Source organism: Mycobacterium sp. DHQP2018-32-09 (assembly GCF_058148405.1).
The window spans coordinates 1-46,094 of record NZ_JBYVYK010000023.1 but is presented as its reverse complement, the minus strand read 5'-3'; the positions used below and the strand labels follow the sequence as shown (position 1 = coordinate 46,094).

41 protein-coding genes and 1 pseudogene are annotated in these 46,094 nt (G+C 68.4%); 16 read left to right on the top strand and 26 right to left on the bottom strand.

The genetic code is table 11. The features are described from left to right. Positions 1-158: 158 nt before the first annotated feature. From AC30CM_RS13195 to AC30CM_RS13180, 4 genes are read right to left on the bottom strand one after another with little or no spacing between them, the layout of a single operon-like run. Entirely contained in the window at positions 159-767 is a 609-nt protein-coding gene (locus tag AC30CM_RS13195; RefSeq protein WP_490117329.1) for a carbonic anhydrase, read from the bottom strand. A gap of 27 nt (positions 768-794) precedes the next feature. Further along, a complete protein-coding gene (locus AC30CM_RS13190) occupies positions 795-1,115 on the bottom strand; it encodes a P-II family nitrogen regulator (protein WP_490117328.1) in 321 nt (106 codons plus the stop codon). Continuing rightward, a complete protein-coding gene (locus AC30CM_RS13185; protein ID WP_490117327.1) occupies positions 1,112-3,652 on the bottom strand; it encodes a DUF2309 domain-containing protein in 2,541 nt (846 codons plus the stop codon). The genes AC30CM_RS13190 and AC30CM_RS13185 overlap by 4 nt, the downstream gene beginning before the upstream one ends. Next, entirely contained in the window at positions 3,649-5,073 is a 1,425-nt protein-coding gene (locus AC30CM_RS13180) for a proton-conducting transporter transmembrane domain-containing protein (RefSeq protein WP_490117326.1), read from the bottom strand. The genes AC30CM_RS13185 and AC30CM_RS13180 overlap by 4 nt, the downstream gene beginning before the upstream one ends. A gap of 334 nt (positions 5,074-5,407) precedes the next feature. Here AC30CM_RS13180 and AC30CM_RS13175 point away from each other — a divergent pair, with 334 nt between their 5' ends. Further along, the gene (locus AC30CM_RS13175) at positions 5,408-5,659 is read left to right on the top strand and encodes a MarR family transcriptional regulator (RefSeq protein ID WP_490117372.1); all 252 of its coding nucleotides are present in this window, start codon (positions 5,408-5,410) and stop codon (positions 5,657-5,659) included. A gap of 123 nt (positions 5,660-5,782) precedes the next feature. On the opposite strand, the gene AC30CM_RS13170 is transcribed toward AC30CM_RS13175, so the two are convergent. Then, positions 5,783-6,589 (bottom strand): alpha/beta fold hydrolase, encoded by an 807-nt coding sequence (locus AC30CM_RS13170; protein ID WP_490117325.1) that lies wholly within the window; start codon positions 6,587-6,589, stop codon positions 5,783-5,785. Between the two features lie 287 nt (positions 6,590-6,876). On the opposite strand from AC30CM_RS13170, the gene AC30CM_RS13165 reads away from it, so the two are divergent. Then, on the top strand, positions 6,877-7,836 hold the full coding sequence (locus AC30CM_RS13165; RefSeq protein ID WP_490117324.1) for a GlxA family transcriptional regulator: 960 nt from the start codon (positions 6,877-6,879) through the stop codon (positions 7,834-7,836). Positions 7,837-7,948: 112 nt separating this feature from the next. Here AC30CM_RS13165 and AC30CM_RS13160 read toward each other — a convergent pair whose 3' ends face one another. Continuing rightward, positions 7,949-8,857, bottom strand: coding sequence for an LLM class flavin-dependent oxidoreductase (locus AC30CM_RS13160; protein ID WP_490117323.1), 909 nt, complete (start codon positions 8,855-8,857; stop codon positions 7,949-7,951). 107 nt (positions 8,858-8,964) lie between these two features. On the opposite strand from AC30CM_RS13160, the gene AC30CM_RS13155 reads away from it, so the two are divergent. Further along, positions 8,965-9,819 carry an SDR family oxidoreductase gene (locus tag AC30CM_RS13155; protein WP_490117322.1) on the top strand — a complete coding sequence of 285 codons (855 nt, stop codon included), beginning with the start codon at positions 8,965-8,967 and terminating at the stop codon, positions 9,817-9,819. Here AC30CM_RS13155 and AC30CM_RS13150 read toward each other — a convergent pair. Then, positions 9,795-10,430: a TetR/AcrR family transcriptional regulator gene (locus AC30CM_RS13150; protein WP_490117321.1), complete on the bottom strand. Its 636-nt coding sequence runs from the start codon at positions 10,428-10,430 to the stop codon at positions 9,795-9,797. The genes AC30CM_RS13155 and AC30CM_RS13150 overlap by 25 nt on opposite strands. Before the next feature lie 265 nt (positions 10,431-10,695). On the opposite strand from AC30CM_RS13150, the gene AC30CM_RS13145 reads away from it, so the two are divergent. Beyond that, positions 10,696-12,165, top strand: a complete 1,470-nt coding sequence (locus AC30CM_RS13145; RefSeq protein ID WP_490117320.1) for a flavin-containing monooxygenase — start codon at positions 10,696-10,698, stop codon at positions 12,163-12,165. A 117-nt stretch (positions 12,166-12,282) separates the two neighbouring features. Here the strand turns inward: AC30CM_RS13145 and AC30CM_RS13140 are convergent, their stop codons facing one another. From AC30CM_RS13140 to AC30CM_RS13130, 3 genes are all read right to left on the bottom strand, one after another. Next, the gene (locus AC30CM_RS13140; protein WP_490117319.1) at positions 12,283-12,834 is read right to left on the bottom strand and encodes a YaeQ family protein; all 552 of its coding nucleotides are present in this window, start codon (positions 12,832-12,834) and stop codon (positions 12,283-12,285) included. 212 nt (positions 12,835-13,046) lie between these two features. Next, a complete protein-coding gene (locus tag AC30CM_RS13135) occupies positions 13,047-14,078 on the bottom strand; it encodes a phosphotransferase (protein WP_490117371.1) in 1,032 nt (343 codons plus the stop codon). 244 nt (positions 14,079-14,322) lie between these two features. After that, complete coding sequence (locus AC30CM_RS13130) at positions 14,323-15,057, bottom strand: GGDEF domain-containing protein (protein ID WP_490117318.1); 735 nt, start codon at positions 15,055-15,057, stop codon at positions 14,323-14,325. 685 nt (positions 15,058-15,742) lie between these two features. Between AC30CM_RS13130 and AC30CM_RS13125 the strand changes: the two genes are divergently transcribed. After that, positions 15,743-16,228, top strand: coding sequence for a GNAT family N-acetyltransferase (locus tag AC30CM_RS13125; protein WP_490117317.1), 486 nt, complete (start codon positions 15,743-15,745; stop codon positions 16,226-16,228). Between the two features lie 50 nt (positions 16,229-16,278). Here the strand turns inward: AC30CM_RS13125 and AC30CM_RS13120 are convergent, their stop codons facing one another. Continuing rightward, positions 16,279-17,955, bottom strand: coding sequence for a GMC family oxidoreductase (locus AC30CM_RS13120; RefSeq protein ID WP_490117370.1), 1,677 nt, complete (start codon positions 17,953-17,955; stop codon positions 16,279-16,281). Between the two features lie 461 nt (positions 17,956-18,416). Here AC30CM_RS13120 and AC30CM_RS13115 point away from each other — a divergent pair, with 461 nt between their 5' ends. Together AC30CM_RS13115 and AC30CM_RS13110 are read left to right on the top strand one after the other, a co-directional pair. Continuing rightward, positions 18,417-18,740, top strand: a complete 324-nt coding sequence (locus AC30CM_RS13115) for an ArsR/SmtB family transcription factor (protein ID WP_490117316.1) — start codon at positions 18,417-18,419, stop codon at positions 18,738-18,740. After that, positions 18,740-19,438, top strand: a complete 699-nt coding sequence (locus tag AC30CM_RS13110; protein ID WP_490117369.1) for a cation efflux transmembrane domain-containing protein — start codon at positions 18,740-18,742, stop codon at positions 19,436-19,438. The genes AC30CM_RS13115 and AC30CM_RS13110 overlap by 1 nt, the downstream gene beginning before the upstream one ends. A gap of 725 nt (positions 19,439-20,163) precedes the next feature. Here the strand turns inward: AC30CM_RS13110 and AC30CM_RS13105 are convergent. Further along, positions 20,164-21,108 (bottom strand): UbiD family decarboxylase, encoded by a 945-nt coding sequence (locus AC30CM_RS13105; protein ID WP_490117315.1) that lies wholly within the window; start codon positions 21,106-21,108, stop codon positions 20,164-20,166. A gap of 6 nt (positions 21,109-21,114) precedes the next feature. Here AC30CM_RS13105 and AC30CM_RS13100 point away from each other — a divergent pair, with 6 nt between their 5' ends. Continuing rightward, positions 21,115-21,555: an acyl-CoA dehydrogenase family protein gene (locus AC30CM_RS13100; protein ID WP_490117314.1), complete on the top strand. Its 441-nt coding sequence runs from the start codon at positions 21,115-21,117 to the stop codon at positions 21,553-21,555. A 190-nt stretch (positions 21,556-21,745) separates the two neighbouring features. Continuing rightward, positions 21,746-25,396: a hypothetical protein gene (locus AC30CM_RS13095; protein WP_490117313.1), complete on the top strand. Its 3,651-nt coding sequence runs from the start codon at positions 21,746-21,748 to the stop codon at positions 25,394-25,396. A 75-nt stretch (positions 25,397-25,471) separates the two neighbouring features. Here the strand turns inward: AC30CM_RS13095 and AC30CM_RS13090 are convergent, their stop codons facing one another. From AC30CM_RS13090 to AC30CM_RS13080, 3 genes are all read right to left on the bottom strand, one after another. Beyond that, a complete protein-coding gene (locus tag AC30CM_RS13090) occupies positions 25,472-26,509 on the bottom strand; it encodes a zinc-dependent alcohol dehydrogenase family protein (protein WP_490117312.1) in 1,038 nt (345 codons plus the stop codon). Positions 26,510-26,520: 11 nt separating this feature from the next. Further along, a complete protein-coding gene (locus tag AC30CM_RS13085) occupies positions 26,521-27,378 on the bottom strand; it encodes an NAD(P)-dependent oxidoreductase (protein ID WP_490117311.1) in 858 nt (285 codons plus the stop codon). 111 nt (positions 27,379-27,489) lie between these two features. Continuing rightward, positions 27,490-28,068 carry a TetR/AcrR family transcriptional regulator gene (locus tag AC30CM_RS13080; RefSeq protein WP_490117310.1) on the bottom strand — a complete coding sequence of 193 codons (579 nt, stop codon included), beginning with the start codon at positions 28,066-28,068 and terminating at the stop codon, positions 27,490-27,492. Between the two features lie 234 nt (positions 28,069-28,302). On the opposite strand from AC30CM_RS13080, the gene AC30CM_RS13075 reads away from it, so the two are divergent. Both AC30CM_RS13075 and AC30CM_RS13070 read left to right on the top strand, forming a co-directional pair. Further along, positions 28,303-28,737, top strand: coding sequence for an MmpS family transport accessory protein (locus AC30CM_RS13075; RefSeq protein WP_490117309.1), 435 nt, complete (start codon positions 28,303-28,305; stop codon positions 28,735-28,737). Then, positions 28,734-31,601, top strand: coding sequence for an MMPL/RND family transporter (locus tag AC30CM_RS13070; protein WP_490117308.1), 2,868 nt, complete (start codon positions 28,734-28,736; stop codon positions 31,599-31,601). The genes AC30CM_RS13075 and AC30CM_RS13070 overlap by 4 nt, the downstream gene beginning before the upstream one ends. A 34-nt stretch (positions 31,602-31,635) precedes the next feature. Here AC30CM_RS13070 and AC30CM_RS13065 read toward each other — a convergent pair whose 3' ends face one another. Both AC30CM_RS13065 and AC30CM_RS13060 read right to left on the bottom strand, forming a co-directional pair. After that, on the bottom strand, positions 31,636-31,893 hold the full coding sequence (locus AC30CM_RS13065; RefSeq protein ID WP_490117307.1) for a hypothetical protein: 258 nt from the start codon (positions 31,891-31,893) through the stop codon (positions 31,636-31,638). Between the two features lie 57 nt (positions 31,894-31,950). Next, a pseudogene (locus tag AC30CM_RS13060) lies at positions 31,951-32,040 on the bottom strand (VOC family protein); the annotation flags it as partial. A 209-nt stretch (positions 32,041-32,249) separates the two neighbouring features. Here AC30CM_RS13060 and AC30CM_RS13055 point away from each other — a divergent pair. Both AC30CM_RS13055 and AC30CM_RS13050 read left to right on the top strand, forming a co-directional pair. Beyond that, positions 32,250-33,407 carry a sensor histidine kinase gene (locus AC30CM_RS13055; RefSeq protein ID WP_490117306.1) on the top strand — a complete coding sequence of 386 codons (1,158 nt, stop codon included), beginning with the start codon at positions 32,250-32,252 and terminating at the stop codon, positions 33,405-33,407. Beyond that, on the top strand, positions 33,404-34,045 hold the full coding sequence (locus AC30CM_RS13050; RefSeq protein WP_490117305.1) for a response regulator: 642 nt from the start codon (positions 33,404-33,406) through the stop codon (positions 34,043-34,045). Before AC30CM_RS13055 ends, AC30CM_RS13050 begins: the two co-directional genes overlap by 4 nt. A 7-nt stretch (positions 34,046-34,052) precedes the next feature. On the opposite strand, the gene AC30CM_RS13045 is transcribed toward AC30CM_RS13050, so the two are convergent. Next, complete coding sequence (locus AC30CM_RS13045) at positions 34,053-35,486, bottom strand: multicopper oxidase family protein (protein WP_490117304.1); 1,434 nt, start codon at positions 35,484-35,486, stop codon at positions 34,053-34,055. A gap of 378 nt (positions 35,487-35,864) precedes the next feature. Between AC30CM_RS13045 and AC30CM_RS13040 the strand changes: the two genes are divergently transcribed. After that, positions 35,865-36,014, top strand: a complete 150-nt coding sequence (locus AC30CM_RS13040; RefSeq protein ID WP_490117303.1) for a hypothetical protein — start codon at positions 35,865-35,867, stop codon at positions 36,012-36,014. A gap of 43 nt (positions 36,015-36,057) precedes the next feature. On the opposite strand, the gene AC30CM_RS13035 is transcribed toward AC30CM_RS13040, so the two are convergent. Together AC30CM_RS13035 and AC30CM_RS13030 are read right to left on the bottom strand one after the other, a co-directional pair. Continuing rightward, the gene (locus AC30CM_RS13035) at positions 36,058-37,314 is read right to left on the bottom strand and encodes a sensor histidine kinase (RefSeq protein WP_490117302.1); all 1,257 of its coding nucleotides are present in this window, start codon (positions 37,312-37,314) and stop codon (positions 36,058-36,060) included. 71 nt (positions 37,315-37,385) lie between these two features. Beyond that, positions 37,386-38,699 (bottom strand): sensor domain-containing phosphodiesterase, encoded by a 1,314-nt coding sequence (locus AC30CM_RS13030; RefSeq protein ID WP_490117301.1) that lies wholly within the window; start codon positions 38,697-38,699, stop codon positions 37,386-37,388. A 265-nt stretch (positions 38,700-38,964) separates the two neighbouring features. Between AC30CM_RS13030 and AC30CM_RS13025 the strand changes: the two genes are divergently transcribed. Further along, the gene (locus tag AC30CM_RS13025) at positions 38,965-39,729 is read left to right on the top strand and encodes a DUF2127 domain-containing protein (RefSeq protein WP_490117300.1); all 765 of its coding nucleotides are present in this window, start codon (positions 38,965-38,967) and stop codon (positions 39,727-39,729) included. An 11-nt stretch (positions 39,730-39,740) separates the two neighbouring features. On the opposite strand, the gene AC30CM_RS13020 is transcribed toward AC30CM_RS13025, so the two are convergent. Continuing rightward, a complete protein-coding gene (locus tag AC30CM_RS13020; protein ID WP_490117299.1) occupies positions 39,741-41,435 on the bottom strand; it encodes an amidohydrolase in 1,695 nt (564 codons plus the stop codon). Positions 41,436-41,526: 91 nt separating this feature from the next. Between AC30CM_RS13020 and AC30CM_RS13015 the strand changes: the two genes are divergently transcribed. Continuing rightward, a complete protein-coding gene (locus AC30CM_RS13015; RefSeq protein WP_490117298.1) occupies positions 41,527-42,135 on the top strand; it encodes a TetR/AcrR family transcriptional regulator in 609 nt (202 codons plus the stop codon). Here AC30CM_RS13015 and AC30CM_RS13010 read toward each other — a convergent pair. The 5 genes from AC30CM_RS13010 to AC30CM_RS12990 form a co-directional block, all read right to left on the bottom strand. Continuing rightward, positions 42,125-42,268, bottom strand: coding sequence for an MFS transporter small subunit (locus AC30CM_RS13010; RefSeq protein ID WP_490117297.1), 144 nt, complete (start codon positions 42,266-42,268; stop codon positions 42,125-42,127). The two genes, AC30CM_RS13015 and AC30CM_RS13010, sit on opposite strands and share 11 nt — an antisense overlap. Further along, entirely contained in the window at positions 42,265-43,632 is a 1,368-nt protein-coding gene (locus tag AC30CM_RS13005; protein WP_490117296.1) for an L-lactate MFS transporter, read from the bottom strand. The genes AC30CM_RS13010 and AC30CM_RS13005 overlap by 4 nt, the downstream gene beginning before the upstream one ends. Positions 43,633-43,691: 59 nt before the next feature. After that, positions 43,692-44,081: a MerR family transcriptional regulator gene (locus tag AC30CM_RS13000; RefSeq protein WP_490117295.1), complete on the bottom strand. Its 390-nt coding sequence runs from the start codon at positions 44,079-44,081 to the stop codon at positions 43,692-43,694. After that, the gene (locus AC30CM_RS12995; RefSeq protein WP_490117294.1) at positions 44,078-45,565 is read right to left on the bottom strand and encodes a SulP family inorganic anion transporter; all 1,488 of its coding nucleotides are present in this window, start codon (positions 45,563-45,565) and stop codon (positions 44,078-44,080) included. Before AC30CM_RS12995 ends, AC30CM_RS13000 begins: the two co-directional genes overlap by 4 nt. A gap of 157 nt (positions 45,566-45,722) precedes the next feature. After that, positions 45,723-46,094, bottom strand: a 372-nt coding sequence (locus AC30CM_RS12990; protein ID WP_490117293.1) for a SelB domain-containing protein, incomplete at its 5' end; no start/stop codon positions are given.

Sequence of the window (46,094 nt, the reverse complement as noted above, 5' to 3'; positions counted from 1 at the left end):
CGGTTGCGAGTGCAACCGCCCCACCGCGGATGTCATGCGCGCCTGCGGATTCACCGTCGAGGCCACCGCGCACGCATGGCGCGCGATGCCGGCCATCGTCCGGCCGCTCGTCGTCGGGCGAGCGACGCGAGGGGGACCCAGAGCGGGTGCGGACGTCCCTAGACCCGTTCCATGACGGGATCGTCCGTCGCGACCGCGCCCAGGGTGGCGCGCACCGTGATCTCGTGGGTCCTTGGCGACCAGGTGGCGCACACGATGCCGGCCTCGCTCCGGTCGATCTTGCGGGCCAGCGCGGGGGAGCGCTGCACCAACGCCGTTCCGGTGTCGATCACGTGCGCCGAGGCCACCGACTCCACGCAATCGGCCGCCGCGCCGCGCCGCACCACCGACAGCAGCGCGTTCTCCACGGCAGTGCGCATCGCCCCATCGGGAAGCTGAGCGTGCTTCCAGGCGCGCAACGCCGCGTGCATCGCGGGGCAGTCGTCGTGGCCGAGGACCACCACGAGAGGAACGCCGAGGCCGTCGACGGCATACTCGATGCTGGCCAGCACGCTGGTGTCGACGGTGTGTCCCCAGGTGCTCACGTCGAGCAGCGTCCCGGCGGCTTGGCCGAACACCGTCTCGCTGCTGAAGCCGGCGTCGGCGCAGCGGAACACCGCCGCCACCGGTCCGGCGGCCGGATGGGCGACGCCGGCGCGCAGCCGCTGCCAGGTCAGGGTCGCGTCCGTCGTGGCATCGGTCGTGTCGCTGGTCATCTCACTGGTCATCTCACTCATTTCCTTTCGTGGGGGTTCTCAGCTGAAGTACTCGGGGCGGCTGACGTAGGTCTCGGTCACGAACAGCACGCCGGGGGAGGCGTCGAGAAGGCGGCGCAGTCCGGCCAGCAGCGCCTCGACCTTGTCGTCGGGCACCACGGTGATGATCAGTTCGAGCGTCGCCTGCTGGTTGAACAGCAGCCGGCCCTGGTGATAGCCGTGGTGGCCCAGGCCGGACACCCCGGACACGCTGGTGAAACCGGTGGCCCCGACACCGGTGATCACGTCGCGCACCGCCGCCGCGTCCTGGCCTGAGACGACGACCTCGACCTTCGTCATCCGCGTGAGGGTGGGTGTCATCGGATCATCTCCTTGTCGAGAGTGGTTGTGGGAAGCGAGGTCTCGAACCAGCTGCGCCATCCGTTGCGGGTCCAGCGCTGCCAGCTGCCGAAGGCGTCCTCGCGTGCGGCGACGCTCACCCAGTCGTTGTCGAACAGCTGCTGCAGCAGCGGGTTACGGTCGATGACCATGTCGATGCGCGCCAGTGGCGCCTGGATGACCGCCAGCAGCCGCTGCGGCTCGTGGATCAGCCTGTCGCCGAACCGGACCGACTGCCGGGGCAGGCCGAGTCGAAGATCGCCGACCTGGCCGGTGAGCACCCCCGCATCGCCCACCACGTTGTGGATGGTCTTGGTGCCCGCGCCGAAGGTGTCCGGGGCGACCGTGGAGAAGTAGTACTGGCAGTTGATCCACTGTGCCACCACCAGCGGCGCGGTCATGATGGTCTCCAGCGCGGTGCCGTCGGCGTCGACGTCGGCATCGTAGGAGTGCAGAAACGTCCTGCGCTGCAGGTCGATTCCCGCGGTGACCTGCCGAGGGGCGATGACGAAGGCGGCGTTGCCCGCCAGCCCCCACTCCGGGTACACCTGCGCCCAGTCCGAGGCGCGGGCCACGACGTGGCGCGCGGCCTTCGCCGGCGACGTGCGACGCGGCGCGCCGGGCAGGTCGGCGCACCGCTCGGCGGCCAGCGCGTCGCCCGCGTGCGCGAGATCGCGCTCGAGGCGGGCGACGTCGGCACGGTGTCCGGCCGGGATCAGGTGGTCGTCGAGCACCGTGACCCGGTCGGTGGTGGTGTCGTGCACCGCGGCGACGACGAGGGTGTCGGTGGGGATGTCGATTCCGGATGCCCACAGCTCGTCGCGGACCTGGGGGTCGTTGAGGATCTGCGCAGCGGTGCGGGCGTTGGGGCCGCCGCCCTGCCCGCCGCAGGCCCCGCAGTCCAGCGAGGCCTGATACGGGTTGTTCTCGGTGGTGCTGTGGTGTGCACAGAGCACCACCAGCCGACCGAAGCCGTCGGTCAACCCGATCGAGCGAAAGAGTGCTTGAGCGAACAGGACTCGTTCGTTCAGCGGCATCCCGGCCACCGCCGGCACGGTCGCGGCCGGCGGCGCGAGGAGATCGCGCAGCCGACGGCGGAGCGTGCCGGCGGTGGCGGGAGCCGCGGTCTTGGCTGCGGCGAGGGGAGCGGCGAGCCAACCGGCGGCCTCGGCGAGGGTGAAGGGTCCGGTGAACGATTGCTTGGCGGTGTGGAAGGCGGTCTCGGCCGCGGCCAGGCTGGTGGCACCGGCGATCTGCCGCCTCGGATTCCCCAGGGGTCGTTCGGTGACGTCGTGGCTGGGAGAGATCAGCACCGGGCAGAGGTCCGCAGGCGCTCCGCCGAGCAACCCCGTGAAGCGGATCGGAACCGCGAAGAAGCCGGCGAAGCCGAACGTCTGGTAGCCACCGCGTCGTTCCACGTGCCGGCGCAAGCCCTCCGAGCGGGTGTCGATGCAGGTGACCAGCTGGGTGTGCACGGCAGCGGGGGCCGCAGTCGGCGTGTTCGCCAACGTGTCCAGCAGCCGATCCTGGTAGTGGCTTTCGAACGCCTGCTGCCACACCATCTCCCGAGCGGCGACCGGCATCGCCGCGAGGACGCGCGCTACGGCGACCAGTCCGGCCTCGTCGGCCACGCCGACGTCCCAGACCGGTAGCAGATGCGCCGCCCGGTCACGGGCGGTGGGGGTCGCGGGCCGGGTGGTGTCCGTGGCCTGTGAGTGCGGCGTCCCCGAGACGAACGCGGCCTCGTAGCTCAGCCTCATGGCCAGGTACTGCACGAGGTCGATGCCGGCGCGTCGGTCGGCGCCCCACTGGATGTGGGCCGCCCACCCGGGCAGCCGGGTCAGGTGGGCCTGCAGGTAGGTGATGCGGTCGTCGTCGTCGATGCCCAGCGCGTCGAGCGCGTGCAGCACGGCGTCGTCGGCCCGCTCCGGGGTGGCGCGCAGCCGCTTCCGCACGGCCCGGGGCAGGGTTCGGTCGTGGCGGGCCAGCCCGCGCCAGGCGGGGTAGAAGCCGTGGTGGCGGTCCGGCATCGGCCAGCCTGCCCCGCCGAGGAAGGCTGCGCACCAGGTGGCGGCGTGCGCGTCGACGTCGGCGGCCAGCCTCCCGGAGACGCGTTCGGCGTGGGTCTGGAAACGGCGCGGGGGCTCTGCGGCGGTGTGGCCGTGCAGCAGGTCGGCGCGCAAGATCTCGATCGCCGTGACGCGGCGGCCGGCGAGCGTCAGGGGTGGCTCGTCGGCCAGGTTCGGATGGCGTCGCACCAGGACGGCATCGAGGTCGGCATCGGTGATGCGGCCCTGCCGATGCAGCGCACGGAAGACGTCCTCGGGGAGGGTGCCGCGCGTGCCGTACACGTCGCTCGCGCGGCGGACCGCCTGCTCGAAGGGCATGGACTGCAGACCGGCCAGCGGGTTGACCGCGATGAAGGTGCCGAGCGGGTAGTGCGTGGGCAGCGCCCGAGCGGCGAGTCGGACGTCGCTGCGGAGCTGAGACCGCCGCGAGGCGGTGTCGGTGGAGGTCATCGGTGTGCTCCTGTCGGGTGAAGGGTCCCGGCGCTGATCGCGTGGGTGTAGAGGAAGCGCTGGAGGCCGTGTGCCGCCGGCGTGGCTCGCACCGCCGCCAGGATGCCGAGCATCGCCAGCGCAGCAACGGTCACCGCCCACACCGTCGCCGCCGACGCGATGGGTGGCGACAGTGCGGGGGCCAGGTAGCGACTGACCACGCTGACGACCGCGACGTAGGCCAGCCCCGTCGGCAGCAAGATCGTTGCGGCGCCCACCGCCCCGCCGAGGCTGGGCTGGCGCCGCAGCCAGCCCCACGTCGCGGCGGCCCCGGTCACCCAGGCGAACACCAGCAGCGCGAGTTCGGCGGCGTGGCCTTCCTGCCAGGTGGGCACCAGCAGCACACCTGCGGCCAGCGCGCTCCCCGGCAGCAGGGCCGCGGTCGCGGCGACCACCCACTGCCGTGCCCGCGGGAGGCCCGGGGGCGGCGCGAGCCGGTGGTGGCGCCGGTGTCGGGCGATCGCGGTGCCCGACGACAGGAACATCGTCGCCTTGAAGAAGCCGTGTCCGATCAGGTGGATCACCGCGGCGGCCCAGAGACCCAGCCCGCAGGTCAGCATCATGAAGCCCATCTGTGCCATCGTCGAATAGGCCAGTGCGCCTTTGACATCCGGCCGCACCAGCATGAGCACGGCGCCGTAGACCATGGATGCGGCACCCGCCGCGACGACGATGCCTGCCGCCGGCGGGGTCGACAGCGCGGCGAGCTTCACCAGCAGTACCCCGCCGCCGTTGACCACCCCGGCGTGCAGGAGGGCCGACACCGGCGTCGGCGCGGTGAGCGTGGCGGGCAACCAGCGGTGAAAGGGGATCTGCGCAGAGCGAGAGAGGGCGGCGATGACGACGAGCATCGCGATCACCGGGGCGAGTGCGTCGGTGCCGAGATGGTGCAGGCCGACGGCCGCCCAGAGCGCGCCGTCACCGATCGCGAAGGCCAGCGCGGTGCGGCGGACACCGTCGCGCGCGGTGGGAAGGTCGCGGTAGGTGCCCAGCAGCAGGCACAGGGCCAGGCCGACGGTGGTCCAGCCGATCGCGACCCCGAGGAGCGTCGTCGCGGACGCCATCACCGTGGCTCCGGACGTGAGAAGCGCTGCGCCGCAGGTGAACCAGGACGCTCGATCGTCACCGGCGAGGTAGCGCAGCGCGAAGCCCTGCGAGATGGCGCTCACCCCGAAGATCAGAAGCAACAGGGCGGCGGCGAGGTGGTCGGATGCCGACGGGAGCCCTGCGACCGCGACGAGCAGGCCCGCGACCGTCGTCGCCACGCCCAATCGTGCGCCGAACAGCGGTGCGCGGCGTCCGGCGACGGCAGCCACCGCCGCCACTGCCAGCGGGGAGACGATCAGCGTCAGCAGGGTGGGCGTCGAGGTGGGGTCCAACATGCGAAGCAAATTACGTGTATTGATTATCGCGTGTCAAGCTTCGTGTCTGAACCGTTGTGTTCGTCGGCGTGGCCCGAGCAGGGCGAGCAGCCCACGACGGAGATGGCGATCCGGAGTGGGCAACGGTGCGCATTGCCGAAGATCGTTACGCGAATCACATATGCTGTGCCGGATGCCCGCGTCCAGGAAGAACACAGCCAAGGCAAAGTCCGCGCCGCCGCGCAAGGCGGCCGCTCGAGCGCGCGCGCAACCGGCAACGCCGAAGAAGGCGCCGGAACGGCCGCCCGCGACGGCGGCAGTCCCGAAGAAGGCGCCGGAACGTACGTGGACGTTCCTGACGAATCACGCCCACGCGCTGCTGTGCTTGGCGCAGGGGGAGGCGCTGACGGCCCGTGAACTGGGTGTCTTGATCGGTATCACCGAGCGTTCGGTGCAGGCGATCCTGGCCGATCTCATCGCCGACGGGTACCTGACGAAGTCGAAGGTCGGTCGGCGCAACCTCTACACCGTGAACCCGGACGGGCGCCTGCGCCACCCCCTCGAGTCGGCGCACACCGTCGGTGAACTCATCGACGCCCTGAGCTGACGCGACCCCTCGCCGCAGGGTTCGGTGGTTCGGCAGCCCGGGGTCGCCGCTGGAGAGGGCAGTCGCGGCCGTCGTCCCATGTCACGCCGCGCACCGTCCCTCCCGGGCTGTGTCGGATTGCCATCAGCGCGGACGGAGGCCCGTTCGGTGCCGCGCCAACTGGTGGGCAAGCGCCTCGGGCGCTTCGAGGGGGATCAGATGACCGGAGTCGATGAGAACGGGTGAACGTGCCGGCGGGATGAACGGCTCGAGATGCTTGCCCAACACCGCAACTGGTTCGACCACGTCCTTGAGGCCGGCGAGGATGACGGTGTCGACCGAGATTCGCGCAGCTGCCGCGGTGATGTCCTCGGAAATGCCGTGAAGCGGCCACTCGGTCCGGGCAGGCATGGCAGCGGCGAGGCTGTCTTCGATGACTCGTGCGCGCACCGGCGCCGTCAGTGGGGATGCGGTCAAAACGTGATCGACGGCGCCGGCCACCGTTTCTGGATCGTCGTAGGCGTGGGCGAGCTGCCGTTGGAACTCCGGCGTGATCGTCGGCGGCGGTTCGGGCGGAGCGGGCGCGACCAAGATCAAACCCGCTAGCCCTTGGGGCTTTTCGGCCGCGACCAGTTGGGCAACCTTCCCGCCCATCGAATGCCCGACGAGCACGACGCTGGTGTCGAGTGCGTTCATGACCGCGATTGCGTCCGTGGTCAGCTGCGCCAGGTCGAAGGGTCCCGGCAAGGCGTTGGAGCGCCCCCAGCCGCGGTGGTCGTAGGACGCGACCGGCATGTGCGGGTCGAGGTGAGCGAGCACCGGGTCCCAGGTCCGAGCGCTGCCTCCCCAGTAGTGCAGGAACAACAGCGTTGGCCCCTGGCCGGACCGGCGGTGCACCGTCAAGGAGCCACCCTCCACCTCCACGCGCACCGCGTCGAACGCCGGGGTCATGACCGGCTCTCGGGTAGCGGGACGTGGTGATCGCTCCAGCCGGCCGCATCGACGAGGTCGAACCGGGCCAAAGACGATGGCGCAGGGCACGTCACGTCCTCCAGGTGCACGGCGAAGCCGAGCGGAGTCGCAGTCCGAGATCGACGTGATCGAAGTCGTCCCGTAGGGACATCGTCAAGGGCGGGCATCGGTCGTTCCTTCGTCTCGTGAGCGGTATGGATCAACCATGCGACGACGACGGCGCGCGCACTAGTGGCTGGATAGACATGAGCCATTAAGATCTGGCCATGATCGTCGGCGTGTTGGGCTGTGAGCAGGTGTTGGGCTTCGAGCTCATGATCCCCGGTCAGGTCTTTGGAATGGCCAACGCGTCGATGACGGAGATCGGCGACGACGAGCGCTATGACGTGCGAGTGTGCGCCGCCGACCGTGCCGCCGGCACCACCAGCCAGTGGGGCGCCGTCGAGATCCGGACGCCATTCGGCCTCGACGAGCTGACGGCGGTGGACGTCGTCATCGTGCCCGGGAAGCAGGACTTCCTCGTACCGCCGCATCCGGACGTGATCGCAGCATTGCGCGCGGCCTACGACGCCGGTGCGCGCATCGCGTCCATCTGTGTCGGAGCATTCGCCCTCGCCGCGAGCGGATTGCTCGACGGGAGGAGGGTCACCACGCACTGGCAGTGGGCCGACGCACTGATGCGGCGGTACCCCGCCGTCGAGGTCGAGCGTTCGGCGATGTTCGTCGACGACGGGCGAATCCTGACCTCGGCGGGCGTGGCCGCGGGCCTCGATCTGTGTCTGCACCTCATCAGGCAGGACGCCGGGCCCGACCTGGCAGATCGAACCGCACGGCGCCTCGTCCTATCGAGTCGGCGCGAGGGCGGTCAAGCACCGTACGTCGAATCGCCTCGGCCTGAGGATGATTCACTGCAGGGCATCGTCGAGTGGATGGACGAGAACGCGGTCCGGCCTCTGGACCTCGGCAGTATCGCCCGGCACGCGTCGATGAGTGTGCGCACTCTCAACCGCCACTTCCGAGCGCGACTCGGCACGACGCCGATGCAGCTTCTGCTGCTCATGCGCATCGAGCGCGCGCGCCGACTGCTGGAGTCCACCCACCTTTCGATGGACAGGGTCGCCGAGAAGTCCGGTTTCGCCACCCAGGCGTCACTTCGCTACCACTTCGTCCGCAGTGTCGGCGTCCCGCCCCAGAGCTACCGCGCCAGTTACCGCGAACGTCCGTAGCGGCGTCAGTCCTCCAGAGGTGTGGGTCGTCGACCCGCGCTCTCGCCGGCATTCGCGAAACGCTGTGACGCGGTTGGTGAACCGCGATGTTCGACACCGCCGAAGCGCACCGTCACACCAGCGGCTTGAAGGCCTCGGCCAGCGCCCGGTAGGCGTCCAGGCGTGCCGGGCCGCGCGGCATCCCGAAGTCGGGGACGATCACCTCGTCGACGCCCTCGTCGCGCCAGGTCGCCGCAGCCTCGGCGATTCGCGCGGCCGGACCGTAGACCACTGGTTGCGGGGAGGACTCGGCGGCGGCCTTCGCCGTGGCCTCGGCTTCGGGTGAGTCGGTGACCATCACCAGGGCCTGCGTGGACCGCCACACGGTGGCCGGATCGCGGCCCTCCTTCTCGCACGCCGCATCCAGCGCTGCCGACCGCTCGCCGAACCCACCCGGTGCCGACCACTGATTCCATTCGTGGGCGTGCCGAGCGATCAGCCGCAGCATTCGTGGACCCGTCCCGCCGACCAGCAGCGGCAGCGGCGACTGCACCGGTTTCGGCTCGCACAGCGCGTCGGTGAGCTGGTAGTACCGGCCGTCGAACGTCGTCGTCTGGTTGGTCAGCAGCCCCGAGACGACGGCGAGACCCTCGGCGAACCGGTCGACCCGTGCCCCGGGTTCGCCCAGCTCCAAACCGTACTGTTCGTGTTCGGTGACTTGCCAGCCCGCGCCCAGCCCGAGCGTGAAGCGGCCGCCGCTGATTCGGTCGACCGTCACCGCGAGATTCGCGAGCACCGCCGGGTGCCGAAACGTCATCGACAGCACCAGGTTTGCCAGGCGGATGTTCGACGTCACCGTCGCCAGTGCCGCCATCACGGCGGTGGCCTCCAGCCAGTCGCTCGTCTGCCCAGGCTTGTCGCCAGGGGACATGAAGTGGTCGGCAACGTAGAGCGAATGCCAGAACCCGTCGTCGGCGAACCGAGCCAGTTCGAGCACTTCGTCCCATGGATGAGTCGTGGACGGCCACACGGAGAATCGCACGCGGCCAGTCTAGGGGCCGATGCGTGGCGGTCCGTTTGACCCGCGGGCGAGCGAGACGTACGGTTCGAACGTAAGTAAGTAACCGGATAGTTACTGGAGGCGTACCCGTGTCCCACACCTGGCTCATCACCGGCACGTCCTCGGGCTTGGGCCGAGAATTGACCGAGCAACTCCTGGCGCGCGGCAACCGCGTCGCCGCGACCCTGCGTCGTCCCGAGCGACTCGACGAACTAGCGAGCCGCTACCCGGACACGTTGTGGGTTGGCGAGCTCGACGTCACCGACGGCGATCGGACGCGCACCGTCGTCGGCGAGGCATGGAAGGACCTCGGCCACATCGACGTCGTCGTGTCCAATGCCGGTTACGGACTGTTCGGCGCCGTCGAGGAGGTCTCTACCGCCGACATTCGGCGCCAGGTCGACACGAACGTCGTCGGCGCCGTGACCTTCATCAAGGCGGCCGTGCCCTTCTTGCGCACCCAGGGCGGAGGTCGTCTCATTCAGGTGTCCAGCATGGCCGGCCAGATGGCGGCCGCGGGAATGTCGTTGTACCACCTGAGCAAGTGGGCGGTCGAAGGCTTCGTCGAGGCGCTGCACGAGGAACTCGGACCGTTCGACATTCAGACGTGTTTGGTCGAACCGGGATCTGCACGAACGGAATTCGGTGCCGGATCGATGACGATCGGCGAATCCCTGACCGCCTACGACGGCACGCCCGCAGCCAAGATCCGTGGTCGCCGCGAGCGCAGCCGCGAGTCCATTCCTGGCGATCCCGCCAAGATGGCCGCGGCCATCATCGCCGCGGCCGAGGCCGTGACGCTGCCGCGCCGCCTGATCCTCGGCTCCGACGCGCACGAGTTGATCGTGAATTCGATTCGCGCACGACTCGACGAGGCGCAAGCGCAGCAACGGACGGCCGCATTGACCGACGCCGACGATTACTCGCCCGTCGCGCGCCGCTGACGACCTCGACGATCGGTGGTCAGGGCGCGACGAACCACGGCGCGCAGCGCCTCGCGGTGATCGGAGAGTCGGCGGTCCGAGTTGGGGTCGTGCGACCCCTGCACGCGCAGCGCATCGGCCGCGCTCAGCCAGCTGCGCGCGAGGCTGAAGAGCATGGCCATGACGTCGGCTGGGTCGAGATCGGGGACGACGACGCCATCCCGTTGCGCAGCACGTATTGCGTCGAGTTTGCGGGCGTAGGAGAGCTGCTCCTCGGGTAGGGCCGGACCGCCCTCCACGCTGCGCCACAAGGTCAATCGCAGTGCGGTGGGGTCGGCCAACAGTTGATCGAAGTACGCGACGGCGTAAGCGCCCAGGTCGGTGGCATCGAAGGGCACCTCCTCGAGCAAGGCCGCGATGTTGGCTTCGATGACTGCGTTGAACAGGCCGGCCTTCGAGTCGAAGTACGCATAGATCATGCGCTTGTTGGCCTGGGCCGCCTCGGCGATGCTGTCGATCCGAGCCCCCGCCAGCCCCCGGCGCGCGAACTCGTCCCGGCCGGCCGCAAGCAACCGCATTCGCGTCGCCTCCGCGTCGCGTACGCGGCCATTGCGGGGCTGCTTCTCGACCATCCGTCGAGCCTATGACGTCGCAGCCCGTGAACAGGCCATTGCGCTGGTCGAGCGTCGCCGGAGATCCCGGGGCGCCCGCGTCGTCGAGCAGGCGCCCGGCGGCGCCGGGAATGGCGTGTTCGCGCTCGTCGCCGACCGGACGGTTCGGTCGGCGACCGCGGAGCGGGCGGACCGTGGCGGCGGTGGTCACCGAGGCGCTTGACACGGTGTCGATTCGTTCAACACGTTGTTGACCGTTCCGACGAGGTGTTGATAGCTTGACATCATGACCGACTTTGTCGACGTGGTGATCGTGGGCGCCGGGATCTCGGGCATCAGTGCCGCCTGGCATCTCCAGCAGCTGGCCCCCGGCAAGAGCTACGCCATCCTGGAGCGTCGCGAGAAGCTCGGAGGTACCTGGGATCTGTTCAAATACCCGGGGATCCGGTCGGATTCGGACATGTACACCCTCGGCTTTCACTTCAAGCCATGGGCGACCGACGAGATGATCGCCGACGGTCCGTCGATCTGGAACTACCTGAACGAAGCCGTGTCCGAGAACGGCATCGACGAGCACATCCGCTACGGCCAGAAGGTCGTGTCGGCGAACTGGTCCGACCAGGACGGCGTCTGGGAGATCACCGTCGACCGCGGCGGCGAGCCGGCGATCGTCCACGCCGGCTTCCTGTGGGCGTGCAGCGGCTACTACGACTACGAGCAGGGCTTTTCGCCCGACTTCGTCGGGACCGAAGAGTTCGACGGGACGATCGTGCACCCGCAGCACTGGCCCGAGGACCTCGATTACCAGGGCAAGAATGTCGTCGTGATCGGTAGCGGTGCCACGGCGATCACCTTGGTCCCCGCCTTGGCCGACAGCGGTGCCGGCCATGTGACCATGCTGCAACGCACGCCGACCTACATCGGATCGTTGTCCGACAAGGACCCCTTCGCGGCACGGGCATTCGGGCTGCTGCCGCAGCAGGCCGCCTATACGGCCGTGCGGTGGAAGGCCATCCTCACCGCCGCCGCGCAGTATCAGATCGCTCGCACCTTGCCCGGTGTCTTCCGGAAGACGTTGCGCTCCATGGCCATGCGCCGGCTGCCCGCGGGCTTCGACTACGACGAGCACTTCGCGCCTGAGTACAAGCCGTGGGACCAGCGGGTGTGCTTGGCGCCCAACGGCGACATCTTCACGGCGATCAGCATGGGCACCGCCGACGTCGCCACCGACACGATCGACCGGTTCACCAACGACGGGATCTTGCTGACGTCGGGCAAGACGCTCGAGGCCGACGTCATCGTCACCGCCACGGGTCTGAACGTCCGGTTCTTCGGCGGCGCCCGGTTGCAGCGCAACGGTGTTCCCATCGACGTGGCGGACACCGTCGCGTTCAAGGGCATGATGCTGTCCGGAGTGCCGAACATGGCGTTCACCTTCGGCTACACCAACGCGTCCTGGACACTCAAGGCCGACCTCACCTCTGAGTACGTCAGCCGCTTGCTCAACCACATGGACGCCAACGGCTGGACCACCGTCGAACCACGCCGGCCCGGCGGCGACGTCGAGCGCCGACCCTTCCTGGACCTCACCTCCGGGTACGTCAAACGGGCGATCGACCGGTTGCCCAAGTCCGGTTCCAAGCGCCCGTGGCGCCTCAAGCAGAACTACTTCGTCGATCTGCGGGTGATCCGCAACGGCAAGATCGACGACGACGCGCTGCAGTTCTCCCGTCGGCGCACTCCGATCACGGTGTAGTCAGCCACGCCCACGTGAACTCGCCACCACGACTGCCGCCGCGCTGAAACCGCCGCGCCCGGACTGCTGAACGGAGAACGGTCTCGACCGACGATCGCGCCCCTCAGGCCGCGAGGTTCACATCAACGGCTCGGGCGTGAACGTGGCGTCGATACCGCTCACGGTCATCGTCACCTGACCTTCCATCACCATGACCTGCGCCGAGACTCGTCGATCGACGGTCTGCGCCAGGCGCTGCACCGGTGCGTGCGGTATCTGCACCACGGACAGATTCGGGAGCTTCGCGACCTTGGGTCCCACGGTGCGCCACCACGTGGCCGCGGCGGCCGCGAAGGGGTACAGCAGCACCGCATCGGCCCGACTGGCTGCCTTGCCCAAGGCCCGTTCATCGGGCTGGCCAACGACGATCCACTCCAAGATCCGACCCGTGTAGTCGGCCAGCCGCAGGTCCGGTTCGCCGGGGGTGGACAGGCCCGCCCCGTACGTCAGCTCACCGTCGACGTCGCCGAGTCGGTGCGCACGCAACCCGAACGCCAACAACCGCACCACCATGCGCTCGTCGGTCTCGCTGGGATGACGGGCCACGGTCAGCGTGTGATCGGCGTAGTAGCCGTGATCGACATCGGAGACGCCGAGTTCGACCTTGAACACCGTTGCAGAAAGGGCCACGCCCCTAGTGTCCACCCTGGGGTGGCGCCTGATCGCCGGGGCCCGCGCGCGCCGGGACGCGTCAGTCCGGGAATCGGACCGATTCGGCCACGGCGCGACCCGGTGGAATCCGCCTATCAGGCTCTACGCTCGGATGCCATGCCCTCCACTTTCAGAGCCGACGGGCTGGGGCTGCGAGGGCCCGAAACTGCGCTCTCTCGCCAAGGACGCGATCAAGTGCCTCGACGAACTCCGCGGCGTCGACGCGCCGAACGCACAACGGCGGCTTGACCTTGAGCACGTTGCCATGGATCAGTGTTGGCAAGGGTGCCCAGCATCTGGCCGCGGGTCACCTCGTCGCCGATGCCGACGGCAGCAGCGACGCCGCCGATGCGGATGAACACCGGCGTGACACCCAGATCGCACGACAGGGTGACGGCGTCGTTCGACACGTCGACGATCTGGCCGTCCAGTGGGGCCATGACGTCGGCGCCACCGGTGACGGTGAAGTCCTCACCGAGGCTCATCGCCTCGGGTGTTCCGACGTCCAGGACGTCGGTTTCCTCGTGCGCGAGTTCGAGCCATTGCGAGTCCCTGGTGACGCGATCCGACGTCACGACGGGAGTTGGGCGCGCTTCACGTAGCCGTGCGGCGGCGTCAACGGGGTGCGGACTCAGATCGCACGTCGTGCGGACCACTGCCCGGGCCAGCAAGGGATCGACGGACAAGACACCGTCGAGCACCTCCAGATCCAGCGCGGCCAATTCCGTCACGTAGACGTCGTCAGGCGCGTTGGCAGCCTCCACCGACTCGGCGGCGAGGCAAATCGCAGCCCGCGCAACGACGAGCGACCAGAGGTGGTCGGCTTCGGTCTCGGACAGGGTTTGGTGCTCGAGAAACCCGCTCAGCACCGGGGTCAAGGCGGCCAACGGATCGCGTGGCTGTCGTCCGACCGCGGCGTGGACGGAGACCGCCACCTCGCACAGTCGCCACGTCCACACCAGGTCGCCGAAGTCGATGATTCCCGTTGGGGTGAACGACCCGTCGGTGTCGAAGAAGCCCAGGACGTTGAGGTCGGTGAGGTCGAGGTGTACCGGCTGCTCGGGGAGGAGCGCCTGGGCGGCCGCGTCGGGCATGGCGTCGTCGAGGAAGCTCAGCGCCGTCGTCAGCAGTCGATGCTCGCGTCCGGCGGTGTGGGGCAGATATCCACCGACGACCTCGACGGCGTTGCGGAGATCCTGCCTGAGAAGGTAGTTCGCCTTAATTGCCGGGTGGCCGCGTCGGAGGTCTCTGGTGTCTTGACGCCGACCAGGGCGCGCTGGCCCAGTCGTCTGCCGCGGAGGGCATCAACCAGGCCCGGCCCCGGTCGCCGCTGAGCAGTACCGCAGCCAGATCGTCGTTGCCGCGGAGCGTCTCTTGACGAGGTCCCGGACGTTCGGATCGCTGGTGAATTCCGCGAAGTCCGCGTTCTTTAGCTGGCGCGGCTTGGCTCGCTGGGGCCTGACATGACTAAGTGCCGCGACGCGGATTCGGTCCTCGGTGGGCGACGACTCGGTCGCCTCCTGAGCGCTTGGCGCAATACATCGCGTTGTCGGCGTCGTCGATGAGCGTGGTCAACGTTGGCTCGACGAGCGGTCCGGTGGGGACGGCATCGAGGGACGCGCTCGCGGTGCCGACACTTGCGGTCACGCCCACCGGCAGGTGTGCGATGGCCTTGCGAATTCGGTGGGCTACCGACACATTCGGATCGTGGGACACCACTGCGATGACGAATTCCTCGCCTCCGAGTCGGGCGAGGACCGATTCGTCGGTGCAGCTGTGCTGCATGGCACGGGCAACCGCCATGAGCGCCTGATCGCCGGCGGCGTGTCCGTGGCGGTCGTTGAGTGCCTTGAACTTGTCGAGGTCGACCATGACGATCCCCACGTATCTGTCGGCGGCGCCGCGATGGCCGTCGAGCAGGGTGGCGACTTCACGAAAGAATGCTCGCCGGTTGAGCAGGCCCGTCAACGGGTCGCGCTCTGCGACGGCCAGATCCATTCCGAGCGCCCGAAACAACGACTGCACCGCCAAGGGTGCGGCGACATTCACTGCGGTCAAGAGGATCAACGCGCTCGAGGCGAGCGCGATGTCGCCACTGGATTCGACGATCCGATTCGCCAGCACGCCTGCGACGCCGGCGCCGGCGGCGAGGTTGACGAGCGTCAGGCCAGCGGTGTGGAACAAGGAGATGTAGGTGGTCAATATGGCAAAGGCGGTGCACCCCAGCAGCCCTACGAGTGGCTGAGGCTGAATGAGACATCGCGGCGACGCACGCGATGCTGGCCAGGGAGAACACTTCGGATTGAACTCGCGAGGGTCTACGTTTGCGACGCAATGCCCAGGCTGACGCCATGACGACGACGAGGCCCGCGACGAGGATCGCGGCCACCTGGGCGAATCGGCTGCGAGGTCCGGCCGGGCTGACGATGCCCAGGATCGGCACGGCACCCAGGCAACCGACGACGACCGCTGTCACGCCTCGGTACGCGTCGAGGATGCCTCTGTGGTCGAGGTATGCCACCATCCACTCGTAATGGTCTGGCTGTGACCACCATTTGCGTATCGCGCGCACCATGCCACCCCCGGTTTCCTCATGGGAGTGACCACCGAGATGCGGTCACGTCACGCGTTCGTGCTTCGTTTGCTGACACTACCAGCGGCAACCGGACTCGGGTCTCGGTAGTGGGTGGAGCGGTGCCGAGTGTTTCCGCGACGGGGCGCTCCGGTCAATCGGGCTACGACGATGGGGGAGCGGCATCGCGTGCCGGCCAGATCGCCCAGGCGCGGGTCAGCTACGTCGGTGTCTGCGGTTGCTCGGCGGTCCTGGCCAAGCTGGAATGATGGTGTTGTGGAGGCGTCGGCTGCCGAGGGTTTGCACGTTCGTCGGGTGGTGCGTGCCGATTGGGAGTGGATCGTGGGGTGGTTCGAGGATGCGGAGCTCAATCGCCGGTTGGGTCCGCTCGATCGGGAATGGCTCGAACACGTCCTGTCCTCAGGCGACGGCGTTCAGCTGGTGATCACTGCTGCCGATGGTGCAGCAGTGGGCCTTGCCGGTTGCGCCTGGGATCCTGCGGGCATTGCGCACGCGATCACCGACCTGGCTGTCTGCCCAACGAGGCGGCGCTCAGGTCTGGGGCGCCGGGTCTTGGCCTCGGTACTGACCTGGGACGGGCATGCCCCGACGCAGCAGTGGATAGCGTTCGTCGATCCCGACAATCGGCCGGCCTTTGAGTTCTTCGTCTCGACGGGTTGGCATCTCGACGGTCTCGATGACGGGATGCACCGCTTCTCGCACCCGCATACGACTGGCGGAGTGTGCTTCCCACACCGGTCATCACCGTCGCCTGAAACGCACACCCCGCGAGTCGACTGAACCCGGGGCAATGCCGATCCGCTGACTGACACCCCGAGCGACCTTTCGACCTAGTTCAGGATCGCGCGGGCGGCACGCTCGGCGATCAGCATCACCGGGGCGTTGGTGTTCCCCGACGTGATCGTCGGCATCGCCGACGCATCGACGACCCGCAGACCCGCGACGCGGTGGACGCGACAGTCGGTGTCGAGCACCGTGGCGGCCGATCTCGGCACACCGCGCGCATCGAAAGCGCCCATCGCACAGGTGCCCACCGGGTGGAAGATGGTGGTTCCCAATTCACTGGCCGCCGCCTGCAGGTCATCGTCGCTGACCACGTGTGGACCGGGGAGCACCTCTTCCGGCCGATGGTGGGCGAGGGCGGGCGACGCCATGATCTGCCGGGTCATCCGCAGTCCGCGCACGGCGACGGCGCGGTCGGCGTCGGTGGACAGGTAGTTGCAGGAGATCTTCGGGTACACCATCGGATCCGCATCGGCCAGACGTACGTGGCCACGCGAGGTGGGCCGCAAATTGCAGACCGAGGGAGTGATGGCACCGTACGGGTGCAGGGCCTCGCCGAACTTCGGCAGCGACAGCGGCTGCACATGCCACTCCAGATCGGGGCTGGCCAGATCGGGGTCGCTCTTGGCGAACGCACCCAGCGTCGAGGGAGGCATCGTCAGGGGGCCAGACCGCATGACCAGATACTGAATTCCCATGCCCGCCCGGGTGATCAGGTTCCGGTACAGCGTGTTGACCGTGCGGGCGTTCTGGACGCGGTAGACGCTGCGAAGTTGCAGATGATCCTGCAGATTCTCGCCGACCCCCGGCAGATCGACGGCCACCGGCACGTCGTGCCGGGCAAGCAGGTCGGCCGGGCCCAGACCCGAGACCTGCAGCAGATGAGGCGAACCAATCGCCCCGGCACTGAGGATCACCTCGCGGCGGGCACGGACGTCGACCAGCTGGCCGTCCTTGAGCAGCCGCAGGCCAGTGGCGCGGTGCTGCGCGTTCTTCCAGGCGCCGTGACGCTGATCGTCGCGGACCTGGTGGTCCATCAGCACTCGGAGCGCCTGGGTCTTGGTGTACACGGTCAGATTTGGTCGATGGCTGACGGGATGGAGGAACGCATCCGCCATCGACCATCGCCGGCCGCGCCGTTGGTTGACGTGGAAGTACGCGCTGCCCGAGTTGTCGCCACGGTTGAACTCCTCGATGGGCTGGATGCCCGATTGAGCCGCAGCGGCCTGCCAGGCGTCCAGGATCTTCCAGCGCACGCGTGGTCGCTCGACCCGGATCTCGCCGTCCTGGCCGTGCCACTCGTCGGCTCCGCCGAAGTAGTTCTCCAGCTCCTTGTAGATCTGGAGTGTTTCCCCGGAGCCGTCTGGGCCGCCCCACAGCCACCGCTCGTCGCCGGTTGCCTGCGCCCACAGCTCGTAATCGCTTGCCTGGCCGCGCATGTGGATCATCGCGTTGATCGACGAGCAACCGCCGATGACGCGGCCGCGCGCGTAGATGATGCTGCGGCCGGCCAGGCCCGGATCGGGCTCGGTGGTGAAGCACCAGTCGGTGCGGGGATTGGCGATCGTGTACAGGTATCCCACCGGGACCTTGATCCAGAACCAGTCGTCCTTGCCGCCGGCCTCGATCAGGAGTACTCGGTGCTCGGGGTTGGCGCTGAGTCGATTGGCCAGTAGGCAACCCGCACTGCCTGCTCCTACGATGACATAGTCGAACTCGGCCACAGGGTTGGTTTCCGGCACCGTTCCTCCATTGCGCGTCGTTGCGCATCCCAGTGTGCGCGATGACCACCCGGGACCTACGCATCCGTGGGTGCGCGGGTCGCGAGAGGGATCCACTCCGGCACGGCGTCCGGCGTCGTGAATGGACTGACGGCGTCACCACCGGAGGCGATCACGAGCGCACGCCCCGGGACGTCGGCTGGGGCGGTGAGCATCGGCACGTTCACGGTGACGAGCAAGCCGGCGGGGAGGGCGAGCCCAAAACGGGGGTAGTAGGCCAATCGCCGACCGCCAGGTTGATTGCGAGAACCGCCAGATGCATTGAGACCGGAAGGCATGTCCGTTGAACGGCCCGTAGTGCGCAACGTTCACTGGATATCGGCCTTATCAAGAACTGTTGTATTCCTAGGGTTAGGCGGGATGCAGCTTCCTCTGAGTACAGCGTTTGATGTATCGTCGTCGGCGTGGTGACCTTGGTGCATACCGATGCGTTGGCCCGGTTCGGCTATGCACTCTCTGACGCCACTCGCACGCAGATCTTGCTGACGTTGCGCAAGGCGCCGCAGCATCCCTCTGATTTGGCCGAGGCGATCGGGGTCTCGCGTCAGACGATGTCCAATCATCTGGCTTGTCTGCGTGGTTGCGGGCTGGTGGTCGCGGTGCCCGAGGGTCGTAGGACCCGGTATGAGCTGGCCGATTCGCGCATCGGGCATGCTCTGGATGATCTCCTGGGTTTGGTTCTCGCGGTCGATCCGTCCTGCTGCGCCGAACACGGATGCACCTGCTGATGGCCTCCGAGCTTGGGCTGCCCAGTGTGCGCCCCACCCTGAGTGATCAACGGCGTCAACTACTTTCGTGTCGGATCCGCTGGTTCGTGGCGGCGACGATCGGCTACAACGTCATCGAGGCCGCAGTAGCCCTCACCGAGGGTGCCCGGGTCTCTTCGGCTGCGCTGATCGGATTCGGCTTGGACTCGGTGATCGAGGTGTCCTCCGCAGCGGCCGTGGCCTGGCAGTTCGCGGGAGCCGATCCCGAGGCTCGCGAGAAGGTCGCCTTGCGCATCATCGCGTTCTCCTTCTTCGGGTTGGCCCTCTACGTGACCGTCGATGCGGCCCGGTCACTGCTCGGCGTGGGGGAGGCCCATCATTCGATCATCGGCATCGTGCTCGCTGGGGTCAGCCTCGCCGTGATGCCGGTGCTGTCCTGGGCGCAGCGTCGCGCCGGGCGCGAACTCGGATCGCTGTCCGCGGTTGCCGACTCCAAGCAGACTTTACTGTGCACCTATCTGTCGGCGGTGCTGCTGGTGGGACTGCTCCTCAACAGCACTCTGGGTTGGTCCTGGGCTGACCCGGTTGCTGCGCTCGTCATCGCCGTCATTGCCACCAAAGAGGGCATCAACGCCTGGAAGGGTGACACCTGCTGCGCGGCGCCGGTGACGACCAGAGCTGTTGCAGCTCCGGATGATTGCGAGTGCTGTGACGACTAGTGGGCTGCGTTTGTTCTAGTGGTGCTGTGGTCGGTTGATTGCGGGGTAGGTGCGGGAGTAGACGTATTCGCATCACATGCGAAAAACCAACTATCAGTTGACATAATGTGGCTTATCGGTAAAGCGCGCCATTGGCGATCGACGATCCCAGGGCCGGCTGGGCTCGAGTTCATGACAAGCTCGGGCCTCGCCGGGGCGAGATCATCGACGGCCCCGTCCGGCCTCAAAGCCCCTGCCGCTGTCGCTTGTCGGCGAAACACGTCATCGGCCATCGGCGAACTCATGGCCCGGGTCGGCTCGAGTTCATGACGACTTTGGTTCCGCCGGCCCTGGGATCGTTGACGAAGCTCCTGTTTTACCGGAGCCATGATCGTTGACGGCCCGTCTAGTTCGAAGCCCTGCTGGCTCCCGCTGGCTTCCTATTCGTCACTGTGACGTTAAGGCGACGGCTCCGGCTTCCTTGGTGGATCGCGCTTCATCGTGTCCTATCCCATCCGCGGTCCCATTCTGCGGTGGCGCTTCCGGACCCCGGTTCGGCGAGCCCAGAAGCTCTGAGCGTTGCCACCTATTCCCCCGCACCCGCCCGTGCGGTCGGTCGCAGCTCTGCCCATCCGATGCAGACCGGGCCGGCGATGTGGCCCCCTCTTGTTCGGCGTCGGACCTGTTGGGCAGACGGTCGACCAGCCATCGGCGGCGAGCAATTCGTCACGGTGACGATATGGCCCTCACTCAATGGGTTTTACGGTGCTGGCGAAGCCCCAGCGCGCCCAGTTGCCGAGCACCTTTTGCTTCACGGGCTCGGGGTAGTTCTCCTCGAAGGACATCACCCGCTTCTGTGGCCGCCCGATCCGGTCGGCATTCTCCAGGCAGGCGTAGATGACGAGAGAGGTCCCCTTGTCCTCGGCGAGCTCGCGTGTCGTGTGGTAAGACTCGATGCCGTCGCCGAAGGCCCTGAGTTCGGGAAATAGGTATGTGGTGAATGTCGGATGATTTCGAGAGGCGAACGCCCACACCACTTTTCTCACGTCAGAGGGATCGATGTCCTCGTCGACGACAAGTATCTTGGTAACGGTGTCACCGACGTGATCAGTCCAGAAGGCGTTTCCCAGCCGATTCATGAAGTAGTCGAGCGTCCAGCCGGTCCTGTCGTGCCAATCCGTGGGAACGCGGATCACGAACCACAAGATCGCGGCCTCGAACAGATACATGCCATCGATGATGGGCAAGCCCGCCTTCTGGAGGGTGACCACTGAGTCTGACGAGATGAAGAACCCCATGGTGACGTGACAATTGTCGATCGGCACCCCGGGAATGGACATCGGCAGTATCGGTTTGTCGCGGAACGTTACGCAGGTGACCTTCTGCCGTGGGAAGAGTGTTGTCTCGTCGGGCAGATAGCCGGGATACTCGCCGAAGGGTCCTTCGGGTTCCTGGGTTCCGTATTCGATGACGCCTTCGATGACGATCTCTGCGTCGGCGGGCACCAAGATGTCGCTGGTTTCGCATTGCACCATGTCCAGGGGTGCGCCCAGAAGCGCACTGGCCATGTCGTATTCGTCGACCCAAGCTGGAATGCGGGACGCTGCCTGAGTCGAGGCAACCGGGCTGACGCCGAGTGCGCACGCCCACGGCATGTCCTTGCCCTCGTCGCGCCACATCTTCCAGATCATGCCGTTGTGGCCGCAGTGACTTTGGCTGTCGAGAAGGCCCAGGAAAAACCCCTGCACCACACCGTCTACACACGCCAGGCCGACTCGGTGGGCGTTCAATTGCAGCTTGCTCAGGCAACCCTGGCGTTGCACACCGCGCGCCTGCATGCCGAACACGTAGTAGACGTCCTGGACGCCCGAGCGGGTCGACAAGCACGGGCTCATTACTCTGTCCGAGCACAGATCTGGGCGCAGTGTGGCTACGCCATGACCCATGCGTTGGAGGCGATCAACACCGCCGCGGACGTGTATGGCGCCGGAGGCTTCGCGGAGTCGAGCCCCATGCAGCAGGTGTGGCGCGACGCCAATGTCATTGCCCGGCATGCAGGACAGAACGCCGCCGTGGGCTATGAGATCCTCGGCAAATCACTGCTGGGTCTGCCCGACCGGATCAGCCCCAACGTGTGAACGCCATACTTGAGCCGGGCCAAGGAGTTCTCCTCCCCTGGTGTGTGGCCGTCCGGGCAGCCAATCCCCGACTGTACTTCGACGGAATCGAGGTATTTGCTGGCGCAAACGGGCGACGCCCCCTAGCATCTGTGACGCCCGATTAATATCTCGGGCGTCAATTTCTGGCGGATGACCGGGGGGAAGAGTCATGGCGACGACGTATGAGCTGGGCGCAGCGAAGCCGGGGGGCCGCGGGCGGGGCAAGCACCGCCGCGCGGATGGCTTCGAAGTTCGTCGCTGGCTCACGCTCGGCGCCGCCTCGGCCGGTGTGGGCGCCCTGCTGGTCCTGGGTCCGCAGGCCGGCCTGGCCGCTGCCGACGACGGCGGTTCGTCGTCGAGTTCGGACTCCGGCTCGTCGTCGGGTTCGAGCGCGTCGGGAGGTTCCGGCTCGACGTCCGCCGGCCCCAAGAAGGCCGACGCACCCAAGACCAGCGTCTCCGGCGGCACGAAGAATGCCGCGGGCAGCAAGAGCACGAGCGGCGCCGCCAAGTCCTCGACGACCAGGGCCGCCGACTCCAAGGACTCCGGGTCGAAAGACGCCGATTCCAAGGGGTCCTCGAAGACCAAGACCTCGACGGGCTCCGACGCCAAGGACTCCGACGCCAAGGACTCGGGCAGCAAGACCACCGAGACCAAGACCAACGAGACCAAGACCACCGAGACCAAGGCCACCGAGACCACCAAGTCCGACACCTCGACGACGCCCTCCACGACCACGAGTGCCGCCGAGACCGCGGCAAACGGCACCACGTCGGCGGCCACCACGTCGGCGGGCAAGGTCGCCGCGCGGACCGCGACGGTCACCACCGAGTCGTCGCCGCAGGCGTCCGCACAGCCCGACGTGGCGGCGCAGGTGGCCCAGGCCAGCAGCCTACCGCAGGCGAATGTCGTTGCGGCAGCTGCGCTCCCGTCACCGCAGGCGGCGCTGGCGGTCATCCCCGGCCTGCCCCCGTTCTACCTGCCGACGTTGGAAGACCTCGTCGCGTTCTTCATCGGCAACGGCACCGCGGCCCGGCCCAACGGCGGCATCTTCTTCGGCACGGGGTACTCCTGGACGGCGGACACCTGCGCAACGATCTGTACCGGCGGCAACGGCGGCCTGTTCGGCGGCGGTGGCGGTAACGGGTGGGGCGGCGGCAACGGCGGCAATGCCGGGCTGTTCGGCAACGGCGGCAACGGCGGGGCCGGCCTGGCGCTCTACAACGGCGGCGCCGGCGGCAACGGTGGCAGCGGCGGCATGATCTACGGCAACGGCGGATTCGGCGGCGCGGCCGCCGAGGCCGTTCAGGGCGCCCGCGGCGGCAACGGCGGATCGGCCGGTCTGCTGGGCAGCGGTGGTGCCGGCGGCAACGGCGGTGTCTCAACGGGTGACCATCGCGGCGGCAACGGCGGTGTCGGCGGCGGTGGCGGCTGGCTGTGGGGCATCGGAGGCATCGGTGGCGCCGGTGGGGCAGCCATCTTCAACGGACAGACCGGCGGCGCCGGAGGCAACGGCGGCGACACCGGCTTGATGTCCGTCTGGGGAATCGCAGGGGCCGGAGGCACCGGCGGTGCGGGCAGTTTCGGCGGCCAGGGCGGCAACGGTGGCAACGGCGGACTGCTGTCGACGTTCGCGCTCGGCGGCAACGGCGGTGTGGGCGGCGAGTCCCCGTGGGCGGGGGTCAGCGATCACGGCGGCGACGGCGGCGCGGGTGGTCGCGGCGGTCTGTGGATGGGCAACGGCGGAGATGGCGGTGCCGGGGGCAGCGGCGGCGGTGACGGCGGCGCCGGCGGCAGCACCGGAATCGTGTCGCTGTTCGGCAAGGGCGGCCGCGGCGGCGACGGCGGGCGTGGGCAAGCCGGGGTTCGCGGCGCCAACGGCGCGACCCCGGGTGCCGACGGTGCCGACGGCGCTGCGGGCGGACCGGGCGGGGCCGGCGGTCGTGGTGGAAACGGCAGCTTGCTCCTGGGCCTCGGTGGTGACGGCGGCAGCGGCGGAACGGGTGGCTACGGCGGACTCGGCGGCAACGGCGTCAACGCAGTCAGCACCACCGTCGGCGCCGGCCAGTCAGGCGGCAACGGTGGCAACGGTGGCGACGCCGGCGTCGGCGGCGTGGGCGGCGACCCGGGTCGCGGTGCCTTCTTCGGCTTCATCGCGGCCAACGGCGTCATCGGCAACAGCGGATGGGGTGGCACCGGTGGCAACGGTGGATCCGGCGGCAACGGCGCCTGGACCGAGGAACCGGGAGCACCCGGCGGCAACGGCGGCAACGGCGGCAATGGCGGCAACGGCGCAGACAGCGGCCCCGGCCGGCCGGGTGGCGGCGGCGGCAACGGTGGTGCGGGTGGCAACGGCGCGACCGGCGGCTACACCACCGACGTCGGGCTCGGTGGAGTCGGTGGGGCGGGCGGATCCGGTGGCAATGCCGGCAACGGCGGCGCCGCCACCAACACCAGGCCCGCAGGTCAGGGCGGAACCGGTGGCCAGGGCGGTAGCGGCGGCCAAGGCGGCAATGCCGACGTCAATCCCGGCAGCGGCGGCAGCGGCGGAGCCGGCGGCAACGGCGGGAACGGCGGCGCCGGGGGTGGGGCGGCCGGCTTCGGCGGATGGTCTGGCGGCGGCGGCTACGGGGGCGCGAGCCAGGACGGTCAGACGATCGCCGCGCCTGGTCAAGCCGGGAACGGCGGCATCAACGGCGTCCCCGGATCCGGTGTCGTCCCGACGCCGCCGGCGCCCACCGCCGCCGACGATCTCAGCCGACAGCTGGCCTACGTCTTCTTCAATCGGCCCCTGACGGTCTACAACACCACCAGCCTCCCGGACGGCGCCGGCAAGCAGGTCAGCGGCTGGATCATCGGCAACAATTCCAACGGTTACCCGGTGACCTACACCGTGACCACCCCACCCCGTTACGGCACCGTCGACCTCGACTCCGCCACGGGCTACTACACGTACACCCCCGACCCCACACTGGTGCAACCCGGCGTGCGGGACTCCTTCACCGTCGAAGCCGACAACGGCGCCGCCGCAGGCGCATTCGGGTTGTTCAGCTCGCTGGCCCAGGTGGTTCACGACTGGGCCCTGAACATCGGGGTGGCCAGGCCCGGTACCGCCGAGACCACGGTCAACGTGAACGTCACCGGCGACGGACAATATGGCAATGCCGCCGACAGCAGGCGCTACTGGGTCAAGCAGAGCTACTACAACTGCCAGCTGATCGCCACCGCCATGGCCATCGGCCAGGCGACGAAATCCACCTCACCCACCGAGCAGCAGATGTCCAACCTCGCCGCCACCTCCGACAGCGTCTTCATTCCTGGGCAGAAGATGTATCTCGGGGACTTCTCGGAAAGCGGCGCCTACCTCGTCGACGCCGTCGCCCTGGCCAACAAGAACTTCAACGTCACCGCCACGTTGACCACCTACGGTGGCGGCAACACCCAAACCGGCGCGGCGAAGACCGCCACGCAGGCCGACGGCCAACAAGCCCTCGGCGATCTGCAGGCCGCCTTGGCCAGAGGTGAGGCCGCCATGGTCTCCTACCCGGTCTCCGTCGTGTGGAGCACGTTCGGCTACGTGCCCGGGCCGGACGCCAGCTACACGGATACGACGCACGCGGCGGTGGTGACTCAGGTCGACCTCGCCAACGGCCGCATCTACGTCAACGACAGCTCGGCCTCGAACCCGCGTACCGGCGACTACATCGGCCAAGGCCTGGCCATTCCCATCGGAGCCTTTCTCAATGGCTGGCAGGCGGGCAACTACTCCCTCGTCACCTTCGCGGCGAAGCAGCCCGCCACCCCCAGCGCCAACGCATGACGCCGTTGCGAGGGTCGTGGAGTCCACCCACGTCGTCTGACGCCCCCGTCGCCACCCGGATGGCAGCTCGAGTGCTCACCGTCGCGGGTCGACGATCGTGATGCCCGCAGGCGACGCGGTGTCGAGAACGGGTAACGCCTCGGCGGCGTCCCCCAGGCCGATGGTGCGTTCGACGAGGTCTTGGGGGCGCAGCTCGCCGCGCGCGATCATCGCCAGCATCGGCCCGTAGTCGGACGCGGCCATCCCGTGGCTGCCGAGCACGTCGAGTTCCCAGGCGATCACGCGGTCCATCGGCACCCGGGGGTGGCCGTCGACAGGCGGGAGCAGGCCCACCTGAACGTGACGGCCGCGCCGTCGGAGGCCGTGGATGGCGGTCGCGCACGTGACCTCGGTTCCCACCGCGTCGACGGCGACATGGCTTCCACCGCCGGTGATGTCGTGGACCGCACCGGTGACGTCGCCGCCGTCGGCGACGAGTACGTGATGGGCACCGAGACGGCGCGCCGCGTCGAGCGCTGCGGCGGTGCGGTCGACGGCGATCACGTTGGCGCCCAACGCCTTGCCGATCATGACGGCACTCAGCCCCACGCCGCCGGCCCCCACCACCGTCAGCCACTCCCCCTCGAGGAGCCGCGCGCGGCCGGTCAGTGCCCGGTAAGCGGTGGCGAATCGACAGCCCAGGCTCGCAGCCGCAGCGAAGGACACGGACTCGGGAACGGCCACCAGGTTGGTGTCGGCGGCATGCAACGCGACGTACTCGGCGAACGAGCCCCAATGGGTGAACCCGGGTTGCTCCTGGCGAGGGCACACCTGGGCGTTGCCGCCGTGACACCACTCGCAGGCACCGCACCCCGACACGAACGGCACGGTCACCCGGTCGCCGACCCGCCATCTCCGGACCCCGGACCCGACTGCCGCGATGATCCCGGCGAGTTCGTGACCCGGCACGTGCGGCAACGTCACGTCGTCGTGCCCCGCCCAGGCGTGCCAGTCGCTGCGGCACAACCCGGTGGCGTGCACCGCCACCACCACGCCTCCGTCGGGCGGTTCGGGGTCCGGCACCGTCCTGACGTCGAGCGGTCCCCCGACCCGGTCCATCACCAGCGCGCGCATCCGGCCCGGCCTCAGAACCCGAAGTAGACCGCGGCCATGTCGTCGTCACCGTGGCCCGCTTCGCTGGCTGCGTCGAAAGCCGCACGCACGCCGTCGATCAGCGTTGTCGACACACCGTTGCCGGCGAGCGCATCACGGATCAGTCCGGCATCCTTGCGAACCCCGTCGACGCTGAACTGCGGCGCGAAGGAATCCTCGATGATCGCCGCGCCCTTCATCTGCAGGTACGGCGAGTTGGCCGCCGAGCCGTTCAACGCCTCCAACACCAGCCGCTGGTCGACGCCGAGACCGCGGGCGAGCGCCAACGACTGCCCGGCGGCCGCCGCCAGCGACGCGATCCACGCATTGCACGCCAGCTTGAGCTTCGACCCCAGCCCGGGTTCGGCGCCCACCCAGATGGTCTTGGAGCCCACGGCGTCGAACGCCGGCTGCACACGCTGGCGGAGGGTCGGGTCGCCGGATGCCAGCATGACCAGCGCGCCCTGTTCGGCGGGCGCCTTGGTGCCGAGTACCGGACAGTCGAGGAACGCGACGCCGTGGGTCTCGGCCAACGTTGCCGTCCGAGAGGCGCCGTCGATGCCGACGGTCGCGCACTGCACGAAGACCGCGCCCGACGCCATGTGCGGCAGCACGGTCTCCATCACCGCCACGGTGGCCTCGGCGTCGAACAGCATGGCGAACACCACGTCGGCGTCGACGACGGCCGCCACCGGGTCGAGAGCCACGACGGCGCCCTCGTCGGCCAACGGTTCCGCCCGCGAGGACGTGCGGTTCCACACCGTGACCTCGACGTCCTCCCGCAACAGGGACTGCGCCATGCCCGCGCCCATGGCGCCCGTGCCCAGAATGGTGACTCGCATGGTCGCCATTCTGCGCTCCGGTCGGACGGTTGCCGACGGCGGCGTGCCGGGCGGCGGTTCCGTATCGGCAACGAGCACCCGGATCTGCACGCCACCGCAGACGACGCGAAACACGGTGGGTCAGCCCGTCAGCTCGACCCCCAGGGGCGCGAGGAGTCGGCCGGACAACTCCAGCAGACAGCGATGCAGCTCGGCGTCGTCGATGTCGGCCAGCTCGGGGTCCGCGGGCGCCTTGCAGACGCCGGCGAAGAACACCGAATACGCGACCCGGTCGGTGGCGCCGCGGTCGGGGCCCTCGAGCATCTCGCGCACCGCGTCGGCCACCGCGGCGAACTCCGGCTCGCCGTGAATCAGGTGGACGATGGCCGGATCGCCGTAGAAGAACACTGCGAGGCGGCGGTACCGCACGACCATCTCGACGAGCCCGCTGACGACGACCGTGCGACGGCGCCGTGGATCCGGCAGGGCCTCGGCGATCTTCACCACGCGCGCCATGTCTTCGATCAGCGGGCGCAGCACCTCGAGGGCGATCTCCTCCTTCGAGCGGAATTGGTAGTACACCGCCGCCTTCGTGACGCCCACGCGGTCCGCGATCATCTGCAGCGACGTGCCGTAGATCCCGTGCTCGGCGAAGAGTTCCACGGCGGCGTCCAGGACGCGCGTACGCGCCAGGCCGCGTGGCGCCGTGGGTCTCGCCATCCTGGTCGCCTCTCCCCTGCCGTTCGCGTCGTCAACCGGTCGACGATGACGAAAGACTAACGGCCCACCGCCCCAAGCCGGACGTCAATCCGAAGTTAGCCGATCGGCTTGCTCTACGTGACGGTCTCGCTTAAGGTTCGCTCAGCTAAACAAATTCGTGGCTAGCGCTGTCGGGGCGTCGTCGTGGACTTCCTGCCGCCCGCAGCACACGCCAGACGAGACATAGGGGCTTTGATGGTCGGGATCATCAAGCGGGCCTGGATACCGCTGCTCATCGTCGTCGTGGTCGCACTCGCCGTCACGGTGGTCTACCGCATGCACGGCTTCTTCGGCTCGAACAACGAGATCACCCGGCCCGGCGCAGGTTTGGCCCAGGACGCCGAACCCTTCAACCCGAAGGTGGTCACCTACGAGATCACGGGGGTCGCCGGCGCCATCGCGACCATCAACTACCTCGACCTCGACGCCAGCCCGCAGCGCGTCGACGACGCGGCACTGCCCTGGTCCATCACCCTCACCACCACCAAACCGTCGGCCAGCGCGACCATCATCGCGCAGAGCGGGGGCGACACCATCAGTTGCCGTGTCCTCGTCGACGACGGGGTGCGCGATCAGCAGACGGCATACGGCATCAACGCTCAGACCTCGTGCCTGGTGAAGTCGCTGTGAGCGCGCCCAGCACCACGACCACGCCGCCGCACGCCCGGATCCCCCACTTCCTGCGACTGTTCTGCGTGCCGGTCCTGCTGGGATGGATTGCTCTGACGGTCGTCCTCAACGTCATCGTGCCGCAGTTGGAGACGGTGGGGGCGGCGAACTCGACGTCACTGACCCCCAACGACGCCCCCTCGCTCCAGGCCACCAAGTTGGTCGGCGAACTCTTCCACGAGTACGACTCCAACAGTGCCGCGATGATCGTGTTGGAGAGCGACAAACCCCTTGGCGCAGAGGCACATCAGTACTACGACGGTCTGATCAAGGCCCTGGAGCGGGACACCACTCACATCCAGCACATCCAAGATCTCTGGGGCGATCCGCTGACCTCGTCGGGCTCGCAGAGCGCCGACAACCTCTCGGCCTACGTGCAGCTCTACATCGCAGGAAACCAGGGCGAGACCTTGGCGAACGACTCCGTGGAAGCGGTGCGCGACATCGTCGCCGACAACCCGCCGCCACCGGGTCTGCGTGTGTACGTGACGGGTTCGGGACCGCTCAACTCCGACCAACAGCACGCCGGTGACAAGAGCCTGCAACTCGTCACCGCGCTGACGTTCGTCGTGATCATCACGATGCTGCTGCTGGTCTACCGGTCGATCGTGACAGTCCTCCTGGTGCTGTTGACCGTGGTGCTCGAATTGGCCGTCGCCCGAGGCGTGGTCGCCTTCCTGGGCTACCACCACATCATCGAGCTGTCCACGTTCGCGGTGAACCTCCTGACGCTACTGGCGATCGCGGCGGCCACCGACTACGCCATCTTCCTCGTGGGCCGCTACCAGGAGGCCCGCAGCGCGGGTGACGACCGCGAGAACGCCTTCTACGTCATGTATCACGGCACCGGCCACGTCATCCTGGGGTCGGGTCTGACGATCGCGGGTGCCACGCTGTGTCTGCACTTCACGCGCCTGCCGTACTTCCAGACACTCGGTGTCCCACTGGCCATCGGCATGTTCGTGGTGACCATGGCGGCACTGACGTTGGCGCCCGCCTTGATGACCGTCGCCTCGCGGTTCGGCCTGCTGGAGCCGAAGCGGGCGCTCCAAACCCGCGGCTGGCGTCGCATCGGCACGGCCGTGGTGCGCTGGCCCGGTCCGATCCTGCTCGCGTCGCTCGCCGTGACGCTGGTGGGCCTCATCGCGCTGCCGTCCTACGTGACGAGCTACGACGACAAGAAGTACCTGCCCGGCGACGTCGAGGCCAACATCGGCTACAACGTTGCGGCCAAGCACTTTCCGCAGGCCCGGCTCAACCCCGAGGTGCTGATGCTGGTCGCCGACCACGATCTGCGCAACTCCGCGGACATGCTGATCGTCGACCGCGTCGCCAAGGACGTCTTCCACATCCCCGGCATCGCGCGCGTGCAGACCATCACCCGGCCGCTGGGGACACCGATCGAGGGATCGTCGATTCCGTACATCGTGGGCCAGCAAGGCGTGAACCAGAAGCTCACCCAGTCCTACGCCGAGGCCCGCACGAACGACCTGTTGACCCAGGCCGCGGACATCTCGCGGCAGGTCGACGTGCTCAAGGAGCAGCTGACCCTGCAGCAGCAGAGCGCCAATGCGCAGCAGGAACAGACCGACCTGCTGAAGAAGACGGTGGTGGTGACCCAGGATCTGCGGGACAAGATCGCGAACTTCGACGACTTCTTCCGTCCGATCCGCAGCTACTTCTACTTCGAGCCGCACTGCTACGACATCCCGATCTGCTGGACGTTGCGCTCGCTGTTCGACGCGCTCGACGGCATCTCCGAGCTGACCGACCTGCTGGGACAGACGTCGGCGAGCCTCGACAAGATCAACGCCCTGCAGCCCAAGCTGCTGTCGTTGATCCCCCCGCAGATCGCCAGCCAGGAACGCAACCGCGATCAGATCATGACGAACTATGCGACCCAGAAGGATCAGCAGGACCTGCAGGATCGGCAGCAGTCGGATCCCAACGCGATCGGCCGGGCCTTCAACGAATCCAAGATCGACGACTCGTTCTATCTGCCGCCGGAGGTCTTCGACAATCCGGACTTCAAGCGGGGCCTGAAGCAGTTCGTCTCACCCGACGGCAAGGCCGTGCGGTTCATCATCTCCCACCAGGGCGATCCCGCGACGCCCGAGGGCATCTCGCACATCGACGAGATCAAGAACGCCGCGTTCGAAGCGATCAAGGGCACGCCGCTGGAGACCTCCAAGATCTACCTCGGTGGTACCGCTGCGACGTACAAGGACATGCGCGACGGATCCAACTACGACCTCGTCATCGCGGCGGTCTCGGCGATCTGCCTGATCTTCATCATCATGTTGATCATCACCCGATCCGCCGTGGCGGCCCTCGTCATCGTCGGCACGGTGGTGCTGTCCCTCGCCGCGTCGTTCGGACTGGCGGTCCTGCTGTGGCAGCACATCATCGGGCTCGAACTGCACTGGCTGGTGCTGGCGATGTCGGTGATCATCCTGCTGGCGGTGGGGTCGGACTACAACCTGCTCCTGGTGTCCCGGTTCAAGGAGGAACGCGACGCCGGGCTGAACACCGGCATCATCCGGGCGATCGCCGGCAGCGGCAGCGTGGTCACCTCGGCAGGGCTGGTGTTCGCGTTCACCATGATGTCCTTTGCGATCAGCGATCTGAAGGTCATGGCTCAGGTGGGCACGACCATCGGGCTCGGGCTGCTGGTGGACACGCTGGTGATCCGGTCCTTCATGACCCCGTCGATCGCCGCGCTGATGGGCAAGTGGTTCTGGTGGCCGCAGAACGTCCGCACGCGACCGGCGCGCGTACGGCGACCGGAGGTGTCGGCCGCCGCGGGAGGTGCCGACGGCGGCTGACCCGGCCGTTCCCGGTGCGGCGCCCCGCGCGACCTCAGGCGTCGAGCGGTGGTGGCGGCGTCTCCCCGTACATGGCATCCGGTGTGCCGGTGCGGAACATGACGTCGTAGGTGCGCGTCCCGGCGGTGCTGCCGACGCGGGGCGGGCCGAAGTCGAACCGCGCCAACGTCTCACCGGTGGCAGCCAGCTTGTCCCGAAGGGCGTCGTGGATGCTTTGATGCACCGCGTCGTGGCGGAGGTCGTCGGAGAGGTCGATCGACCAGGTTCCGGTCCGGTGTCGCTGGTCGGCCATGGGTCCAGTGTGCGTGCTGGCGCCGCCGGGCGCACGGCGGGCAGGCGCCGACCGCGGTCACAGCGTGAGTTGATGGCCGTCGGGGTCGGCGCACGTGAACGTGCGGCCGAAGGGTCCGGCGCAGGGCGCGACGACGATCGCCCGCCCTCGCGCCGCCATGTGTCAGAATGCCGACATGGTTCGAGGCGGCGGCGTGGTCGATCTCGAGACTTCCGTGGGCGACGTGCCGAAAGAGGCGGCCACCGCACCGTGCGCACCGTCGAACGGCGCATGCCTGCCGACCTGACCGCGGACGAGCGGTCGGCGCTCTCCGACACGCTGCGCTCCGTCACCCGCTCCCTGCGCGACGGCGACGCGTGACCGACGGGTGGCGGGGTGTCGCGGCGCGATCGTGGCGCTGGCTTCCCCTACTGCTCATCCCCGTCGCCCTGTTGGCGAGCACCTACCCGGGCAACTATCGTGTGCCGCCGGCCTATTGGGCGCTCGCGATCGCGACCGGCCTCGTCTTCGCGCTGGGCGGACGCCGGCCACTGGCCACGTCGCTGGTCGTCTCTGCCGGTGCGCTGCCCATGTTCCTCGAACCCGCCTGGGGCGTCTCGGGTCTGGTGCCGTATCTCGGCGCCGTGGCGTTGGTCGACCTCGTATCTCGCACCGGGCGCGGCACCGCTACGTGGATCGCCACGGCGGGATGGGCCGTGGCGGTGGCCGTGGGCCGAGCGGGCAGTCACGACACGTCGATCGGACGCGCGTCCACCGTGGTCCAGGTCGTCGCCGTCGTGGCGCTGCCTCTGCTGCTCGGCCTCTACCTCGATGCGCAGCGCAACTTGGCCCGCGACCGGGCCGCCGCCGCCGAGCGACGTGCCCGCAGCGACGAGCGCACCGCGTTGGCCCGAGAACTCCACGACATCGTTGCCCATCACATGTCCTCGATCATCCTGCGCGTGTCAGCCGCCGAACACGTGGTGGCGCGGCATGATCCGCGCGTGGGCAACGTCCTCGGCGACGTCCTCGGTGACGTCCTCGGCGACGTCCACGACACCGCCGCCGCCGCGCTGGCCGACATCCGCACGTTGCTGGCAGTACTGCGCGACCCGATACTGGGCAGCGTGCCGCTGGTCGACGCCGACGCCCTGTTCTCGGAGATCCAGGCGGCCGTCACGAGGGTACGCAACGCAGGTTTCGAGGTGGACGCACACGTCGATCGTGCGGACGCGAACCTCGACGCGGTCGGACGCCTCACCCTGCTGCGACTGGCGCAGGAGGCGCTGACGAACGTGATGAAACACGCCGACCCCGACGTGCCCGTGCACGTGACGGTCGGAACGCACGAGTCCGGTGTCGAGATCCGGGTGACGAGCGGACATCACGGCAAGACGCGCACGGGATACGGCATCGTCGGCATGCGGGAACGAAGCGAACTGGCCGGCGGCACGTTCGACGCGGGCGCCGAGGGCAGCCGATGGGTGCTCCGGGCGTGGCTCCCCGGCGTGGCGAGAGACGGGGGCGCGTCATGATCACGGTGGTCGTGGCCGACGATCAGCGCCTGGTGCGAGCGGGCCTGCGCATGCTGATCGAGGACACCGACGACATCACCGTCGTCGGCGAGGCCGCCGACGGTGCCGCCGCGGTGCGGTTGCACGCCGAACTGACACCGGACGTCGTGCTGATGGACCTGAGGATGCCCGGTGTCGACGGCATCGTGGCAACCCAACAGATCGCCGCGTCGTCGCCGCGCGCCAAGATCCTGGTGCTGACCACGTTCGACGACGACGAGCACCTCTACCCGGCCCTGGCTGCCGGCGCCGCGGGCTACCTCGTCAAGGACACCGCGCCCACGGTGCTGTTGGACGCCATCCGTCGGACGGTCGACGGTGACCTGATGTTCTCCCCGGCGCTGTTGCGGCGCCTGCTCGATCGGGCGGTCCGGACCCGCGCCGAACGGGCCCCTGCGAGGCCGGTGGTCGAACTCACCGTGCGCGAACGCGAGGTACTGCGCCTGGTCGTGGACGGGCAGGGCAACCAGGAGATCGCCGATCGGCTGCACCTGGGTGTCAGCACGGTCAAGTCACACGTCGCGAGCCTGCTGGACAAGACCGGCACCGGCAACCGGATCCGGCTCGCCGTGTACGGCGCCGAGATGCTCGACCGCTGAGATCGACCTAACCATGGCCCGAATGTCCCTGCGGCCCTGATGAGTCCGCCGTCCCGGCACCCATGCCCGGGTTCACGACCATCGGCTGCGGTGATTGCCCCGGTTCCAGGACCAGGAACTGCCCCATCATCCCCTGATCCTCGTGATGCAGCAGATGGCAGTGGAACATGTACGGGTGGAAGGGGTCACCCTGACCGGAGAACCGCATGGCCAGATGGTAGGTGCGGCCCGGCGGGGTGTAGACGGTGTCCTTCCAGCCCGCCAATTCGGCTGGTGGAACCTGCCCGTCGATGCTCACCACCTGGAACTGCACGTCGTGCACGTGGAAGTTGTGCGGCCAGTCGTCGGCGTTGCGCACCGACCACACCTCCACACTGCCCGCGGGGATCGTCATGTCGATGCGACCGGGATCCATGCGGCGCCCGTTGATCATGTACCACCGCAAGGTGAAGGTTCGTTGCGGCTGAACGCCTGCCGCCACCACGGGCTCGACCGTCGCGAGCGTCCGTGAAGGGGCTGGCGACCGCGAGAGTGCCTGTGCCGTGCGCAATTCGAGGATCGTGAACGAGTCGTCGAACCCGAACTTCGACGGGTCTGAGATGCCCGCCTGCCGCTCGATCGGCAAGGCCAACAGCGACAGCGTCTGGGACGGCCGGACGTCGAGCACGATCTCGGCCCGCTCCCCCGGGCTCAGCAGCAGACGGTCGAGCCTCGCGGGACGCTCGAGCAGCCCGCCATCCGTGGCGATCAGCTCGAACGGCGCGCCGTCGGATCGAGCCAGGTTGAACAGTCTGCTCGCACTGCCGTTGAGGATGCGAAAGCGGACCCTCTCGGTGCGCACGTCGAAGTACACGTCGTGCATCCCGTTGACGGTGACCACGTCGCCGAGCACACCGAATGCGGAGTCGTCGGTTTCGTCCAGGGTGCCGTCGGCCCGCAGGCGACGATCCTGGATGACGAGCGGAACGTCGTCGATGCCGTACCGCTCTGGCAGATCGAGCGTTCCGGAGGCACCGTCGTCCACGAGGAAGAACCCGGCCAGACCCCGATAGACGTGTCGTTGAGTGGCACCGTGCGGATGTGGGTGGTACCACAGGGTGGCGGCGGGCTGGTCGACGGGCCATCGCGGCGACCACGTGGCGCCGGGTTCGATCGCCTGATGCGGCCCACCGTCGAACATCGCAGGTACCCGCATCCCATGCCAGTGCACGGTGGTCGCCTCCGGCAACGCATTCGTGACGTCCACCGCGACGACGTCGCCCCGTCGGGCGCGCAACGTCGGACCCAAGATGGATCCGTCGTATCCCCACGTGGGCGTCTGCACGCCGGCCACCACCTCCGTCGTCCCGGCACGCGCGGTCACGGCGAAACGACGGACGCCGTCGCGGTCGACGACACCGGTGTCCAGCCGCGGGACCGGCAGGGGGCGGCTCGCGCCCACGTCGGGAACGTCGGCAGGTCGGCTCCCCACGCTGCCGGCGGCTGACAACGCGAACGGCAGGACTGCGGCACTGACGAGCGCTCTTCGGCGCGAGATCATCGGACTCCTCGAGGTCGGGTAGTGCCAGCCTCGCCCGTCGCACCCCACGCCGACCTCCTCCCGGCGGCCGGCGAAGGGCGCCGCCGACCGTCCCGAAGGGGGTTGTCCTGAGCGCGTTCGTCGTGTACCGGACGGTCGTCGCCTCCCACGGGCCCGTGGCCGGTACGACGGAGCCGCCCGGTTCCAGCCACCCGGTTCGAGCCGCCCGGAAATGGGCATCCGCACGACGACGAACAGCCCGCCGGGACGGACCCGTCGGTGGACGAGGAGGACCCGAAGATGACGATGCCGAGTGACGCCGCCGACGCCGTCGAGTCGCACGGAAGCAACGACGGACCGCGCGATCACGACGACGCCGACACCGATCGCGCGGCCTACGTCGACGACGACAACGTGCCGCACCCCGGCGACGCCAACGAGGCGGGCTGAGCCAGCCGTCGCGGACCGCTCGAGCCCGTGAGGGGCGGCGAACTCACGCTGCCGGAATGCGAATCGCCATCCTGGTCCCCGGCGAGGCGGCACCGATGTCGAACCGGCCCCCTGCCGCCGAGATCTTCGTGCGGATGGACGACAGGCCGAGATGGCCCTCCCGTTGACGCTGCGCGACGACGTCCTGCGAGATGCCGACACCGTCGTCGGCGACTACCAGTTCGACGTCGTTGCCGCAGCGCCGGAGTCGAACGGTGATGACCTGCGCCCGCGCGTGTTTCACCGCGTTCGTGAGGAGTTCCCGGGCGGCACTGAACAGGACGTAGTCGACGTCGCCGTTCCCGCCGTCGGTCCATTCGCCGGCGTCCACCTCGACCCGCAGTCCGGGGCGCTCGTTGAGCACCGTCGCCAGTTGCAGCAGCGCCGCCTTGACCCCCAGGCGCGCAAGGACTTCCGGATGCAGCTCCCGAGCGACGTCGCGCAGCAGTCGAGTGGCCTCGCTCAGGGCGGTCTCGACCCGCGGAATCGACTGGTCGTCGCCGGCGCGCACGTCCTCCATGTCCTGCCGAGCCACGATGACGTATTGCAGCGCACCGTCGTGCACCCGTTCGGCGAGTTCCTGCCGCTCGTGCTTCTCGAGGACCAACAGTTCCTGCAGCAGCTGCGAGCGTTGCCGAGCGAGGTCCTCGATCATGTCGACCCTGGCACGTTGGATCCGCGACAGGGCCACCGAGCCTGCGGCGAGCACGGCCAGGATGGCTGCACTCAGGATGATGGATGGCCACGGTTCCTGGTTCGCGGACTTCGTGATCCAGCTGACGACCACCAGCGCCGCGACCGTCGGGGCGGCGACCTGGGTGCTGACGCGCGGACTCAGCTGCGCAGCGGCGATCAGCGGGATGAGGAACAGCCCCGTACGGAGGACGTCCGACGTCCAATCCTCCTGCGACGTCAGCCCGGTGAAGACCGCCAGGACGCCGACACCCGCGATGTCGATGCCCAGCATCACCAGCGTGACGCGGTCCACCGTGCTCGCCGGAAGGTCGTGAACGGACGGGCGCAACGCCCACGCGCTCCAGCCACCGACGAGCACCGCATAGACGACGAGGCCGCTCACGCAGATCCACAGGTCGTTTCGTGGCGGTTCGAGGATCAGGGTCGTCAGCAGGAAACCGAGGAGCAGCACACGCAAGCCGCACTGCAGCAACGAGCTGTCCACGCCCGCAGCGACGCGCCCGCTCACGTCAGGCCTGCCCTCGTCCCCGCGGAGCGCCGAGGCCGTCGTCTCATCCACCGACACGCGCCCACCCTAGGGCACTGAGCTGGGACGAGCCGGAGATTCGGCACCTGGTCACGAGGCCCGGGATGGCACTAGCGCCGGACCTTCCCGGTGCGCAGCGAGTCCAGACACGTCGCCACCGGAGCCGGACGGCCCAGGAAGTATCCCTGCCCGTGGGTGACGCCCATGGTGGTCACGGCGCGCAATTGCTCCTCGGTCTCGATGGCCTCGGCGACGGTGACGGCGTCGATCTCGCGCGCGAGTTCCACGATGGCCATGGTCAACGCGCGTCGGGCGGGGTCGGTCTCGATGGCCGTGGTGAACTCTGCATCGATCTTGATCGTGTCAGGCTTGATGCGCAGGATCTGCAGAAAGCTCGCGTACCCCGCCCCAGCATCGTCGACGGCCACCCGGATGCCGTTGGCTCGCAGGGGCTCCAACGCCGCACCGAGACCATCCGGGAACGGCTCGTGCTCGGTGAGTTCGAGGCTCAGTGGACGATTCGCCCTCAGCAACAGGTCCTGTGCTGCGGAGTCCGACGCCGTGAACGGGCTGAAGTTGATGGTGACGGGCAGGTCGCGGGGCAACGCGCGACTGGCATCGAGGATGGCATTGGCGGCGTGGAGCTCCAGATCGACGTTGCGGCCATGCCGGCGCGCTGCCTCGAACCACTGCGCCACGCTGCGCTCTGGCGCCCCGGGGAACCGGGCCAGACCTTCGACGGCGACGACCCGGCCGGTGCTCAACTCGACGATGGGCTGGAACACCGGACGCAGGCATCCCTCGCTGAACAGGTGATCGAGACGGTGCTGCCGACGGTCGTCGACGGCGTGGTCCGGATACAGCAGCGTCGCAACGAACCTCGTCGTCGCGGCGGTTCGGTGTCGCCCGTCGGCATGCTGGGCGTGAAGCGCGTCGAAGAGGTCTGCCAACTCGGTCTGAGAGCGCATCAGCGCCCCCACGAAACTGCTCATCGACGCAATGGCCTCGACGGTGACCGGATCGAAACAGTGCGCTTCCGACGCGACCACCGTCATCACGCCGATCGCTACGTCGTTGTGTATCAGAGGAATCGCCACCCACGACCGGACGCCGAACCGGGCAGCCAGCGACTTCGACTGTGAGGGCACCCGTTCGTCGATCAGCACGTCCTGGGACACCTGGCGGGTCTTGGTCACCATCGCCGAGTCCTGCAAGGTGTTCGCCCGAGGCAACGTCTGGCCCAGCAGCGTGCCGAGGATCCCGTGCGCCGAGACGACGACGACGCGATCGTCGGCGTCGGGGTCTCGCAGACTGATCGCGGCGCCCGAGGCCGACGGTGTGAACAGCAGGATCTGTTCGGTGGCTCGCCGTGTCAGCGAGACCGGGTCCAGGGATGCCGTCAAGGCCTCGATCAGTCGCTGCACGCTCCACTCCGCACGCCCGTGCAGCCTCGACCCTCCGCTTCCTTGGCTGACACGGTGCCCACCCTAGGCCACGGATTCGCGGGTCGGTCGGAATTGGCAAACCCCCGTCGGGCGTCCGTCGGCGTCGACGTGGCGCGGGAAACCGAGTGCCTGCCGCACTTTGGCAGCGCCATGGCCGCTCGGCGCCACCGCGTAGCGAGCCCTCCCAGGCCGTAGCATCGTGTCGTCGCCAGCCGCGACGGTGGTTCGAGAGGGAGGTCTCGTCATGCGGGAGCGTCGGATCGGCCGGCACTGGGAGCTACTCACCTGTGCATTCGGCGGACACGTCACCTACGCGCCCGACGACCAGCGGCTCGCCGACCGGCTGCACGGGACGACGGGGCTCGGCGAGGTGTGGCGCTGCCTGCGGTGCGGAGACTTCGCGCTTGGTGCGCCGATGGGCACCGGCCACGCCGACGACGCGCCGCTGATCCTGCGTGGCAAGGCGCTCCGCCAGGTGTTCATCGTGCGCGCGCTCGCGGTGGAGCGGCTGTTGCGGGCACTGCTGCTGGCCCTCGCGGCGTGGGGTGTGTGGACGTTCCGGGGCGCACAGGTGTCCCTCCAGCAGGCGTTCGATCGCGACGTCCCACTGCTGCGTGCGTCCGGGTTCCGCATCGACCAGATGACGTTCCTGCACGAGGTGCAGCGGGCGCTCGCCGCCAAACCGGAGACGTTGGCGCTCATCGTCGTGGCGCTGAGCGCGTACGCGCTGCTCGAACTCGTCGAAGCCGTGGGTCTGTGGCTGCTCGAACGCTGGGGCGAGTACTTCGCCGTCATCGCCACGTCGGTCTTCCTGCCGCTGGAGATCTACGACCTCAGTCACGGCATCACGGTCACCCGGGTGGTGACGTTCGTGATCAACGTGGCGGCGGTGGTCTACCTTCTGGTGTCCAAGCGTCTGTTCGGGCTGCGCGGTGGCCGCGCCGCCTACGACGCCGAGCGGCGTGGCGCCCAACTCCTCGACGTCGAGCGCGCCGCTACCGCCGCCTGAGCTCGGCCAGATCAGTGGCAGTGCACGTGGGCCGTCGCGGTACCCGACGTCACCGGATCCTCGGCGGAATCGGCACCCACGCGATCGTGGATCGCGCCCGTCGAATGCGCCACCTCACCGTCGACGATCGTCAGCTCCGCGTGCTGATCCAACAGTTCGTCGGGGGCGTCGGCATGGCGGTAGAGGTCGTCGGACCACACCACCACGTCGGCCTGCATTCCCGACCGTAGCGACCCCCGCCGATCCTCGAGGTGCCAGGCCCGCGCACCGTGCACGGTGTAGCCCGCCAGTGCCGTGTCCAGATCGACGCATTCGTCGGTGGTCCAGGCGGCACTGCCGTCGAGAGTGGCCCTCGTGGCCGCCGTGTAGAGACCGACGAGCGGGTCCATCTCACCCACTTGCCAGTCGCTGGAAAACGCCACCGTCGCACCCGATTCCAGCAGGCTGCGGAACCGCCAGGCCTGGCTCCAGCGATGTTCGCCGACGTTGTCCATCCAGGTGCCCGCCACGAGATCCGGTGAGCAGTGCCGCGGTTGCATCGCCGCCGTCACCCCGAGCCGAGCGAACCGCGGCACGTCGTCGGGATGCACGCATTCGACGTGCACGATGCCATGTCTGCGGTCGCGCGTGCGGTTGGCGTGCCCGGCGTGCTCGATGGCGTCCAGCGTGAGACGGATTCCGGCGTCACCGGTGGCGTGCGTGTGGGTCTGCAGGCCCAGGCGGTCGAGTTCGGTGATGATGCCGACGAGTTCGCGGCCGGGATGGCTCGGTCGACCTCGCACGCCCGGTCGGTTCGCATAGTCGTCCAGCATGAGTGCCGTGTGGGGTTCGATGACGTCGTCGGCGTACAACTTGATGGGACCCAGCACGAGCATCGGGTGGTCCGGACGTTCGTCGACGGCGGACCGCAGGCGGCGTCGGAAGTCGCCGTCGGCACCCACCGGGTGGAACAGCGCGGCGATGACCCGGGACGTCAGAACTCCCTCGGCGAGGGCCCTTTCGAACAGCGGGAGTTCGGCGAGCGGCACCTGCGGCTCCACCACCGTGGTGATGCCCAGCGCCGTGGCCATGCGCATGCTCGAGCACAGTTTGCGGTATCGCCGATCCGGCGAGTACATCGGGATGTCGGCCTGCAGCGCGGCCAATCCCGCCGCGGTCATGGCGCTGGTGTAGAAGTCGGTCACCCATCCCGTGGCCTCGCCCGTGCCGTCGACGCGTTCCGGCTTGCCCCATGCCACGTCCCGGCCGTCGGCGACGCCGAGCGCTGCCAGGGCGGGCCGATTCAGCCACACGGAGTGTTGGTCGTAGGTCGTGACGAAGATGGGGCGGTCGGTGATGCCCTCCAGGTCGTCGGCGTTGGGGCGGCGGCCCTGAACCACCGAGTACACCGCGTTCTCGGCGCAGATCCAGCTGAGATCGGTTCTTCGCGTTGCGAATTCGGTGATGCGCCGACGCACCTCGGCGAGGTCGTGCGCACCTTCGAGCGATACCGCGTCCTCGTCGAAGCCCAACAGCAGGTGGTTGTGACTGTCGATGACGCCGGGCGTCACCAGTCGTCCTCCCGCGTCGACGCGACGGTTGGCCGCGGGTGCATCGGCAGCTGGGCCGACGTAGGCGATCCGGCCTGCCGTGATGCCCACCGCCTCGGCCCAGGGGCGACCCGAGTCGAAGGTGCGGACCCGGGCATTGGTGATCAGGGTGTCCAAGAGTGCCTCGTTCGTCGGCGCATGATTCTTCGACACTTGCGTCGAAGAATGGTGACGAGCCTGACACGGTCGCTCGATTACTGTCAAGCGCATGGCTCGACCGAAGAACCAGGGAGCTCGCCGTCAGGCGCTCATCGACGCGACCATCAGCGCGGTGCACACCCACGGACTGCGCTCGTTGTCGCTGACCGACGTCGCAGCACAGGCCGGACTCAGCCGTGGCACGGTGCTGTACTACTACGAGGATCTGGACGCTCTGCTGGCCGAGGTGCACGCCGCGGGCGTCGCCCGCTTCTGTGACGCGCGCGACGAGCTGATCGCCGCCACGGACGGTCCGTCCGGTCAGCTCGCCGTGGCGATCACCGCAGGCCTACCGACCGGTCCCGACGACGCGCTGATGCGCCTGTTGTACGAATTCGACTTCCTGGCAGGCACTTCCACGTTGCACGACGAACTGGTGCAGAAGATGTACCTGCTGCAGGTGCAGACCTACCGAAACATCCTCGACGCCGGCATCGCCGATGGCTCCTTCACGCCCAATCTGGACACCGAGCAGCTGGCGATGACGTTCGTCGCGCTCGAGGACGCCTACGGGCTGCACATCGTCGCGGGCAATGCGCTGCTGACCGTCGACGCCGCCGTCAGCGCCATGCGGGCCGTGGCGGCCGAATTGGGGTGCCCGACGGCGATCAATTGCTGAACAGCGCCGGGATCTTCAGGAACAGCTGCACCAGCCCGTAGCAGAACGGTACCCCCACCCACAGCCAGCCGATGACGCCCAGCGTGACGTTGCGGGACGTGGGTCGGTCTGCGGGGGACGCGGATTCGGTCACGATGCCTCCTTGGCCATGGCCACCGACGGGGCGTCGGAACCGGACGGGGGACGGGGCGTCTTGATCAGCTCATTGCACACGAACGCGATCACCAGGAGCGCGATCATGATCGCGAACGACAACGTGTAGCGTGCGGGACCCACGACGCCGGCGGCGATCTGGTGGTCGGCGATGGCGTTGACGATCAGCGGGCCCAGCACACCGGCCGTCGACCACGCCGTCAACAGCCGGCCGTGGATCGCGCCGACCTGCTTGTAACCGAACAGGTCTCGCAGGTATGCGGGGACGGTGGCGAAACCCGCACCGTAGTACGACAAGATCAGGATGCACGCGACGAGGAACGCGGGCTTGCTGGAATCGGCCACGAAGATCAGTGCGAGGTACAGCAGCGCACCCACCCCGAGGTACATGCGGTACATGTTCTTGCGGCCGAACACGTCCGAGAGCGTCGACCACAGGATGCGGCCCGCCGAGTTGGCCAACGAGAGCACCGCCACGAACCCGGCCGCAGCCGCGACGAGCGCATCTGCCGACGTCGCGTCGGGAAAGTAGTCACGGTAGATCGGGGCAGCACGCTCCAGCACGCCGATTCCGGCGGTCACGTTGAAGCACAACACCACCCACAACAACCAGAACTGCGGGGTCTTGATGGCCTGGTCGGCGGTGCGGTCCGGTCCGGCCCGCCTGCGGCCACCGCTCGCGCCGTGCTGCTGCTCGACGGCATCGACCCGCCAGCCCGGTGGCGGCGTCCGGATCAACAGCACGCCCACGAGCATGAACACGGCATAGACGAGGCCCATCACCAGAAAGGTCTTGCCCAAACCGGTCTGATCGGTGCCGAACCACGACATCAACTGCGACGACCACGGCGACGCGATCAGCGCGCCGCCCCCGAAACCCATGATGGCGAAGCCGGTCGCCATGCCCGGCCGATCGGGGAACCACTTCATCAGCGTGGACACCGGCGAGATGTACCCGATGCCCAACCCGATTCCGCCGATCACGCCGTACCCGAGGACGACCAGCCACATCTGTCCAAGCGCCGCGGCCAAGGCCGAGATCAGCAGGCCAGAGCAGAAGCACGTGGTGGACACCGCCATGGCCCACCGCGGGCCGCGACGATCCACCGACGTCCCGAATATCGCCGCCGCCAGACCGAGCATCACGATGCCGAACGTGAACGGCAGCGCGCTGACGACACCCGACACTCCCAGGGCGTCCTGCAGGGGCAGCTTGAACACGCTCCAGGAGTAGACGCTGCCGATCGCCAGGTGGATCGACAGCGCCGCGGGCGGAACCAACCACCTGCTCCAGCCGGGCGGCGCGACCGCGCGTTCGGGGGCCAGCAACGTGGCGATTGACATCGTCCTCCTAGGAACCGAGAAGTCCGCTCACGGCCACGCTATACCCCACCCCGGCCGGCTCACGCCCGCTCGACGAAATCCGCGAGCTGGGCGGCCAATTCGTGCGCGTAGGCCAATTGGGCGGACAGCTTCCGGCACGCCTCGTCGACCTGGGCGCGGCAGGCCGCGAGGTGGGCGACGGCCTCTTCGCGCTCGGAGGTGGAGCCCGTCTCGAGCGTGTCGAGGGCGGCCAGGAGATCACGCATCTGTTCGAGGCTGAATCCGAGTGGCTTCATCCTCCGGATGGTCAGCAGCCGCTCCACGTCGCCTGCGGTGTAGAGCCGAAACCCGCCCGAGGATCGCGCGGAGGGAACCGCCAGCCCCACGTCGTCGTAATGCCGGATCGTCTTGATCGAGAGCTGCGTGCGCGCTGCCACCTCACCGATCTGCAGGTGCTGGTGTTCGCTCACGCCAAGCGGCCGCTCAGCTGACGATGCCGATCGGCGCTGCCGGCGTTCATCCCGACGAAGCTGACGGTCTTGCCCTTGGCCGCGTACTTGGTGGCGATCGCATCCAGAGCGGCGACGGTCGAGGCATCCCAGACGTGGGCGGCACTCAGGTCGACGACGACGGTGGGCGGGTCGCCGGCGTAGTCGAATTGGTACACCAGGTCGTTGCTCGATGCGAAGAACAGCTCCCCCGTCACCGCGTACACGCGTCTGTCCGGGTCGGGTTGGTCCACCACGCTGACCGTGGTCACGTGCGCCACGCGTCGGGCGAACAGCACCATCGCGGTCAGCGTGCCGACGATGACACCGTAGGCCAGGTTCTCGGTGGCCACGGTCACGGCGACGGTCGCGACCATCACTGCGGTCTCACTCTTGGGCATGCGCCGCAACGTCTTCGGCGCGATGCTGTGCCAGTCGAACGTCGCGACGGACACCATGATCATCACCGCCACCAGAGCGGCCATCGGAATCTTGGCAACCAGATCGCCCAGCCCCACCACCAGGCCGAGGAGAAGCGCGCCCGCCAAGAACGTCGAGATGCGGGTACGCGCCCGGCACACCTTGACGTTGATCATGGTCTGTCCGATCATCGCGCAGCCGCCCATGCCCCCGAAGAACCCGGTGACCACGTTCGCCACGCCCTGCCCCAGCGACTCACGCGACTTGTTGGAGGGCGTATCGGTGACGTCGTCGACGAGCTTGGCGGTCATCAGGGACTCCAGCAGACCCACGATGGCCATCGTCAGCGCGTAGGGCGCGATCACCGCAAGGGTGTGCATCGTGAGGGGGACGTCGGGAATCATCAGCTCGGGCAGTGTCGACGGAAGTTCGCCCTGGTCACCGACATCGGGCACCGACCAGCCCACGGCCAGGCACGCCGCGGTCAGCACGGCGATGGACACCAGCGGTGCGGGGACGGCAGTGGTGAGCCGCGGGAGCGCGGCGATGACGACGACGCCGAACGCCACCATGGGGTAAACCAGCCACGGTACGCCGACCAGGTGGGGCAGCTGCGCCAGGAAGATCAGGATGGCCAGCGCGTTGACGAACCCGACCATGACGCTGCGAGGGATGAAGCGCATCAACCTGGCGACCCCGAGCGCGCCCAGGACCACCTGGATGATGCCCGCAAGGATGACGGCGGCGACGAGGTAGTCCAGTCCGTGGCTCTTGACCAGGGGCGCCACGACCAGCGCGACGGCTCCGGTCGCGGCCGAGATCATCGCCGGCCGTCCCCCGACGATCGCGATGGTGACCGCCATGGTGAACGACGCGAACAGCCCCACCCTCGGGTCGACGCCGGCGATGATCGAGAAGGAGATGGCCTCGGGGATGAGCGCCAAGGCCACGACCAGACCGGCGAGGACCTCGGTCTTGAGCCGACGTGGGGAGCGCAGCGTCGCGCGGACCGACTGCGTGTCGGATGGATCGGCGCCAGAGGGCACGGGTGCTCCGTTCGGGGTCACGCGCGCCGGTTGCGCGCGAAAAGCGGGAGATGCAGGCGCCATTCACGAAGCGCGGCAGCCACCAACGGCAAACCCTACCCCTACTGGAGGGTTGCCCGGCGAATCGGCGGCCCCGACCGTGGCGCAGATCACGCGCTCAGCGCACCACCTGGCGATGCCCGGCATCGATGCGGCGGGTCCAGCCCCGGCCGTCGAGGTGTTCCAGCAACGGGATGACCACGCGCCGGGTGGTGTCGAGCGCCTGACGCGCGGCACTGGTGGTGAACGGCTGCTCCAGCGCGGCCAATGTCCGCATGGCCAACGCCGGCGCCGACGGCAGCACCACCAGACCATCGGCCAACCGCAGCAGCCGGCCCGCACGCACGGCAGCCGCCAACTCGCGCGCACCGAGCCCGAGCTCGGAGAGTTCGTAGGCCTCGGGAGCGCGAAAGGGTGCGGCCGCCAGGCGCCGCTCCACCTCGGCGACGGCCCGCTCGGCCGGACCCAGCTCGGCGCGGGCGCCCGGTCG

What these genes read in the sequence shown, in the direction of transcription:
- AC30CM_RS13015 (WP_490117298.1), top strand. Translation starts at nt 41,527, where the DNA reads ATGGCTCGACCGAAGAACCAGGGAGCTCGCCGTCAGGCGCTCATCGAC.
- AC30CM_RS13025 (WP_490117300.1), top strand. Translation starts at nt 38,965, where the DNA reads ATGCGGGAGCGTCGGATCGGCCGGCACTGGGAGCTACTCACCTGTGCA.
- AC30CM_RS13190 (WP_490117328.1), bottom strand. Translation starts at nt 1,115, where the DNA reads ATGACACCCACCCTCACGCGGATGACGAAGGTCGAGGTCGTCGTCTCA.
- AC30CM_RS13080 (WP_490117310.1), bottom strand. Translation starts at nt 28,068, where the DNA reads ATGGCGAGACCCACGGCGCCACGCGGCCTGGCGCGTACGCGCGTCCTG.
- AC30CM_RS13195 (WP_490117329.1), bottom strand. Translation starts at nt 767, where the DNA reads ATGACCAGTGAGATGACCAGCGACACGACCGATGCCACGACGGACGCG.
- AC30CM_RS13185 (WP_490117327.1), bottom strand. Translation starts at nt 3,652, where the DNA reads ATGACCTCCACCGACACCGCCTCGCGGCGGTCTCAGCTCCGCAGCGAC.
- AC30CM_RS13145 (WP_490117320.1), top strand. Translation starts at nt 10,696, where the DNA reads ATGACCGACTTTGTCGACGTGGTGATCGTGGGCGCCGGGATCTCGGGC.
- AC30CM_RS13085 (WP_490117311.1), bottom strand. Translation starts at nt 27,378, where the DNA reads ATGGCGACCATGCGAGTCACCATTCTGGGCACGGGCGCCATGGGCGCG.
- AC30CM_RS13105 (WP_490117315.1), bottom strand. Translation starts at nt 21,108, where the DNA reads ATGATCTGGAAGATGTGGCGCGACGAGGGCAAGGACATGCCGTGGGCG.
- AC30CM_RS13170 (WP_490117325.1), bottom strand. Translation starts at nt 6,589, where the DNA reads ATGACCCCGGCGTTCGACGCGGTGCGCGTGGAGGTGGAGGGTGGCTCC.
- AC30CM_RS13005 (WP_490117296.1), bottom strand. Translation starts at nt 43,632, where the DNA reads ATGTCAATCGCCACGTTGCTGGCCCCCGAACGCGCGGTCGCGCCGCCC.
- AC30CM_RS13180 (WP_490117326.1), bottom strand. Translation starts at nt 5,073, where the DNA reads ATGTTGGACCCCACCTCGACGCCCACCCTGCTGACGCTGATCGTCTCC.
- AC30CM_RS13075 (WP_490117309.1), top strand. Translation starts at nt 28,303, where the DNA reads ATGGTCGGGATCATCAAGCGGGCCTGGATACCGCTGCTCATCGTCGTC.
- AC30CM_RS13050 (WP_490117305.1), top strand. Translation starts at nt 33,404, where the DNA reads ATGATCACGGTGGTCGTGGCCGACGATCAGCGCCTGGTGCGAGCGGGC.
- AC30CM_RS13065 (WP_490117307.1), bottom strand. Translation starts at nt 31,893, where the DNA reads ATGGCCGACCAGCGACACCGGACCGGAACCTGGTCGATCGACCTCTCC.
- AC30CM_RS13165 (WP_490117324.1), top strand. Translation starts at nt 6,877, where the DNA reads ATGATCGTCGGCGTGTTGGGCTGTGAGCAGGTGTTGGGCTTCGAGCTC.
- AC30CM_RS13040 (WP_490117303.1), top strand. Translation starts at nt 35,865, where the DNA reads ATGACGATGCCGAGTGACGCCGCCGACGCCGTCGAGTCGCACGGAAGC.
- AC30CM_RS13110 (WP_490117369.1), top strand. Translation starts at nt 18,740, where the DNA reads ATGGCCTCCGAGCTTGGGCTGCCCAGTGTGCGCCCCACCCTGAGTGAT.
- AC30CM_RS13090 (WP_490117312.1), bottom strand. Translation starts at nt 26,509, where the DNA reads ATGCGCGCGCTGGTGATGGACCGGGTCGGGGGACCGCTCGACGTCAGG.
- AC30CM_RS13150 (WP_490117321.1), bottom strand. Translation starts at nt 10,430, where the DNA reads ATGGTCGAGAAGCAGCCCCGCAATGGCCGCGTACGCGACGCGGAGGCG.
- AC30CM_RS13095 (WP_490117313.1), top strand. Translation starts at nt 21,746, where the DNA reads ATGGCGACGACGTATGAGCTGGGCGCAGCGAAGCCGGGGGGCCGCGGG.